Origin of the sequence: Labrenzia sp. VG12 (assembly GCF_002237595.1) — a bacterium.
Lineage (GTDB): Bacteria > Pseudomonadota > Alphaproteobacteria > Rhizobiales > Stappiaceae > Roseibium.
Genome location: NZ_CP022529.1, coordinates 3,642,501 through 3,700,171, shown reverse-complemented (window position 1 = coordinate 3,700,171; position 57,671 = coordinate 3,642,501). Strand labels below are relative to the sequence as shown.

49 protein-coding genes (2 of these 49 cut by a window edge) are annotated in these 57,671 nt (G+C 60.7%); 32 read left to right on the top strand and 17 right to left on the bottom strand.

Annotation, left to right across the window (positions count from 1 at the left end):
• Nucleotides 1-562, top strand: partial view of a GMC family oxidoreductase gene (locus CHH27_RS17075; RefSeq protein WP_094072653.1) — the 3' portion only. Its footprint begins 1,058 nt before the window's first position; only the last 562 of its 1,620 coding nucleotides appear in the window; its start codon lies beyond the left edge, outside the window; its stop codon occupies nt 560-562.
• A 198-nt stretch (nt 563-760) separates the two neighbouring features.
• On the opposite strand, the gene CHH27_RS17070 is transcribed toward CHH27_RS17075, so the two are convergent.
• The 7 genes from CHH27_RS17070 to CHH27_RS17040 all read right to left on the bottom strand — a co-directional run bounded on the left by CHH27_RS17070 (nt 761) and on the right by CHH27_RS17040 (nt 9,386).
• Complete coding sequence (locus CHH27_RS17070; protein WP_094072652.1) at nt 761-2,059, bottom strand: FAD-binding oxidoreductase; 1,299 nt, start codon at nt 2,057-2,059, stop codon at nt 761-763.
• Nucleotides 2,060-2,067: 8 nt separating this feature from the next.
• A complete protein-coding gene (locus CHH27_RS17065) occupies nt 2,068-3,690 on the bottom strand; it encodes a GMC family oxidoreductase (protein WP_094072651.1) in 1,623 nt (540 codons plus the stop codon).
• An 8-nt stretch (nt 3,691-3,698) separates the two neighbouring features.
• Nucleotides 3,699-4,559 (bottom strand): ABC transporter permease, encoded by an 861-nt coding sequence (locus CHH27_RS17060; protein WP_094072650.1) that lies wholly within the window; start codon nt 4,557-4,559, stop codon nt 3,699-3,701.
• An 11-nt stretch (nt 4,560-4,570) separates the two neighbouring features.
• Nucleotides 4,571-5,437 (bottom strand): ABC transporter permease, encoded by an 867-nt coding sequence (locus CHH27_RS17055; RefSeq protein WP_094072649.1) that lies wholly within the window; start codon nt 5,435-5,437, stop codon nt 4,571-4,573.
• Complete coding sequence (locus CHH27_RS17050) at nt 5,437-6,561, bottom strand: ABC transporter ATP-binding protein (protein ID WP_094072648.1); 1,125 nt, start codon at nt 6,559-6,561, stop codon at nt 5,437-5,439. Before CHH27_RS17050 ends, CHH27_RS17055 begins: the two co-directional genes overlap by 1 nt.
• A gap of 148 nt (nt 6,562-6,709) precedes the next feature.
• Entirely contained in the window at nt 6,710-7,786 is a 1,077-nt protein-coding gene (locus CHH27_RS17045; protein WP_094072647.1) for an extracellular solute-binding protein, read from the bottom strand.
• Between the two features lie 100 nt (nt 7,787-7,886).
• Entirely contained in the window at nt 7,887-9,386 is a 1,500-nt protein-coding gene (locus CHH27_RS17040; protein WP_094072646.1) for a PLP-dependent aminotransferase family protein, read from the bottom strand.
• Between the two features lie 303 nt (nt 9,387-9,689).
• Here CHH27_RS17040 and CHH27_RS17035 point away from each other — a divergent pair, with 303 nt between their 5' ends.
• Together CHH27_RS17035 and CHH27_RS17030 are read left to right on the top strand one after the other, a co-directional pair.
• On the top strand, nt 9,690-10,796 hold the full coding sequence (locus CHH27_RS17035; RefSeq protein WP_094072645.1) for a mandelate racemase/muconate lactonizing enzyme family protein: 1,107 nt from the start codon (nt 9,690-9,692) through the stop codon (nt 10,794-10,796).
• Nucleotides 10,797-10,798: 2 nt separating this feature from the next.
• Complete coding sequence (locus CHH27_RS17030) at nt 10,799-12,292, top strand: aldehyde dehydrogenase family protein (RefSeq protein WP_094072644.1); 1,494 nt, start codon at nt 10,799-10,801, stop codon at nt 12,290-12,292.
• Between the two features lie 115 nt (nt 12,293-12,407).
• Here the strand turns inward: CHH27_RS17030 and CHH27_RS17025 are convergent, their stop codons facing one another.
• A complete protein-coding gene (locus tag CHH27_RS17025; protein ID WP_094072643.1) occupies nt 12,408-13,004 on the bottom strand; it encodes a helix-turn-helix domain-containing protein in 597 nt (198 codons plus the stop codon).
• 281 nt (nt 13,005-13,285) lie between these two features.
• On the opposite strand from CHH27_RS17025, the gene CHH27_RS17020 reads away from it, so the two are divergent.
• From CHH27_RS17020 to CHH27_RS16985, 8 genes are all read left to right on the top strand, one after another.
• Complete coding sequence (locus CHH27_RS17020; protein WP_094074821.1) at nt 13,286-14,884, top strand: ABC transporter substrate-binding protein; 1,599 nt, start codon at nt 13,286-13,288, stop codon at nt 14,882-14,884.
• Between the two features lie 90 nt (nt 14,885-14,974).
• Nucleotides 14,975-15,916 carry an ABC transporter permease gene (locus CHH27_RS17015; protein ID WP_094072642.1) on the top strand — a complete coding sequence of 314 codons (942 nt, stop codon included), beginning with the start codon at nt 14,975-14,977 and terminating at the stop codon, nt 15,914-15,916.
• A gap of 56 nt (nt 15,917-15,972) precedes the next feature.
• Nucleotides 15,973-16,779 (top strand): ABC transporter permease, encoded by an 807-nt coding sequence (locus tag CHH27_RS17010; RefSeq protein ID WP_371681855.1) that lies wholly within the window; start codon nt 15,973-15,975, stop codon nt 16,777-16,779.
• On the top strand, nt 16,776-17,777 hold the full coding sequence (locus CHH27_RS17005) for an ABC transporter ATP-binding protein (RefSeq protein ID WP_094072640.1): 1,002 nt from the start codon (nt 16,776-16,778) through the stop codon (nt 17,775-17,777). Before CHH27_RS17010 ends, CHH27_RS17005 begins: the two co-directional genes overlap by 4 nt.
• A complete protein-coding gene (locus CHH27_RS17000; protein ID WP_094072639.1) occupies nt 17,774-18,760 on the top strand; it encodes an ABC transporter ATP-binding protein in 987 nt (328 codons plus the stop codon). Before CHH27_RS17005 ends, CHH27_RS17000 begins: the two co-directional genes overlap by 4 nt.
• Nucleotides 18,761-18,763: 3 nt before the next feature.
• Nucleotides 18,764-20,593 carry an aminopeptidase P family protein gene (locus tag CHH27_RS16995; protein WP_094072638.1) on the top strand — a complete coding sequence of 610 codons (1,830 nt, stop codon included), beginning with the start codon at nt 18,764-18,766 and terminating at the stop codon, nt 20,591-20,593.
• Between the two features lie 242 nt (nt 20,594-20,835).
• Nucleotides 20,836-22,320: a caspase family protein gene (locus CHH27_RS16990; RefSeq protein ID WP_198338240.1), complete on the top strand. Its 1,485-nt coding sequence runs from the start codon at nt 20,836-20,838 to the stop codon at nt 22,318-22,320.
• A gap of 424 nt (nt 22,321-22,744) precedes the next feature.
• On the top strand, nt 22,745-23,332 hold the full coding sequence (locus tag CHH27_RS16985) for a hypothetical protein (RefSeq protein ID WP_157738965.1): 588 nt from the start codon (nt 22,745-22,747) through the stop codon (nt 23,330-23,332).
• 68 nt (nt 23,333-23,400) lie between these two features.
• Here the strand turns inward: CHH27_RS16985 and CHH27_RS16980 are convergent, their stop codons facing one another.
• Together CHH27_RS16980 and CHH27_RS16975 are read right to left on the bottom strand one after the other, a co-directional pair.
• Complete coding sequence (locus CHH27_RS16980) at nt 23,401-25,776, bottom strand: YbcC family protein (protein WP_094072635.1); 2,376 nt, start codon at nt 25,774-25,776, stop codon at nt 23,401-23,403.
• 17 nt (nt 25,777-25,793) lie between these two features.
• Entirely contained in the window at nt 25,794-27,350 is a 1,557-nt protein-coding gene (locus CHH27_RS16975; RefSeq protein ID WP_247646121.1) for a proton-conducting transporter membrane subunit, read from the bottom strand.
• Nucleotides 27,351-27,454: 104 nt separating this feature from the next.
• On the opposite strand from CHH27_RS16975, the gene CHH27_RS16970 reads away from it, so the two are divergent.
• The 3 genes from CHH27_RS16970 to CHH27_RS16960 all read left to right on the top strand — a co-directional run bounded on the left by CHH27_RS16970 (nt 27,455) and on the right by CHH27_RS16960 (nt 30,832).
• Entirely contained in the window at nt 27,455-28,336 is an 882-nt protein-coding gene (locus CHH27_RS16970; protein ID WP_094072633.1) for a LysR family transcriptional regulator, read from the top strand.
• A gap of 425 nt (nt 28,337-28,761) precedes the next feature.
• Nucleotides 28,762-29,727, top strand: a complete 966-nt coding sequence (locus CHH27_RS16965) for a tripartite tricarboxylate transporter substrate binding protein (RefSeq protein WP_094072632.1) — start codon at nt 28,762-28,764, stop codon at nt 29,725-29,727.
• A gap of 100 nt (nt 29,728-29,827) precedes the next feature.
• Nucleotides 29,828-30,832: a tripartite tricarboxylate transporter substrate binding protein gene (locus CHH27_RS16960; protein WP_157738964.1), complete on the top strand. Its 1,005-nt coding sequence runs from the start codon at nt 29,828-29,830 to the stop codon at nt 30,830-30,832.
• Between the two features lie 27 nt (nt 30,833-30,859).
• Here the strand turns inward: CHH27_RS16960 and CHH27_RS16955 are convergent, their stop codons facing one another.
• From CHH27_RS16955 to CHH27_RS16945, 3 genes are all read right to left on the bottom strand, one after another.
• Nucleotides 30,860-31,987 (bottom strand): patatin-like phospholipase family protein, encoded by a 1,128-nt coding sequence (locus tag CHH27_RS16955; RefSeq protein WP_198338239.1) that lies wholly within the window; start codon nt 31,985-31,987, stop codon nt 30,860-30,862.
• A 169-nt stretch (nt 31,988-32,156) separates the two neighbouring features.
• Entirely contained in the window at nt 32,157-32,549 is a 393-nt protein-coding gene (locus CHH27_RS16950; protein WP_094072629.1) for a hypothetical protein, read from the bottom strand.
• Between the two features lie 25 nt (nt 32,550-32,574).
• The gene (locus tag CHH27_RS16945; protein ID WP_094072628.1) at nt 32,575-33,231 is read right to left on the bottom strand and encodes a GntR family transcriptional regulator; all 657 of its coding nucleotides are present in this window, start codon (nt 33,229-33,231) and stop codon (nt 32,575-32,577) included.
• A 262-nt stretch (nt 33,232-33,493) separates the two neighbouring features.
• On the opposite strand from CHH27_RS16945, the gene CHH27_RS16940 reads away from it, so the two are divergent.
• From CHH27_RS16940 to proC, 11 genes are all read left to right on the top strand, one after another.
• Nucleotides 33,494-34,294, top strand: coding sequence for a transporter substrate-binding domain-containing protein (locus CHH27_RS16940; protein ID WP_094072627.1), 801 nt, complete (start codon nt 33,494-33,496; stop codon nt 34,292-34,294).
• Nucleotides 34,295-34,566: 272 nt separating this feature from the next.
• Nucleotides 34,567-35,229 (top strand): amino acid ABC transporter permease, encoded by a 663-nt coding sequence (locus CHH27_RS16935; RefSeq protein ID WP_094072626.1) that lies wholly within the window; start codon nt 34,567-34,569, stop codon nt 35,227-35,229.
• A gap of 11 nt (nt 35,230-35,240) precedes the next feature.
• Complete coding sequence (locus CHH27_RS16930; protein ID WP_094072625.1) at nt 35,241-35,903, top strand: amino acid ABC transporter permease; 663 nt, start codon at nt 35,241-35,243, stop codon at nt 35,901-35,903.
• Nucleotides 35,900-36,622: an amino acid ABC transporter ATP-binding protein gene (locus tag CHH27_RS16925; protein WP_094072624.1), complete on the top strand. Its 723-nt coding sequence runs from the start codon at nt 35,900-35,902 to the stop codon at nt 36,620-36,622. Before CHH27_RS16930 ends, CHH27_RS16925 begins: the two co-directional genes overlap by 4 nt.
• A gap of 92 nt (nt 36,623-36,714) precedes the next feature.
• Complete coding sequence (locus tag CHH27_RS16920; protein ID WP_094072623.1) at nt 36,715-37,674, top strand: dihydrodipicolinate synthase family protein; 960 nt, start codon at nt 36,715-36,717, stop codon at nt 37,672-37,674.
• Complete coding sequence (locus CHH27_RS16915; protein ID WP_094072622.1) at nt 37,665-38,597, top strand: proline racemase family protein; 933 nt, start codon at nt 37,665-37,667, stop codon at nt 38,595-38,597. Before CHH27_RS16920 ends, CHH27_RS16915 begins: the two co-directional genes overlap by 10 nt.
• Nucleotides 38,598-38,612: 15 nt before the next feature.
• A complete protein-coding gene (locus CHH27_RS16910; RefSeq protein ID WP_094072621.1) occupies nt 38,613-40,043 on the top strand; it encodes an aldehyde dehydrogenase family protein in 1,431 nt (476 codons plus the stop codon).
• Between the two features lie 57 nt (nt 40,044-40,100).
• Nucleotides 40,101-41,351, top strand: coding sequence for an FAD-binding oxidoreductase (locus CHH27_RS16905; RefSeq protein WP_094072620.1), 1,251 nt, complete (start codon nt 40,101-40,103; stop codon nt 41,349-41,351).
• A 19-nt stretch (nt 41,352-41,370) separates the two neighbouring features.
• Entirely contained in the window at nt 41,371-42,474 is a 1,104-nt protein-coding gene (locus CHH27_RS16900; RefSeq protein ID WP_094072619.1) for a cis-3-hydroxy-L-proline dehydratase, read from the top strand.
• Between the two features lie 9 nt (nt 42,475-42,483).
• Nucleotides 42,484-43,527, top strand: a complete 1,044-nt coding sequence (locus CHH27_RS16895; protein WP_094072618.1) for a proline racemase family protein — start codon at nt 42,484-42,486, stop codon at nt 43,525-43,527.
• 230 nt (nt 43,528-43,757) lie between these two features.
• A complete protein-coding gene (gene proC / locus CHH27_RS16890) occupies nt 43,758-44,621 on the top strand; it encodes a pyrroline-5-carboxylate reductase (RefSeq protein WP_094072617.1) in 864 nt (287 codons plus the stop codon).
• Nucleotides 44,622-44,638: 17 nt separating this feature from the next.
• Here the strand turns inward: proC and CHH27_RS16885 are convergent, their stop codons facing one another.
• Genes CHH27_RS16885 through CHH27_RS16870 form a run of 4 tightly spaced genes read right to left on the bottom strand, consistent with a single transcriptional unit; the run spans nt 44,639 to nt 50,332 of the window.
• The gene (locus CHH27_RS16885) at nt 44,639-46,081 is read right to left on the bottom strand and encodes a mannitol dehydrogenase family protein (protein WP_094072616.1); all 1,443 of its coding nucleotides are present in this window, start codon (nt 46,079-46,081) and stop codon (nt 44,639-44,641) included.
• Nucleotides 46,081-48,474 carry a TIM-barrel domain-containing protein gene (locus CHH27_RS16880; protein WP_094072615.1) on the bottom strand — a complete coding sequence of 798 codons (2,394 nt, stop codon included), beginning with the start codon at nt 48,472-48,474 and terminating at the stop codon, nt 46,081-46,083. Before CHH27_RS16880 ends, CHH27_RS16885 begins: the two co-directional genes overlap by 1 nt.
• A 5-nt stretch (nt 48,475-48,479) precedes the next feature.
• Complete coding sequence (locus CHH27_RS16875) at nt 48,480-49,787, bottom strand: TRAP transporter large permease (protein ID WP_094072614.1); 1,308 nt, start codon at nt 49,785-49,787, stop codon at nt 48,480-48,482.
• 17 nt (nt 49,788-49,804) lie between these two features.
• A complete protein-coding gene (locus CHH27_RS16870) occupies nt 49,805-50,332 on the bottom strand; it encodes a TRAP transporter small permease (protein ID WP_094072613.1) in 528 nt (175 codons plus the stop codon).
• 244 nt (nt 50,333-50,576) lie between these two features.
• Here CHH27_RS16870 and CHH27_RS16865 point away from each other — a divergent pair, with 244 nt between their 5' ends.
• The 7 genes from CHH27_RS16865 to CHH27_RS16835 form a co-directional block, all read left to right on the top strand.
• On the top strand, nt 50,577-51,557 hold the full coding sequence (locus CHH27_RS16865; protein WP_094072612.1) for a TRAP transporter substrate-binding protein: 981 nt from the start codon (nt 50,577-50,579) through the stop codon (nt 51,555-51,557).
• A 45-nt stretch (nt 51,558-51,602) separates the two neighbouring features.
• A complete protein-coding gene (locus CHH27_RS16860) occupies nt 51,603-53,423 on the top strand; it encodes a glycoside hydrolase family 2 protein (RefSeq protein WP_094072611.1) in 1,821 nt (606 codons plus the stop codon).
• Complete coding sequence (locus CHH27_RS16855) at nt 53,420-54,160, top strand: FCD domain-containing protein (protein WP_094072610.1); 741 nt, start codon at nt 53,420-53,422, stop codon at nt 54,158-54,160. The genes CHH27_RS16860 and CHH27_RS16855 overlap by 4 nt, the downstream gene beginning before the upstream one ends.
• Nucleotides 54,161-54,215: 55 nt before the next feature.
• Nucleotides 54,216-55,391: a mannonate dehydratase gene (gene uxuA / locus CHH27_RS16850; protein ID WP_094072609.1), complete on the top strand. Its 1,176-nt coding sequence runs from the start codon at nt 54,216-54,218 to the stop codon at nt 55,389-55,391.
• Between the two features lie 95 nt (nt 55,392-55,486).
• A complete protein-coding gene (locus CHH27_RS16845; protein ID WP_094074820.1) occupies nt 55,487-55,906 on the top strand; it encodes a dihydroneopterin aldolase in 420 nt (139 codons plus the stop codon).
• A gap of 90 nt (nt 55,907-55,996) precedes the next feature.
• Nucleotides 55,997-56,881 (top strand): dihydropteroate synthase, encoded by an 885-nt coding sequence (locus CHH27_RS16840; RefSeq protein ID WP_094072608.1) that lies wholly within the window; start codon nt 55,997-55,999, stop codon nt 56,879-56,881.
• A 36-nt stretch (nt 56,882-56,917) separates the two neighbouring features.
• On the top strand, nt 56,918-57,671 hold the 5' portion of the coding sequence (locus CHH27_RS16835) for an SDR family oxidoreductase (protein ID WP_094074819.1). 2 nt of this gene lie beyond the right edge of the window; the window shows 754 of its 756 coding nt (coding positions 1-754); it begins with the start codon at nt 56,918-56,920; the stop codon is cut by the window's right edge — 1 of its three bases falls inside, at nt 57,671.

Below are 57,671 nucleotides of genomic sequence, written 5' to 3'. Positions count from 1 at the left end.
TGACCCGTCTCTGGAAACGCCGGACCTGGAATATCATGTTCAGCCGCTGTCAACCGACAAGCTTGGGGATCCGCTGCATCCGTTCCCGGCAATCACCATGTCGGTCTGCAATCTCAGGCCGGAAAGCGTTGGCTCCGTCCATGTCACCCAGGAGGGGAACCGGGCGCAGCCCGACATTCGCCTCAACTACCTGTCGTCTGAAAAGGACAAGGACATCGCGGTCAAGTCCGTCCGTCAGGCACGCAAGATCATGACCGCAAAGGCACTTTCGGCCTACCGACCGGAGGAGATCCTGCCCGGACCGAAGGTCGAGAGTGACGAAGAGCTTCTGACAAGGATCGGCGATATCGGCACCACCATCTTCCACCCCGTCGGCACCTGCCGCATGGGGGCGGATGAGGCGTCGGTGGTCGATCCCGAACTGCGGGTTCGCGGCCTGGAGGGCCTGCGTGTGATCGATGCTTCGATCATGCCGAAAATCGTCTCCGGCAACACGGCCTCTCCCGTCGTGATGATCGCCGAAAAGGCCGTGGACATGATGCGCGCGGGCGCGCGGGTTTAGGTCTTTTCCAGCCGACTCTCCCACATGCTCTGCTTCATCCTGAGGAGCGAGCTTGCGCGCGTCTCGAAGGATCGGCTGCTGTCTCCGAGACAAGGGGCCGATCCTTCGAGACGGGCTTTTCGGTCCTCCTCAGGATGAGGTCGCGTTTGCGGCGCGGTTGCCGGGTGTTGGGGGATGATGTGAGGGGGCTTTGACGTCTCAGATCCCGAACTTGTCCCGCATCCGGTAGACCAGAACCGAGGGGGCCAGGAACCAGGGCGTGCCGGTGTAGAACGGCCTGGTCGGGAAGGGGATGCGTTCGAAAGCCGAAGGGGCCTTCTCAAGGCCGGCCGCTTTCTGGCCGATGCGCATGCCAAGATAGCTCGCCATGCCGACGCCCGATCCGCAATAGCCGCCGGCAAAATAAAGCCCGTTGTCTTCGCCGGCATGCATTAGCGTGTCGAACGTGTAGCCGACAAACCCCATCCAGGCGTGGCTGATCCTTGTTGTTTCAAGTTCGGGAAAAAGAGCCGTCATGTCCCGGTGCAGCTTGAGGGCACTGTTGCGCGGATCGGTTTCGCTCAAAGAGACGCGGCCGCCGAAGAGAACGCGTTTCCGGTCTGGTGACAGGCGATAGTAATAGACGAGCTTCCGCGTATCGGAGAGCACTCTGTTTGTCGGGAACAGTCTGTCGACAAGGTCACTTGGCAGTTCTTCGGTGGCAATCACATAAGAACCGATGGGGATGAGGCGGCGCTGGTGCCAGGGCGAGAGGGCGCCGGAATAGCCGTTGGTGGCAAGGATCACCTTGCCGGCCCTGACCGCGCCTTCCGTTGTCAGGACGTTGAAGCCGCCGGAGCCGCGTTCGATCGACAGCACCCGGCAGGCGCCCTTGACCATTGCGCCCGTGCGAAGCGCCTTTTTCAGCAGCGAGGGGTGATAGGTGCCGACATCGATGCTGCAATGATGCGGAAAGACGATGCCGCCGTGATAGGCGTCGGTGCGGAGTTCGCTGGCCATCTCGGCCCGGGGCACCATGAAAGTGTCGGTGGTCCAGACCGGGTGTCCTGCAGCGCTGTCCTGTGCCAGCCTGTCATACAGATGCGGCTTGTGGGCGCCATGAAAGCGGCCTACCTCCTTGAGGCCCATGTCGATGCCGTCTTCGCTGGCCAGGGTGTGCATGTAGTCGAGCGACGCCTGGCCCTCGAGACAGAGCTGCGTGGCAAGCTCGATGCCGTATTTCCTGGTCAGGGCTGCAAAGGATGGCTTGAGGCTGGTGGAAAGCTGACCGCCATTGCGCAAACTGCAGCCCCAGCCGGGGTGTTCGGCATCCAGCACCAGCGTGCCGATGCCCACACCGGCGGTCTGAAGGGCGGCGTTCAGCCCGGTATAGCCGCCGCCGACGATCAGCACATCGATGTCCGACGGAAGAGCCGTGTCGGGCAGCGGGACAGATGGTGCCACGTCCTGCCAGTAGGGCGTCGTCTTGTATCCGTCTGCGAACAACGCCTGTGTCATCGGATCTCCTAAGCTGCCCGCGTGTCTTCCAGGATCAGATCGGCCCCCTTCTCGCCGACCATGATGGCCGGGGCATTGGTGTTGCCGGAGGTGACCGTCGGAAAGACCGAGGCGTCGACCACACGCAAGCCCTCGACACCATAGACCTTCAGCCGCGCGTCAACCACGTTCTCGCCGCTGTCCGGTCCCATGCGGCAGGTGCTGACCGGGTGGAACACGGTTGAGGCGCGGTTGCGCGCATCTTCCAGCATGTCTTCGTCCGACTGAACGGCGGGGCCGGGGGTGATCTCCGTGTCGATCACCGACTGCAGCGCCGGGCTCGCGGCGATCTTGCGCAGGAGTTTGCAGCCTTCGATCATCTCGTTGAGATCGTGGTTGGTGCTGAGGGAATTCGGGTGGATTTCCGGTGCGTCGAACGGGTTTGCCGAACGCAAGCCGATATGACCGCGGCTCGTCGGACGGGTGGGCTGCATGCCCAACAGGAAGCCGGGAAATGGGTCCGGGTTCATCAGCGGGCGTTTGCCCTTGGGCGCCTTGGTGTAGCTGACCGGTGAGAAATAGAGCTGCATGTTCGGCCGCTCGCAGTCCGGATTGCTCTTCACAAACCCGCCGGCCTGATTGACGCTGAGCGACAGCGGGCCGCTCCGTGTCAGGACATAGCGGATGCCCTGGGCAAGCTTGCCCCACCAGGGATAGAGCTGCTGATTCAGCGTCGGCACTTTCGAGCGGTAGAGATAGTCCAGGCCGAGATGGTCCTGCAGGTTCCGGCCGACAGCAGGAGCGTGGACCTTCGGGGCAATTCCTTTTGCCTTGAGAGTTTCACCGTCGCCGATGCCGGACAGCATCAGAATCTGTGGTGAGTTGACGGCGCCTGCGCTGAGGATCACCTCCCGCCGCGCCCGCACCGTTTTTTCTTCGCCGCCCTGGCTGTAGACGGCACCGGTGACCCGGCCATCCTCCAGAACAAGACGTGTGGTGTGCGCCCTGGTGAGGATGTCGACGGTCTTGCGTTTTTTCGCGCGCGAGAGATACGCCCTGGCGGTCGACATGCGAAAGCCGTTCCGGGCCGTGATCTGGTAAAGACCGACACCTTCCTGCGTGCTGCCGTTGAAATCCGGGTTGCGGCGAAACCCGGCGTCTTCGCTGGCGTCCAGAAAATGTGCGCAGAGCGGATGGACACTCTTTGTCATGCTGGACACGTGCAGCGGGCCGTCGCCGCCGCGAAAGTCGTCAGCGCCGTCTTCGTTGCATTCGGACCGCTTGAAATAGGGCAGGACATCGTCCCAGCCCCAGCCCGGATTGCCCATGGCTTTCCAGTCCTCGAAATCCGCGTGCTGACCGCGGATATAGACCATCGCGTTGATCGAACTGGAGCCGCCGAGCACCTTGCCGCGTGGCCAGTAGCCGGACCGGTTGTTGAGCCCCGGATCCGGCTCGGTGGAATACATCCAGTTGATGGATCTGTTGTAAAAGGCCTTGCCGTAGCCGATCGGCATCCAGATCCAAAGATTCAGATCCGACCCGCCGGCTTCCAGCACGCAGACAGTGTATTTGCCGTCTTCCGACAGGCGGTCTGCCAGGACGGCGCCCGCCGAGCCGGCGCCCACAATGACAAAGTCATACTCCGACATGTCCTTGCCTACCCCGCCGACTTGTCGCGCTGGACCAGAATGGAGAGCAGCGCCAGCAGACCGGAGCCGACCATCAACACGAAGGAGACCGCGTTGAGGACCGGTGTGGAACCGACCTTGGCCATGCGATCATACATGGTGATCGTGAGCGGCGCTTCGGAGCCGACGAGAAACAGTGTCGTGTTGAAGTTCTCGAAGGAGACCAGGAAGGCGACGATACCGGCGGCGATCATGGCTGGCCGCAGGAAGGGCAACGTAATTGTGCGCAGAACGCGCGCCCGGCTGGCGCCGAGATTGAAGGCGGCTTCTTCCATGGTGGCATCGAATTTCTTCAGCCGCGCCGTGATCACCAGCGAGGTGATCGTGGCGATGAAGGAGAACTGGCCGAGGACCACAAGCAGGATGCCGGGGCGCAGGAATTCCAGCTCCAGGTCGAAGCGGTTTTCGACGTAATTTGCCGTGTCGCTGGCCAGCACGAGGATCGAGATGCCGAGGATCACGCCCGGGATCACCAGCGGCACCACCATCAGGATGTAAAAGAAATTCTTGGCCGGAAACTCGCCACGTACGAACAGGAACGCGTTCGTGGTTCCGACAAAGACCGAAAGCGCGGCGACAAAGATGGCGATGACAAAGGAGTAGTACAGCCCCTGCAGCAGGCGCCGGTCATGGAACATGCCGAGCTTGGGCTCCGTGTCGGAAAAGAACCAGTCCAGCGTGAAGCCCTGCCACGGCAGGGCCGGGAACAGGCTGTCGTTGAAGGCAAAGGCGCCGGCCGAGATCAGGGGCGCCGCCAGGAAGATGAAGAAGGCGACGACGTAGAGCCGGTAGCCGAGCAGGAACGGGGAGGATTTCTTTTGCGCAAGCATTTCTGTCCTCCTCAGCTCTTGGCGACGGTGTTGGCGAGCGTCTGACCGGACAGCTTCAGGCCGAGCCAGATGACGAGCGATGTAAAGAGCAACAGCAGCATGCCGAAGGCCGCGCCGCCCTCCCAGTTAAACCGCGTGATGAACTGGTTGTAGATCTGTTCAGTGAACCAGGAGGAGTTCTTGCCGCCGAGCAGGATCGGGGTCAGGTAGGAGCCGGCCGTCAGCATGAAGGTGACGATGCAGCCGGCGACGATGCCCGGCATCGCATAAGGGATGATGATCCGGCGCAACACGGTAAAGCCGTTGCCGCCAAGATTGTAGCCCGCCTCGATCATCGAGTTGTCCATGCCGTCGAGCGTGGACACCAGCGGCACGATCATGAACAGGATGACGGTATAGACAAGGCCGACGATGACGGCGGCATCATTATAGAGGAACTCCACCGGCTGGCCGATCAGGCCGGTCCAGAGCAGGAAGTTGGAGATCACGCCGGTTTCGCGCAGCAGCAGGATCCAGCCGAAGGAGCGGATCAGGTCGGAGACCCAGAGCGGGATCAGGCACAGCAGAAAGAGGCCGCCGCGGGCGCGCGGGCCGGCGATCTTGGCGATGTAATAGGCGATCGGAAACCCGATCAGCAGCGCCAGGGCAGTTACCAGGAGCGACATGGATCCGGTGCGCAGAAGTGTGTTCCAGTAGATCGGCTCGTTGATGAATTCCAGATAGTTGGCAAAGCTGTATTCATAAACGCGCGGGGCGACCTTTTCCTTCAGCGACAGGATCACCATGCCGATATGCGGCAGGATGATCAGCAGCGCGATCCAGAGCGCAAAGGGCGCAAACAGCAGGATCAGCGTCAGACGTTTGATGTCCTTCTGCATCACGCGCCCTCCGGGCGGGTGAAACACATGGCCTGTTTCGACGACCAGACGAGGCGAACGTCCTCGCCGGGCTTGAGGTCATTGTCTCCGGTGAGCGTGACGTCGGATTCAATCAGTTCACCGCTGCCGGTGCGCACCAGCACACGGCTGTTGGCACCGTTGAAGAGCAGGCTGTCGATGGTGCCGTCCATCTGGTTGTCGCCCTCCTGGCCGGATGTGCCCATGTCGGACACGCGCACGGCGTGAATGAATTCGGGGCGGACAAAGATCTCGACCTTGCTGCCTTCAGAGATGCGCTGGCCGGCAGCCGCGGAGAAGCTCATCGGCAGGCCCTGGTCGGTCTCCACCTTGCCGCCGCTGCCGTCGCTGGCTTTCACGGTCCCGGACCAGCGGTTGCTGTCGCCGACAAACCCGGCCACGAAGGCGGTCTTCGGGTGGTGGTAAAGCTCCTGCGGCGTGCCGATCTGCTCGAACTCACCCTGGTTCATGATCGCGACATTGTCAGACATCACCAGCGCTTCCGACTGGTCATGGGTGATGTAGATGAAGGTGGTGTTGAACTGGTGCTGCAGCAGCTTCAGTTCGATCTTCATGGCCTCGCGCAGCTTCAGATCCAGCGCGCCAAGCGGTTCATCGAGCAACAGGACGTCCGGGTCGAGCACCATGCAGCGGGCGATCGCTATGCGCTGCTTCTGGCCGCCCGAGAGCTGGTGGATCTCGCGTTCGGCAACATCCGGCAGGGCGATGCGTTCCAGGACGTCATGCACCTTGCGCTTGATGTGATCCTTGCCGAAGCCGGCGCATCTGAGGCCATAGGCAATGTTCTCGTAGACATTCATCATCGGGAACAGGGCCAGGTGCTGGAACACCATCTTGACGTTGCGCCGGTTGGGCGGCATGCCGAGCACCGACTTGCCCTTGATCTTGATGTCGCCGCCGGAAGGATCCTCGAAACCCGCAATCATGCGCATCAAGGTGGTCTTGCCACAGCCGGACGGACCGAGAATGGAGAAGAAGGATCCGCTCGGAATGTCGAACGAGACGCCTTTCACGGCCTGGAAGGAGCCGAAATTCTTGGCGATGTCGACACATTCAAGGTCGTAGGTCGGGGTATCTTGTTTCATGAGCGCGGCCAGCTGGATAGGTCGTTAAGGTGGAGGTCGGGCAGCAGCTCGCGGCCAACCTCAAGTCGGTTTTTCAGGCTTATTTGAACATGAGGCTGTCAGAGCGGACAGCGTCTGACAGCCTCGTTGTCGTCATTCTGCGACGGGATCAGCCGCCGGTGGCTGCCTTGATCTTCTCAAGCGTCTTGCCTTCCATGTCTTCCACGCCCGGAGGAATGTTGGCAAAGAACTTCAGATTGTCGATGTCGGCATCGGTGAAGGCTGCGTTGACGGCCGCCTTCTTGTCTTCCGGCAAAAGGTCCTTGCCGCCCTTGACCGCCGCGATGGCGCCGGTGCTGGCAGACATCAGCGTGACGTTTTCCGGACGCAGCACGAAGTTGATCCACTTGTAGGCCGCATCATCCGCCTTGCCCTTGCGCGGCAGGGCGAAAGTGTCGATCCAGGCCAGAGCGCCTTCCTTCGGCGGCACGAAGACAATGTTCGGGTTTTGGTCGAACAATTTGTAAGCGGTGGAGTCCCAGGTCTCGGACGCAACGATTTCACCGGAAAGCATCATGGCGGAGAGATCGTCGCCGCCCTTCCAGTAGGCCTTGATGTTGCCTTTGCACTCGATCAGCTTCTCGGCGACCTTGTCCAGAATACCCTGGTATTTCTCAAGATCGGAATAGGCCGCGAACGGGTCCTCGCCCATGGAGAAGGCGGTGCCGAGCAGGATCGTGCGCTTCAGGCGCATCGAAGTCTTGCCCTTGTAGGCGGGGTCGCAGAGATCGGCCCAGCTCTTGAAGTCGGCGGCCTTGCTCTTGTCGGCCATCAGTCCGGATGTGCCCCACTGGTGCGGCACGGCATAGACGTCGCCTTCGATGGTGGTGTTGGCTTTCACGCCGTCGAGAAGCTTGGCTTCCATCACGCCGGTGTCGATCTTGGACAGATCCAGCGGCTTGTAGATGTCATATTCCAGCTGCGCGGCGTAGATGCGGTCATGGCTGGGCTGGGCCAGGTCGAACCCGGCACCGCCGGTCGCGCGCAGTTTGGCGATCATTTCCTCGTTGTTGGAGAAGGTGACTTCAACATCGATGTCCGGATATTCCGCTTCGAATTTCTGCACCAGTTCATCGGGCGCATAGGAGCCCCAGGTGAGCAGGCGCAGTGTCTCGGCCTGGGCCGATCCGGCGCCGGCGAGCATGGTCGCAGCCAGAAGGCCCGCGAGGGTCGATTTGATATGCATGACGTCCTCCCTGATTACACGCAACTAACCGGCGAGAAGCGTAGGTCTGAATTGGCCTGCCAAATATATCCATTGCAGATAATTTAGCAGTCCAATTATCTCAGGTGATCTCTTCGCTCTTGCAGCATGCGGGCAGGATCGACTTGAGGATCTGGACGCCTTTGCGGATCTCTTCCGGGGCGCAGCTGCCGAAACCGAGCACAATGCCGCGTTGCGAAATCTTGCCGGGGGTGTAGCGGGAAAGCGGGACCGTGGTGATGCCGTTTTCAGCTGCTCTGGCCACCAGCCTGGCCTCGTCCAGCCTGTCGGACAAGAGCCCGACGGCGTGAAATCCGCTGCTGGTCGGCTGCAGATCGATGTCACCGGCAAGGCTTTTGGCCTCTTCCATCAGCATATCGTGCCGGTACTTGTAGAGTTGCCGCATGGTGCGGATGTGGGTGGCAAACATGCCCTCATCCATGAACTCGGCCACGATCGCCTGGGTGACCGTCGGAACGCCGCTGAGCCAGGTCAGGCAGACCCTTTGGAAGCTTTCAACGAGCCCTTCCGGGACCAGTGCAAACCCCAGTCGCAAGGCAGGAAACAGCGACTTGGAGAAGGTGCCGACATAGATGACCCGGCCATGAGTGTCGATGCTTTTCAGGGTCGGTGGCGGCTGATCGCCATAATAGAATTCCCCGTCATAATCGTCCTCGACAATCATGGCGTCGGCTTCGTTCGCGGCCTTCAAGAGGGCGAGGCGGCGCGACAGGCTCATGATATGGCCAAGCGGCTGTTGATGCGACGGGGTGACGAAAGCCAGCCGGAAATGCGGCGCCTTGGCAAGACCGTCTTCGACGCTCAGGCCTTCCTCGTCGACGTCGACCGGTACCGGACTGGCGCCGATGGCGACAAAGGCATTGCGCGCACCGATGGCACCCGGGTTTTCGAACCAGATGGTTTCGCCCGGATTGACCAGCATGCCCCCGACCAGGGAGAAGGCGCGCTGGGCGCCGTTGGTGATGAAGATCTGCTCCGGGTCGCACTTGATCCCGCGCGAGGCATTCAGCTGGCGGGCAATGGCCCTGCGCAGTGGCATGTAGCCGAACGGCTCGCCATAACCCGTGATCAGGTCGCGGTCCTTGCGCCAGTGCCGCGCGGACAGCTTGGCCCATTGCGCCATCGGAAAGGCGTCAAGCGCGGGCAGGGCGGTGACAAAGGCCTGGGACTTGTGCGGCAGGCGGGAGCGCGGCGCGAAGTCGGTGATGGCGTGCCGGGTGGCGTGGGACAGGCGCGGCACCACCGAGGGCACATCGCTGACATCCTGCGAGGGTTTGGGCGCCGGGCGTTCGTTCAGCGCTTCGCTGACAAAGGTGCCCGCACCAACCCGGGCCTCCAATAGACCTTCTGAAATCAGCCGGTCGATCGCGTCGATCACCGTGGTTCTGGAGACGCCGATTTCCTGCGCAAGCGTTCGTGTGGCCGGCATACGGTCGCCTGGTGTCAGCGCGCCGGTCAGCAACAGGTCGCGCAAGGCCATGTAGAGCTGAATGGAGATTTTCTTGTCGGCGTTCTTGTCGATCTTGATCGATGACAGCACCGCACCGGCATGGCGTTTCATGTCGCGTAAGCCAACGTGGTCAGCGGACGCAAAGGCCAGGCCATTCGGGTGACGCAAAGCAGTCCATCGGCTGCGGTTTGCCGCCTGACCGATGTACCGCATCGCACGTCGCAACGCGCCGCGCCGCGTGAACTGCTTTTCGACATCAAGTGATCCCTGATTGAGGGGGCATGCTCAAGCTCTCTAAATTGGTATGAGACTTTGCGCAAAACGGACCTTAATTCAAGTCCAATTCCGAGTAGGGTCTGCGAAGAGCCAAGTCTGACCCTGCCGAAACGAGTCCGCAAAGGACCGGAGCAAGACATGAAAATCCAATCAATAGAAACATTTACCAATGAATTTGTCTGCTTTGTCCGGGTCACCTCGGACAGCGGTGCGACAGGTTGGGGGCAGGTGGCGCCCTATTATGCGGACATCACGGCCGAGGTGGTGCACCGGCAGGTTGCGCCCTACGCGCTTGGAGAAGATGCGTTCGACATTGAGCATCTGATGGACATCATTCCGGACCGCGAGCACAAGTTTCCCGGGTCCTATCTGCGCCGGGCAATGGGCGGCCTCGACACGGCGCTTTTTGATCTGCGCGGCAAACTGGAAGGCAAGCCGGTCTGCGAACTGCTCGGCGGCACACCCGGCAAGGTGCGCGCCTATGGATCCTCGATGAAGCGGGACATCACGCCGCAAGATGAGGCGGACCGGTTGAAACGGCAGCAGGACCAGTTCGGCTTCGATGCCTTCAAATTCCGGATCGGGGCTGAATGTGGCCGTGACCAGGACGAATGGCCCGGACGTACCGAAGAAATCGTGCCGACCATGCGCAAGGCTTTTAATGACAACACCGCGCTTTTGGTCGACGCCAATTCCTGCTACTCGCCGAAAAAGGCCATCGAGGTCGGCCGGTTTCTGCAGGACAACGGCATTTCGCATTATGAAGAGCCCTGCCCCTATTGGCATTACGACCAGACCCGTCAGGTGACCGAGGCGCTGGAGATCGACGTAACGGGTGGTGAGCAGGACTGTTCCCTGGTCGACTGGCAGCGCATGGTTGATGACCGCGTCGTCAACATCATCCAGCCGGATGTCTGTTATCTCGGCGGCATGGTGCGCACGATGAAAGTGGCGCAGGTGGCGCATGAGGCCGGTCTGCCCTGTACCCCGCACGCGGCGAACCTGTCTCTGGTGACGCTCTTCACCATGCATTTGCTTCGGGCGATCCCGAATGCGGGCAAGTACCTGGAATTCTCCATCGAGCAGGAGGACTACTATCCCTGGCAATACGACCTTTATGTCAAATCGCCCTATGACATCACCGATGGTCATGCCCTGGTGACCGATGCGCCCGGCTGGGGCGTTGAGATCAATCCGGACTGGCTGGCGAGGTCCACCTACAAGATCAGTACCTGGGAGCGCTGAGAATGCCGACCGCAAGCGACCTCATGCAGGAATACACCGAGACCGGTACGCTCACGGCGCTGCCGCTCGGACATTTCATCGATGGGATCTTCACCCAGCCCTCACACAACCGGTCAATGGAGAGCTTCGATCCTGGGCGCGGCGAGGCTTTTGCCAGGTTCACGGCCGGAACGGCGGAAGATGTCGATCAGGCGGTTCGCTCGGCCCGGCAGGCCTTCGAGACGGTCTGGCGCGATATGGCACCGGTCGAGCGGGCGCGGATCCTGCAGAAAACATCCGAGCTGATCCTGGAGAATCTCGACCTGCTGGCCGTCACCGAAAGCCTCGACAGCGGCAAGCCCTTGCAGGAGGCGATGGGCGATGTGCGCGGGGCGGCGCGGACGTTTGAATATTACGCGGGGGCCTGCGACAAGCTGCAGGGCGACAGCTTTCCGCTCGGTCCGAACTATATCGGCTATGCCATTCATGAGCCGGTCGGTGTGACGGCGCATATCATTCCGTGGAACTTTCCGATTTCGACCGCGGCCCGCGGTTTTGCCCCGGCCCTTGCCGCCGGCTGCACGGTTGTTGCCAAGCCGGCCGAACAGACACCGTTCACCGCATTGCTCCTGGCGAAAATCCTTTTTGATGCCGGTCTGCCGGCAGGTGTGTGCAATGTGGTAACGGGCACCGGCCCGGAAACCGGCGCGCCGCTGACCAGTCATCCGCTTGTCGACCACATCACCTTCACCGGATCCGTTCAGACGGGCAGGGCGGTGATGAAGGCTGCGGCCGACGACATCACGCGCGTTGTTCTTGAGCTGGGCGGCAAGTCGCCGGTGGTGGTGCTTGCCGATTGCGACCGGGCCCAGGCCATTGATGGCGTGCTTGGTGCGATCTACGAAAATGCCGGTCAGATCTGTTCAGCCGGATCGCGGCTCGTGATCGAAAAGAGCATTCACGAGGAATTCGTCGCGGAGCTGGTGTCCCGAGTTGAGGCCTTGCGCCTCGGCCATGGGCTCGGCGAGCCGGATGTCGGGCCGGTCAATTCCGCCGAACATCTTGCCAAGATCGCCGGGTTTGTCGATCGCGCCAAGGCGCGTGGGGCGACGATTGCCGTCGGCGGGTCCATCACGCAGGACCCGGCAACCGGCAAGGGCTGGTTCTTCGAGCCGACCATTGTCGATGCGGTTTCCGCCGATGACGAGCTGGCGCAGGAAGAGATTTTTGGTCCGGTGCTGACGGTTCAGGTGGCAGAAGACGCTGACCATGCGCTGGAGCTGGCGAATGATTGCCAGTATGGCCTGGTGGCCGGCATCTACACATCTGACTTTGCCAAGGCGCATCAGTTGGCACGCAAGATCGACGCCGGCCAGATCTATATCAACGAGTATTTTGCCGGTGGTATCGAAGTGCCGTTCGGCGGCAACAAGAAATCCGGCTTTGGCCGGGAAAAGGGCCTGGAAGGGCTGAAGAGCTACTGCAAGACCAAGAGCATTGCAGCCCGCATTGCCTGATCGGGCATCTGTGTTACCTCCCTAAGGCCGGTTCGCTTCGTCGAACCGGCTTCTTTTTTGGAAGATCTTGCGGGCGTCTCAAAGTGCTGGCGCCTATCAGATACAATCCTGCGCTTCAGCTTTTCGGGTCGCCGATGGGTGTTGAACTGACCCAGAGCTCCACGGTTTCGGCCTCACCAAGCACCTTGGAATAATGCGGTTTGGACGTGTCGTGGTGAATGCTGTCGCCGGGGGTCATGATGAAGACCTTGTCGCCCAGGTGATATTCCAGGCTGCCCGACAGGAGGTAACAGAAGACTTCGCCCTCGTGTTCCATGTGCTCCGAGATATGTCCGGGCGGGCGGTGGATGATCGTTGGGTAAAACAATGCGCCGGGAAAGCCGGGGCCAAGCTTCTCGTAGAGCCGTTTCGACTTACCGAGCACATAGGTTTGCCGGTCGTCCTTGGAGACGAATTCCGAATAGGGTTCGGGAACCTTGATCAACTGCTCCAGGCTGGTCTGAAGCGCACCGGCAATGCGCTGGAATGACGACAGGGACGGGGAGCTGATGCCGCGCTCGACCTGAGACAGGAATCCGATCGTCAGTTTGGTCGCCTTGGCCACGTCCTCAAGGGTCATGCCGAGGGCCTTGCGCCGTTGCCGTATCACCGGACCGTAATTCGGCGTGTCAGCTTCGGGTTCCCGGGTGTCAGTCGGCCCATCTATGGTCATGAAGTCCTCCGTTCCGGCAAGTCTTATAGCCTCCGCTGCCGAAGAATGCCAGCCTCCGACACTTGCTAAAATTTATCAATACTAAAATTTCTTTTAGTGAATGGTTTGGTGGCAACTGATTTAGAAAACACAGTTAAAACATGGGTTTATGAACATCAATGTTTTTTAGCTGTGTTAAAAATTTAAGCCAATTTCTAAGTTTTACTAAAAAATGGCTTGCGGAGCAATCGCTTTCGACTAAGCTCCGGGGCCTCATGACACGTGCACTGGGAGGACACACCATGAAAGCTGCAGCGCTTGCCGTCGGGCTGGCTATGAGCACGGCTTTGACCGCTTTCACCTATCAAACAGCCGACGCCCTCGAGCGTGGCGGTACCCTGAATTTCGCGCGCTATGACGGTTCGAAACTGGTCGATCCGATCTATGCGGACCGCAATCCGGATATCTGGATGGTCGGCAGCCTGTTTTCGACCCTTCTGGAAACCGATCCGGACAGCGGCGAGCTGGTCGGATCCCTGGCCGAACGCTACGAAGTGGCCGCCGACGGCAAGACCATCACGCTGACCCTGCGCGACGGTCTGAAATTTTCCGATGGCAGCGCCCTGACGGGTGAAGATGTCATCTTCTCGCTGGACCGGGCACGCAATCCGGATCTCGGTCCGTGGTCCGGACTTCTTTCCGCGATTTCCAACGTGAGTGCTGACGGCAACACGGTGACCATCACCCTGGAAAATCCGGATCCGGCGCTTCTGTCGATGCTGGCGACCTTCAACACGGCGATCGTCTCGAAAAAGGCATTTGAGGCAGCGCCGGGCGAAACGGACCAGGACAAGTCCGCCGCCATCTTTGCGGCTGGTGGTCCCGGTGTCGGGTCGGGTCCGTTCTTCCTGAGCGGCTTTGAACAGGGCGCCTCGATGTCCTTCAGCGCCAATCCGCATTACTGGAAACTGGGCGAAGACGGCAAGCCGCTGCCTTATGTCGACGGTGTCGAATTCCAGGTTATTCCGGATGACGCAACACGTGTCCTCAAGCTGACCGCCGGTGAGGTCGATATTGCCGAGTTCATCCCGTTCTCGCGGGTATCCGAGCTCGATGCGGATCCGGCGATCAACATGTACCTGTTCCCGTCGACGCGGATCATCTATTCGCCGATCAACACGCGGGAAACCCGTGCGGACGGTTCTCCGAACCCGCTGGCCGACAAGCGCGTCCGTCAGGCTCTGAACTATGCGACCCACAAGGATGCGTTGATCCAGCTGATCCTGCAGGGCGCGGGCAAGCCGATGTCTTCTCCGGTCATGTCCTCCGCGACGCGGCTCGCCGTCGACATGAGCCCGCTTTACGGCTTTGATCTGGAAAAGGCCAAGGCCCTGATCGAAGAGGCCGGACTGGAGCCGGGTACGGAAATCACGCTGACCACGCTGGCCGGCTCGGCGGACGATGCCACCATCTTCGCAGCACTTCAGCAGATGTGGCAGCCGCTTGGCATCACTCTGGTCGCCGAGCAGGTCGACGGTGCGACCCGTGGCGCAAAGAACCGCTCCGGCGAGTTCGACATCCACACCTATGGCTGGGTTGACGACGTCAACGACCCGAGCCAGGTCACCGGCTGGCTGGGCTACTATCCGACCCGCAAGGCCGTCGGTACGGGCTGGAACAATGCCGAGTTCAACGGGCTTTACGAAGCTTCATCCACGGAGATGGATCCGGAAAAGCGCGCCGATCAATACCGGCAGATGCAGGAGATCTACGCGGAAGCAGCCCCGCTCCTGTTCATGTACGAGACCCCCTTCGCGGTGGCGGTGTCGGGCAAGGTGGATGGCTACATCCAGACGCCGCTCGGCAACAACATCTTTGAAAACGTCTCGCTGGAACGCTGATCCGCGTTCCTCCCACGAGCGGGAGGTTCAGGCACCCAGCCCACTGGGTGCCTGACCTCCCGGTCGGTCTTTCAAGGCACGGCGATTGAAATGGCTGGTGTGCAATACACGTTGAACCGACTGGTTCTGATGATACCGACCTTTTTTCTGGTCATGATCATCATCTTTCTTCTTGTTCGGCTTTTGCCGGGCGATCCGGCAATTGCAATTGCGGGTGACAAGGCCTCTGACGCCGACATTGCCGCCATTCGCGACAAGCTCGGTCTGAACGCACCGCTCTGGACCCAGTTCTGGCTGTTTGTCACCAACACGCTGCAGGGGGATCTTGGCCGATCCATCCTGATGCGGGCGCCAGTCCTCGATGTTGTTCTGGCACGTCTGCCGACCACCCTCTTCCTGACCATCTACGCTGTTACCTTGTCGATGCTGATCGCGGGGCCATTGGCCTTTCTGGCTGCGGTCAATCGGGGCAAGTGGCAGGACAATCTTATCAGGGCCGTTTTCCAGGTCGGGCTATCCATGCCTGTCTTCTATATCGGTCTGCTGCTGCTGACCTTCCTGGCGGCCCATCTCGGGCTTTTCCCGGTCGGCGGTTATGGCGACACGTTTTTGGACCGGATGTATCACCTGTTCCTGCCGGCCGTGACGGTCGCGCTCTACACTTCCGCGATTTTGATGCGGAACCTCCGGTCAGCGATCATAGAGGTGCTGGATGCCGAATATGTTCAGTTCGCGCGCGCCAAGGGCCTGCCGAACCGGTTGATCCTGGGCCGCCACGTTCTGAAAAATGCACTGATTTCCACCGTGACCCTTTTGGGCCTGTCCATTGGTCAGCTGATGAGCGGTACGCTCGTCACCGAAACGGTGTTTGCGGTTCCAGGCGTCGGCCGGTCGATGCTGGAGGCGATCTTTGCCCGGGACTATCCCCTTATCCAGGGCCTGACCCTGACCTTTGCCGTACTGGTATCGGCGGTCTTTCTCATGACGGACCTGTTCCAGAGCTGGCTTGATCCGAGGATGCGCCTGAAATGAGTGACGCGACTGTTTCCGCGGCAAACAGGGCCGCAAAGAAGCCGGGCCGCCTGCAAATGGCGCTGGCCAAGCCGGGTTTCATGGCCGGTGTTGTCATCATCGGTGCGTCCCTGATCCTGGCACTGTTTCCATCCGTCTTTGCGCCCTATGACCCGAATTTCATCAACTACACGGCTGTGCGCCAGCCCCCCAGCTGGCTGCATCCCTTCGGCACGGACCTGCTCGGTCGCGACACCTTTTCCCGGGTGATCTGGGCCTATTCCGTCAACATGCAGATGGCGTTTCTGGCAACGGTCTTCGCCCTTCTGATCGGTGTCGTCGTCGGAGCGCTGGTCGGCTATTACCGTGGTATCGCCGACATGATTTTCGGTCGCGTGGTCGATGCGATCATCACGTTTCCGTTCCTGGTTCTGGTCATTGCCGTGGTAGCGGTGCTCGGGCCGGGGCTGATCAACATGTATATCGCGATCACCCTGGTCGGCTGGGTCTATTACGCGCGCCTGATGCGCGCCGAAGTGATCTCGCAATTGGCCAATGACTATGCTTCCGCCGGGGTGGTGATGGGCTATTCCGACCGGCGCATCATCTTCCGGCATCTCCTGCCCAATGCGATCACCCCGATCATCGTCTACTGGATGACCGACATGGCGCTGGCCATCCTGCTCGGATCCTCGCTCGGTTATCTTGGCCTCGGCGCACAACCGCCCCAGGCCGAGTGGGGCGTGCTGATCGCCGAAGGGCGCAATTTCATCACCACCGCCTGGTGGCTCAGCCTGATGCCGGGCATTGCCATCGTCCTTACCGGGCTCGGCTTTTCGCTGATCGGCGATGGTCTGGCAGATCTGTTGAGGCCCCGCGGATGACCTTGAAAAGCGTTCAAACCCCCGTGCTGCAGGTCAGTAAACTCTGCACCACTTTCACCGCAGGCGGGGCCTCCATTCCGGCCGTCCGTGATGTCGACTTTACCCTCAACAAGGGCGAGGTGCTTGGCCTTGTCGGTGAGAGCGGCTCGGGCAAAAGCGTGACCTTGCGATCGATCCTGGGCCTGTCGAGGCGCTATGGCACCACGACCGGCGATGTGCTCTGGCGCGGCGACAATCTTGTGAGTGCACCGGAAAGCCGCTTGCGCACCATTCGCGGTGGCGAGATCGCCATGATCTTCCAGGAACCGATGACCTCGCTCAATCCGCTTCTGACGGTCGGGTTGCAGATTGACGAGACCCTCAAGGCGCATACCGAGATGTCGGCGGCGGAGCGGAAAAAACGTGCGGTGGAGATGCTCGACCTGGTCGGCATTCCGGCGGCAAGTTCCCGGCTCGCGGAATACCCGCACCAGTTTTCCGGCGGAATGCGTCAGCGGGTGATGATCGCGATTGCGCTGGCGGCGCGGCCAAAGCTGCTTCTGGCGGACGAGCCGACCACCGCGCTTGACGTCACCATCCAGGCGCAGATCCTCGATCTGATCCTGTCGCTTGCCAAGGATTTCGACATGGGCGTGATCCTGGTGACCCATGATCTTGGTGTGGTTGCGCAGACCTGTGACCAGGTGGCGGTGATGTATGCCGGCCGGATTGTGGAAGAAGGCGCTGTCCGCAATGTGCTGAAAGCGCCTCAGCACCCCTATACGGTCGGGCTGATGCGCTCCGTGCCTCAGAACGTGCCGCCGAGAACGCCTCTTTATTCCATTCCCGGAACACCGCCGAGCCTGCTCAACTTGCCGAAAGGCTGCGCATTTGCCCCACGCTGCGCCAACAAGACTAGTGCGTGTGAGGATGGCCGGCCGGAGCTTCAGGAAAGCGGCACCGGCCGGGCATTGGCCTGTTTCAACAAGGTGCAAGCCAGGGATGGAGCTGCGGCATGAACGAAACAGTGTTGGAAATCCGCGACGTCAGCCTGATGTTCAAGGGCAAGCGCGGTGTGCTTGACGTGGTGAGCGGCCGGCCGCCGCGCAATGTCAATGCGCTGAACGGGGTGTCGCTTGATCTGAAGCGCGGGGAAACGCTCGGCGTGGTCGGGGAATCAGGCTGCGGCAAGTCGACCCTGGCACGCTGCATCGTGCGGCTGCACGAGCCGGGTGGCGGTGAAATCCTGTTTCACGGCTCGGATGTGTTTGCGGCGGAAGAACGGCGGGACCGCAGTTACAACCGCCGGGTCCAGATGATGTTCCAGGACCCTTATTCCTCCCTCAATCCACGCATGACCACCGGGCAGATCCTGAAAGAGGCGCTGCTGGTGCACCAGATGTGCGGGGAGAGTGAGGTCCCTGAACGCCTGGCCAGGCTGATGGATCTGGTCCAGCTGCCCCAGGACGCCCTTGAGAAATACCCGCATGAATTTTCCGGTGGTCAGCGCCAGCGCATCGCGATTGCCCGGGCTCTGGCCGTCGAGCCGGAAGTCCTGATCGCGGACGAGCTGGTGTCCGCGCTGGACGTCTCGGTGCAGGCGCAGATCGTCAATCTGCTATTGGAACTGCAGGAGCGGCTGGGTCTGACGATCCTGTTTGTCGCCCATGACTTGCGTCTGGTGCGGCATGTGTCCAACCGGGTGGCGGTGATTTATCTCGGCCGGATCGTCGAGATCGGCGACAGCGAGACGCTGTTTGCCAATCCCTCGCACCCCTATTCCCAGGCGCTGTTGAGCGCCGCGCCGTCGCTTGATCCGGACGACAAGGGCACCAAGATCCACTTGGAAGGTGAATTGCCGTCTCCAATGGACATTCCTCCCGGCTGCCCGTTCCATGTGCGCTGCCGCCACAAATCCCCGAAATGCACTGCCGAGCTGCCCGTGTTGCGCGCCCTTGAGGGACGTGGCGCGGTCGCCTGCCACCACGCTGAAGAGATCTGATCAATGACTGACATGCGCGCCGTCCTGGCCGACCGGCTGGCCTCCCTACGTTCGGAGATGATTATTCGCGGGCTGACAGCCCTGATCGTGCCGCGATTTGATGCCCATCAGGGTGAATATGTGGCCCCGCATGACGAACGCCTGGGGTTTGTCACCGGCTTTACCGGCTCTGCCGGTGCCGCCATTGTCACGGCTGATCGTGTTCGCCTCTTTGTCGATGGCCGTTATACCGTTCAGGCCCAGAACCAGTGTCCGGCGGATCTGATTGAGCGGGACCATCTTTTGGAGCACCCACCGGAAAACTGGCTGGCGGAAGAGGCAGGCCCGGACTGGGTGATCGGCTATGACGCCATGTTGCTGCCGCCACGCTGGGTCGAACGATTTGAAACGGCGCTGAAGCGCACCGGCGCGCAGCTGACACCGGTCACCGGCAATCCGGTCGATGCAGTCTGGAGCGACCAGCCGGTCGAACCCTTTGGACTGATCACCGCGTTTCCGCTGCAGTTCGCCGGTGCTTCGGCTGACGACAAGCGCCAGGACATGCTGCAGACGATGGCGGACAAAGACTGCCGCTTCATGGTCGAGACCCAGCCCGACAACATCGCCTGGCTCTTGAATGTGCGCGGCGACGACGTTGCCTATAACCCGATGCCGCAATCGTTTCTGGTGCTGGAGCAAAATGGAACAGCGCACTGGTTTGTCGACGCCCGCAAGTTCGAGGATGGGCTGGCGGACAGTCTGCCCGCCTGGTTGAGTGTTCATCCGAAAGTGGCTTTCCTTGGCGTGCTGGCCGACCTTCTGGACGAAGGCGACCGCGTGTTGCTCGATCCCGACTTCTCTCCGGCTGCCGTGGCGCGTCTGGCAACTGCCAAACAGGCAGAGCCAGTTCTGGAGCGAAGCCCGGCGACACTCGCCAAGACGCGCAAGAACCGCACCGAGTTGGAAGGGATCCGTGCGTGTCATCTGGATGATGCCGTTGCCTGGGCCGATTTCGGAGCCTGGCTGACCCGGGAAGTGCCTGTGCGGGCCGCGGCCGGTGAACCCGTTTCGGAATATGAGGCGGAGGAACGCATCCTGGGCTGCAGGAGCGCACGGCCGACGTTCTTGTCGGAGAGCTTCCGAACGATTTCCTGTGCCGGCGGCAATGCGGCCATGTGTCATTACGCGGCGGACCCGCGTGCCTCTGCCCCGGTCCTGCCGTCAGGCTGTTACCTGATGGACAGCGGTGGTCAATACGAGACCGGCACCACGGATGCGACACGGTCCTACACGTTCGGGACCTTGCCGGACGGGTATGCGCGCGCATTCACTGCAGTGTTCAAGGCTCTGGTGGCGCTGGCAACACTGCGCTTTCCCAAAGGGACGCAAGGCCATCACATCGATGCCATCTGCCGTCGTCCGCTCTGGGATCTGGGGCTTGATTACGATCACGGGACCGGTCACGGCATCGGGCATCGCCTGTCGGTCCACGAACAACCGCAACGGATCGGAAAACCCTACAGTCCGGTCGACCTTGCCTCCGGCATGGTGATGTCCATAGAGCCAGGGCACTATCTGGCGGGGCGCTACGGCATTCGCCTTGAAAACCTTTACGAAGTCGTCGAGCTGGAAGACGGTTTTCTCGGCTTCGACACTCTGACCTGGATTCCCATCCAGACCGACGCCCTGTTGGTCGAGCACCTTACAGAGACCGAGCTGCACTGGTTGAATGCCTATCATGCCAGGGTCGAAGAGCTGATTGCCGATCGCTGCTCGGCAGAGACTAGGGTCTGGCTCTCAAAGGCCTGTGCCCCGATCGGTTCCGGTGAGGGCAGCCTGCGTGCTGTCGGTTGAGCCTTGCTCTTACCGAAAACCGTGCCCTTGACCACTGCTGCGCAAAGACACGCGAGTGTGTCGCCGTCGCCGGCACATCAGTAGGTGACGTTACGAAAAGTAACTTGTCTTGAACCTGCTTTGCCTCAATGATGAAACTCGTGTTTGCGATGAGGTCAACAGCAGGTCGGGTTTTCATGCGCTTTTGTCTAGCCGCGGGTCTCATGAATTGGGCGGGGCAGTTCAGGGCGCGCTGCCTTGTCATGCCCGGTCTCGGAATGATGCTGTTCCTGGCGTCCGCAGCAGTGGCTCAGGCGTCAACCGACCCGTTCGCAGAACGCCGGATGGCGTTGATTGTCGGCATATCCGATTATGCCAATGCACCGGACCTGGACAATACCAACCGGGATGGCCGGCTGATCTCCGACACGCTTTACGCCCTCAATTTCGAGGTTTCCGAACATTTCGACATTGGCCTCGATGAGTTTCGCGCCCTGCTGGAGCGGTTTGCCTTCGAGGCGGAAACTGCCGATGTCGCCCTGGTCTATTTCGCCGGTCACGGCATCGAGGTTGGCGGCCGGAATTTCCTGGTGCCGGCGGACGCAGATGCCGGCAGCCGGCAGCGCGTCGCCGATACCTCCGTTTCGCTGGACGATATTCTCCAGGCCGTCGACAAGGCCCGTCAGCTGCGGATCGTGATCCTGGATTCCTGCCGCAACGACCCTTTTGCCGATGGTGGTCTGAAAGAGACGCTGACTGTTGCTTCCGCGGCAGCAAGGAGCAGTCTTGCACCGCCGTCACCCGACCGCGGCACGCTGGTCGCCTATGCTGCGGAAGCCGGCAAGGTTGCGCTGGACGGTGCGGGCGACAACAGTCCCTTCGCCCTCGCGCTCGCCGAGACGCTGAGGATGCAGGATCTCGAGATCGGCCTGGCCTTTCGGCAGGTGCGTGATTCCGTCCTGAAGGCAACGAGCAACGCGCAGGAGCCGCATACTTACGGTTCGCTCTCCGGCAAGCCTTACTTCCTCGCCGGCAAAAGCCAGGAAGTGAACGGGCTGGAGGCAAATGAGCGCCGAAATGCCTGGGGACGTCTTGAGGTCGACCAGGAAGAGCAGCTGCAGGTGGCTGCCCGTGATGGGGACAGCCGGGCGCTGAAAGGCCTCGCCTACATGCGTCTCAATCCGAACGAGAAACGCTACGACCCTGCCCGCGCCGCAGCCTTTCTGGAAAAGGCCGTGGAGGCTGGGGATCCCGAAGCCATGTTCGAGTTGGCTCGCATGTATGAGCGCGGTATCGGTGTCGAGCAGGATGTCGAAAAAGCGTTGGACCTGTTTCGAAAATCGGCTGCCGATGGCTTTGCGGATGCCATCAACGATCTCGGTTTCCTGCATTACCAGGGCGGTTTGGGCATCATACGTGATCCCAAAAAGGCCATCGAGCTCTTTGGCGAGGCGGCCGATCAGCGCCACCCGGAGGCCATGTTCAATTACGCTGCCCTCATTGACGACGGGGTCGTTGCGGACAAGACAGCCGATGACGCCGCCGAATATCTTTATCGCGCTCTCAGGTCCGGCAATGAAGAGGTTCTGGGGCAGCTCTCGGACAATCCGAACATGTTCAAGGCGGCGACACGCCGATCCCTGCAACGCAAACTGTCTGAACGGGCCTTCTATAGCGGCAGCATTGACGGGCAATTCGGACCTCAGACCCAACGCGGCCTGCGCAGGGCCTACGGCCTGAGCGAGTAGACGGTGGCGGCAGGGTGCGTGAGGCCACTTCAATTGCCAAAGTCAGAATTTCTTACGTAAAGTCACATAGGTGGTTTGTCTTTATCTGGTTCGTCCTGAACTGTAATATTTGTTGTCTCTTAGTGGAGTTTGGCAATTTTTGTCGGCTTCCGACCTGAGGTGAGTTTCAAAAACACAAGAAGGTGTAGTTCAGTTCGGAATCCGCATTGATTTGACCTTGAGGAGGGTGCGAGTTGCTGTCGATTTTCAGGAGGTCGCATCACGTCTGGCAATCTACGTTCAGTTGAGACGCTGATCGGGCGTCGACAATGTGATTGGGGGAATCATGACTTTTCGATCAAGTATCGCCTGCAGCCTTGCCCTTGCGTTGGCGGGAAATGCAGTTGCCGCGGTCCTGTCACCGGACAAAGCTGACGCTCTGCCTGTGGCACCCAGCCTGACGCTTCCGGACACCTACGATCCGCTGGCAGGGCTTTTCCATCTTCAGCAATACAATGACAGCAGTACGGAGAGCACCCCCTCCGAGCCCAGCTATGACCCTGATCGCAGTGAGCGAGATCCGCGGCTGAGCAATAACCCGGGCCTGAATGATGGCATTGCTCGCGGGGTTGCCTCATTGATCACCCGTGGCAGCAATGAATGTCAGAGCGGGATACGGCCTGAATACCGCTTTGACTGCTTGAAAAACGTGCTGGCGCGCGCGGCGTCTACCATCGACAACCGGCCAGGGTACCGCGAAGCGGCTCGCGAACTCAGGAGCCTGTCCCGCAAACTGGACGGTATTGTTTCAAAATATCAGGACACGGGCGCACCACGTGCGAAGAAAGGGCGCCGCAGCTACCGCGCGGTGGCGCAGGAAAGTTTGGCGCGGGCGAACCGGGAAGCAGCCGCGGCAATTGACGAGACGGTGACAAAGCTGCTGCGTTCGGCGGGGAACTCCGAAAAACGCAAGGCGCACTATTCCCAGATCGCCACTGCAGTTGGCTCGACCAAGCGCCTGTTGCGGTCGTAGTCCGAGGCTGCCGGACTTTCCGGCGGCGCGCAGGTCTTTTTAGCGGCATTGCCTGACCTTTTTAAAGGTCAGGCTGCACGTTCTGTGGCCATGTCAGGGCACCAGCTGCCACCAGCAAGATAACGTGCCGAGACGCAACCCTCCTTCAGGGCAAACAGGTGCAGCCAGCCATGGTCGAATAGGGCCCGCACTTCCGGGTGTCTGGTCAAAACGGACTGAATTGCTTCAGTGGGCGCTTCGATCAGAACCGTGAGCCGCAGCGGTGTATGGGCCAGATGTTCGCCGTCATGAACCGCTTGCCAGGGCAGGCCCGGCCGGAGTCGGCCGCCATTGCCTTCCACGACGCCAATGCCGCCAACGACATTGTGGATGAGCTTGTTGCCGCCGCCGAAAATGTCCGGAGCCACCGAAGATCCGTAATACTGAAGACTGATCCAGCTTGCGACAACCACCGGGGCCGTCAGGATCAGTTCCAGCGTCTTGAAGCCTTCGTCGTTCTGCCAGTCGTAACTGTGCAGGAAGGCGCGGCCCTCAAGATCGGCTGCGGAAGTGACCTGCCTCGGGGCCGCAACAAAAGCGGCACAGTCGGCCAGTCCCCATTCCGGGCGGATCTCTGCCCAGTTGAGGGCACGCGCCGGTATCGTCCGGGCACTCGCGTTTGGCAGTTTCAGGGCACGCTCCGCGCGCACGTCTGCGCCGGCGTGCTCCAGCCAGACCCGAAGCTGAGCAAGGTCTTCCTTGCCGACGGCACTTTTCTGTTCGAACAGCGTCAGCTCATCCGTTGTGGTGTTATGGAGGCCGGCCAGGAAGACCGTATCGGCGGGAACCTCGATGTCGTGCTCGGCAAGCCCTGCACGGGTCTCCGGATCGTTCAGCAAGTCTGCCAGCAAACGTGCAGACACTTCGCCGGAGTAGCCGCCGCAGGCGCCGCAATGATAGGCGCTGTCATGCGGATTGTTGCAGGTCTGGGCCGTATGGCCCACCAGAAGCACCAGCGGCGCAAGGTCTTTTGTCAGGCCCATGGCGCGCAAGACGGCTGCGGCCGTCTCCACCTTGACAGTTGCGTCGAGACCGGGGGCGAGCCTGGGTGCTGTCTGATCCTGTTTTGAGCTATCGCCAAGCCCCATCGCGTCACGCATGAGCTTCCAGCCGTAAAGCGGACCGGCCGCTTCAACAAAGGCAAAGGACGATACGGCCGCCTGCCGGAAACGCCCCAGAGCCCGCACGGCCCGGGCGCCGATACGGGTCTTGTCTTCCGCGTCCTTCGAACCGTGGCTGGTTGAGGTCAGGGCAGGTTTCAGGAGAACCGGTAGGTGATTTTCGATCACGTCCGACCCACGGCCCTGATGTGCCACGGGCAGGCCGAAGAACCCGGCAAAGCCGAGTGTCTCGATGGTGGGTGACTGGTTTTCCAGCGCCCGCCGATAGATCTCCGACCTGACGTCGATGCAGAAGGCAGCCTGGATTGCGGCCCGTTGCTGCCGTTCTTTGCCTGGCTTCAGTTTTTGGACGAGGCTCCGCTGAAAGGCCCGTTCGGATGCCTCCTGCAAGATCGCATTGACGATCTGGTCGGGTGTCGCTGCAATTTGCTGCTCATGCCGGGTGACAATGGCCTGCCAGCGCTTTTGAACCTCGGGAAAGCGTGTCAGCAACGCCTCTTCCCAGATCAGCCTGATGGCCAGCAGATCGGCCAGGGTTCCGTCCGTACCGCCTTCCAGCTCGGCCTGCCAAAGCAGCCAGCGTCCATGCTGGGCCCAGCCGCCGAGGTCCATCAGCAACCGGTGAAACACCGTTTCGGCAGCCTTGTCGCTGATGCCGAGATTGTCCGCGGCCTGCAGGATCGTGCGTTCCGTTGTGTCGGGGGACGTGGATACGTGTTCGCAAAAGCCTTTCAAACCAGCGATTTCAGGTGTGAGGTCTCGTGATGCCCAGGACCGCCAGGCGGAAAAGGCCCGCGCTCCTGGCTCAGGCGACCAGAGTGCCTGGCCCTGGTCGAAAAATCCGGACGCCCAAAGTCCGACAGACTTTTCAATGACTGCCGGCCAGTCGATGCCGGTTGCCTCGGCGGCCAGCTCTGCCAGGGTGGGCAGCGCTACAGGCTGTTCACACTCTGCCTGAGCCAATTTTTTCAATGCGGCAACGCTCGCGGGTTTTGCCAGGGCGGGACTGGCAGCCAGAGCCCCGGCCAGATCCTCATCGGTGATACAGCCCGATTCGATGGCGGCAGCGAGTGTCTGGCGATCCTGCGTGAGCGGGGTGCCAGCTACCCGGGCGAGACGCGCAGAGGCGGTGGCAAGGTCTTCGCCCGTCTGGCCGAGAAACGGATTGACGGCGACGGTTGCCTCCAGTGGGAATGCAGGTGGAATGGCGCGGATTGCAGCCTCTCCGGCCTTCAGGATTTGAGCGATCCGGGTCGAGGTGAATTGGGTGTGTCTGACAAACATCGATTGATCCTCGTTCTCTATTTTGCGATCCGGTAGCCGCCGGTCAGGCGGTCGAGAAGCGCATTGAGGTAAAAGCCGTTGGCAACATGGACCCTCAATCCGGCCGAGGCCGGGTGATGCGCCCAGAGCGGGAAGAGTGTCTGGGCCAGCGCAACCAGACCAAAACTGGCAACCGCGAGCACAAGCAGGGCCCATTCGAGCGGGCCGACCTCGGGCGTGGCCGGCAGGGCGGTAACCCAAAGCGTGTTGGCAACCTGCTGAAAGGCGAAATAGGCCAGGGCGACACCTGTGGCTGCGAGGCCGGTACGCCTTGTCAGCGCAGCGGGGGCTGCATCGGCGAGACCCTGGGCAACGAGATAGGCAACGCCGAAAATCAGGATGGCCCCCAGGGCCAGCGCCTGCGCCGACTTGGGGCCTGCCAGCCAGACAAAGGCCGTGGATACGATGCCGTACAGCACCAGGGAAAGGGCGAAGGATTTCGCGACCGCTGCCAGGTTCGGGACGGCAATTTCTCCGGGTCTGCGCTGTTTTGCAACGGTGCCGACTGCGCCCGTCGAGCTCAGGAAGGCGTGAGCCTTGTAGAGCGAGTGGGCAACAATGTGCAGCAGGGCAAGTGGCCAGAGACCGAGGCCGCATTGCAGCAGCATGAAACCCATCTGTGAAACGGTCGACCAGGCCAGTGCGGTCTTGACCGCGCTTTGGGTCAGCATGACCACAGCGCCGAAAAGGGCCGTGAAACCGCCGATCATCACCAGGAACGCCATAGCGCCCGGGCTGGCCTGAACAAGATCGGCCAGACGGATCAGCAAGAGGCCGCCGGCGTTGATGATACCGGCATGCAGCAGCGCGGATACCGGCGTTGGTGCTTCCATCACCTCCGTGAGCCATCCATGGAGCGGAAAGCTCGCCGTCTTGAGAACCGCAGCAAGGACGACCAGAGCCACGGCTCCATGCGGCAAGGCTTCCAGATGTGATCCGGTAGATCCGGAAAGCTGGCTGAACACGCCGGTGCCCGTTGCAAGCGCAAACAGCAGCGCAGCCAGAAGAAGGGCAATGTCACCGGCATGCCAGACCAGAGAAAACTTGGCGGCGGCCCTGCGCGCTTGTGGCCGGTCCGGATAGAAAAGCAGCAGCTTGCGCAAGGTGATGCCCACGGCGATGAAAGCCGGAAGCAGAACGACGAAGCTGCCCGACAGGACCAGAAGCTGCACCGCGGCAAGCGTCACCAGCATCTGGGCGTGAAACGCTCCTTCTTTCCGGTCGCGCGCCAGGTAGGTTCTGGAAAACCGCATGACGATCCAGCCAACAAAGGCAACGAGGAGAGACATGGTTGCGCTGACCGCATCCAGTCTCAAGGCGAGTGCAAGCGGGCCTTCAAACCAGATCACCTGAATTGGGCCGACTTGTATCAGCTGGCCCACCCCGAGGGCTGCGAGACCCAGTGCGGCCAGCGCTGCGCCCTCGGACAGCCAGGGCAGGATCGTGAAACGTCGGAGGTTCAGACCACCCAAAAGACCAGCTGCGATCACCAGAAGAACTGGCGCGAACAAGGGGAGGGGGATGGTCGAGAACACGATATTGCTCCTGGCTGCTACGGATGCCGCCGGTATAGCGCCTCGCATTCTTTCAAAAAATTATATATTATCTCATAAATCGTTCGATAAATTAGAAGAGTTACGTGATCAATCTCCATCATCTCCGGTTGTTCCGAGCGGTCGCGCGGGACGGCACACTCACCGGTGCGGCGCGGAGCCTGAACCTGTCACAATCAGCCCTGTCGGCGCAGATCAAGACGCTGGAAGCATCGCTCGGCAACGACCTGTTCGAGCGGCGGGGGCGGGGCCTGGTCCTGACGGAAGCCGGTCGCATCGCCCTGGATCATGCCGAAGCGATCTTCCGGACGGCGGACGATCTGACGGCTACGCTGAAACACACGGGGGCTGCCCGTCGGGCATTGCGGGTCGGGTCCCTGGCGACCCTGTCGCGGAATTTCCAGATCGGTTTCCTGGAGCCCCTGATCGGACGGCCGGATGTCGAAGTTGTGCTGCGGTCGGGGTCTCAGGGCGAATTGCTGCGGGCGCTGGAAGCCTTGTCGCTGGATATTGTTCTGACCAACCTGGTGCCGGCCAGGGATGCGTCGAGCCGATACCTCATTCACAATCTCTCGGAGCAGCCGGTGAGCCTGGTGGGGCTGCCAAATCCGGATTTGCAGGCGAAGGGCGTGGCGGATCTGCTCGCTGACGAGCCGCTGATCCTGCCGACCCCGGAAACCGCACTCAGGGCTTCCTTCGATGGTCTTGTGGAGAGCCTTGGTCTCGTTCTCAAAATCGCGGCGGAAGCGGATGACATGGCAATGCTGCGTCTTCTGGCACGGACGGGCGCTGGCCTGGCCGTGATTCCGCCGATTGTGGTTCGAGACGAGCTCGCCAGCGGCATGCTGGTGGAATATGCCCGGCTGGACCGGATCAGTGAGGGGTTCTTCGCCGTGACCCTGCAACGGCGGTTCCCGAACCCGCTGGTGGCCGAACTGCTGTCGGCATTCTCTGGTGCGCAGAAATAGCCGATTTCAAAGAGTTGTTGTGTTTGTCTGGATTTTATTAATCGTAAACAAATAGTTTAAAGTGGAAATTTGAAGATAGTGTTGGCAAAAAATGGTGAGTTTATTTTCGATTATTATTTTTTTGATGCTGAAATATATGGCCTGACAGGTTGATGACAGTTTCGTAATCTAGATTTCTTCTTGTCAGAATGTAGTGGCGAAGCCTGCTTACTGTACGGTTCCGGACTTCCGGGCCAGTGACACCGTGCGCGCGCCTTCAAGACTTCGACAGTCTTGAGGGGGGCGCCGGGCAGAAGCGGTCTGCCCAGAGCATTTTCAGGGTGCCGAACGTGGATTTGCCGGGACACGCCTTTCATTAGCGCGGCCCCGGACGGGCTGGCATTGCCTCAAGTCCAGGTTGTCACCGCAACGGAGGAGAATTCGAGATGCGTGGAAACTATCTGAAAACAATCAAGGTCGCGGCGGTGTCGGCGGCACTGGCACTTACCATGGGCGGAGCGGCACTGGCCAACGGAGAGGTCAAATTCCTGATCCCGGGCGGCGAAGGCGGCGGCTGGGATACCACGGCGCGTGCTGTCGGTTCTGCTCTGGAGGAGGCCGGCCTGGCCAAGGTGAACGGTTATGAAAACCTGTCGGGGGCCGGCGGGGGGCGAGCCCTGCTGAGCCTCATCTCGGATGGTGAAAAGCGCGAGGGCACCTTGATGGTCCAGTCCACGCCGCTTGTCATTCGCGCCCTGACCGGCGTCTACAAGAACAACTGGCAGGACATCACGCCTGTTGCCACGATGATTTCGGCCTATCAGGCGGTCGCGGTTGCAGCGGACAGCCCCTATCAGGATATCAATCAGCTGGTTGCCGACCTGAAGGCAAAGCCGGATGCGGTCGTGGTTGCCGGCGGTTCAGGGCGGCTGTCGCTCGATCATCTGACCCTTGGCCTGATCGCGCAGGCCTCCGGTATCGAGCTCGACAAATTGCGTTATTCGGCGGCCGATGGCGGCAAGGAAGCCCTGGACCGCTTGCTGTCCGGCAAGGTGAAGGCTGTCGTCAGCGGTGTCGGTGAACTGCTGCCGGCCGCAGCTGACGGGCAGATCCGCATTCTTGGTGTCACTTCCGCCGAACCGATCCCGGGCCTGGAGGCGCCGACGCTTGCAAGCCAGGGACTGGATGTCGTGTTCGCGAACTGGCGTGGTTTCTTTGCAGCGCCGGGTGCCAGCGACGACGAGGTGGCCCAATACCGGGACATGCTGACGACCCTGACGGAGACGGATGCCTGGACGGCGACAAGAGCCACCTACAAGTGGGAGCCTCTCCTGCTGGTGGGCGCCGACCTGGATGCCTTCCTGGCAAAACAGGAACAGGACCTCGGTCAGATCCTGAAGGAACTCCAATAACCCCAGTCCACGCGGGGCCGGCCGGAAAGGCTTTTCCGGTCGGTCAACGTAGACCCGGAGCTTTGAAGGGAGCGAAGCGATGGTTGGTTTGCGTCAGAAAATGTTTCGGACTGCAGTTGCGGCGGTCGCCCTGATCCTGGGGTCCATGCCGGTGCGTGCTGCAGACATGCCCGAGATACGGTTTCTTATTCCCGGTGGCAAAGGCGGCGGATGGGACACGACGGCCCATGCGGTCGGAGAGGTTCTGACGGCAACAGGTCTTGCCAATGTGGTTGCCTATGAAAACCTGGTGGGTGGCGGCGGCGAGCGCGCCTTGCTTGACCTGATCCATCATCCGCAGCGCCACCAGAACACCTTGATGGTGCAATCGACGCCGATCATCGTCCGGTCCTTTCGCGGTGATTATCGCAACAGCTGGCGCGATACGCGGCCGGTAGCGATCCTGATCTCGGCCTACCAGGCCATTGCCGTTCCAGCGGACAGCCCCTATCGCGATATCAATGAACTCATGCAGGCGATCAGTCTGTCTCCCGGAGACATACCGGTGACCGGTGGCTCCACCTATCTGTCACTTGATCACCTGACCCTCGGTCTGGTGGCCCAGGCCTCCGGAATTCATCTGAATGCGCTGCGATATTCACCCGCCGATGGTGGCAAGGCCGCGCTCGACCGCCTGCTGTCGGGCAAGGTCAAGGCCGTGGTTTCCGGCGTCGGCGAACTGCTTCCAGCCGCCCGGTCGGGCAAGATCAGGATCCTCGGAGTGACGTCCGCCGACCCGTTGCCGGGTCTGGATGTCCCGACCTTCCGAAGCCAGGGGCTGGACGTGGTGTTTTCCAACTGGCGGGGGTTCTTCGCCGCCAGTGCGACGGACGAGGCTGACATCGAGGCCTACAGGGACATGTTTAGCGCCCTGGCCGGGACAGAAGCCTGGGCAAAACAGCGCTCCCATTACAGGTGGGAGCCGATGTTCCTGGTCGGTGAGCCGTTGAAGAGGTTTCTCATTGAACAGGAACGAAGCCTTTTCAGGATCATGACCATGCTGCAAAGCTCACCGGAACGGTTCGGCCGCATGGCGTCCCACTCTAGCGCGCGCAACTGGCGCTGAAAGCAGGCTGGCATGCGCCGAGGCAGGTCAGGATGCCTTTGCCAGCCCTCTCGCAGGTGTGGATGCTCCGTGAAGCCAGCGGGAAAGATCCAGCGTCGAGCGCCTGCCGAGATCCCTGCCATGGTTTTTCAGGAACATCTCCGCAGCATCTCTGCCTTCGTCACGCAGCTGCGTGAGAAAGAGCCAGGCGGAATCCAGTTTTGTCTGACTGTCGCGCACATTCATTGCGGCACTGGTAATCCGATGGCACCTCAGAGCCGAGATGGAGCGGGCATGATGCGGTTTCTGCCGCGTGAGCCTGCCGACCAGGCCTTCCAGAAAACCAGGCGGACCTGAGCCCGGCAGCAGACGCGCCTGGTATTGCAACTCGGCCAGGAGGCGCAATTCCTTGATGAGCGGAGCGTTGAACGAGATTTCCTTTTCCCGGGCCGCGATCTGCTGCGCCTTTTGCGGCAGATCAGGACGTCGCGTCGGGCTGGTCTGCACCAGCAACAGATCGCTCGCATCTGTTTCGCCAACGAGCGGCATCAGGCTGGGGTTACCGGAATAACCACCGTCCCAATAATGCTCGCCATCAATCTCGATGGCGTGGAACAGGGCGGGCAGGCAGGCGGAGGCCAGCAGAACCTCTTCCGTGACGGCGTCTTGAGAAAAGACCCTGGCCTCCCCGGTGCCGACATGCGTGGCCGTGACATGGAGAGCAACGGAAGACCGTGAGAGCGCGGTGATATCAATGGTGTCGCGGATGATTTCCTGCAGTGGATTGAAGCCGGCCGGGTTGAGATCGTAGGGCGAGAAGACCTGTGACCCCGAGCCGAAGAAAAACGGGAGCGCGTTGACATCAAGTCCCAATCCTCCGAGCACGGCCTGAACTGTCGACCGGTTGAACGGGATGAGTCGACTTCGACTGGAAACGCTGCGCCAGAAGGATCTGAGCGATTGTCGCGCCGCTTCCGGACCGCCATTTTCAAGTCCCGAGATCAGGGCTGCAGCGTTCATGGCGCCGGCAGATGTGCCGGAAACAGCGTTGAAACGGAGCGTTTCTTCTTCCAGTAGCCGATCCAGAACCCCCCAGGTGAAGGCGCCATGCGCACCACCGCCTTGCAGCGCCACGTTGAGGCGTGTCGGGGAGGAGAAAAACCGTTTTTGTTTCAAGCAAATGCACCTTCATGTCCAGGAGCCACGACCACGCAGTCCGGCTGCGGGGTCGCCTTGAAACGTTTCTTCCAGACATCGTTGAAGGTCTTGATTGGTGAGAATGGTGCGCCGCAACATCGGTGATGGCTACTCACAAAACCGTGAGGCCAGGCTGGTGCAGCTCGGGTTACTGCCAGTTGTCAAAGGGTTTCAGCTTCTGTTGAAGGCGGCTGTGGTCTTCCTGTGACAAGACCTTTTGGCCTTGCTGATCGGGCTCAAAACAGTTGAGATCGTAGAGGATTTCACGGGCGCTGTTTTTGCCGACCCGGTTTGCCGCCTGCCTCTCTATTTCGATGATGAAATCAATGGCGACGGCAAGAACAGGGTAATAGGTGCCCCGATGGTTATTACCGACAGCAAAAAGTACCATTGATTGAATCCGGTCGGCCTGGTCTTCGTGTTGCAAATGCAAGAGATTCAGCAGTGCAGGAGCAACCTCATCGGGATTGTACTCCTCCGGGCCGTCGAAACGGGACCAGTCCGTTTCCAGGATGGATTTCTCCAGCGGGCTCTTGTCCATGCCGTTTGCAAAACTCTTGTCGGTGTCAGGTGGAAAGATGTTTCAGCAGCGAGGCCTTGGCGCCTTGGATATGTTCTTTCGTCAGCCTTGAGGCCAGGTCCGCATCGCCTTTCTCGCAGGCCACCAGAATGCCGAAATGCTCGCGTCCGGCGCGGTCCATACCGTCGGACAGAACCAGCTGGGCGCGGATCTGCCGTTCGACCCGGTCGATGGCGTTGTCGGCAATCTCCTGGAAGAATTTCAGATCGCTGGCGCTGTAGAGTGTCTCGTGAAAATCCCGGTTGAGATCGCCATAGGTGAGCGGGTCTGTGGCGGACGAAAAGGCGGAGCATTTCGCGCGGGCGTCGGCCAGTAGGTCCTTCGACATGCGCGGCACCGCATCCCGGATGATCTCCGGTTCGATCAAGGCGCGCAGGTCAAAGATCTCAGCCGTTTCCTTCGGTGACAGGCCGGCAACGACGGCGCCCTTGTAGCGCTGGGTCTTGACCAGTCCCTGTTCTTCCAGGCGGGAAATCGCCTCGCGCACCGGGATGCGGCTGGTGTTGAAAAGCCGGGCAATCTCGTCCTGCCGCAGCGGTTCGCCTTCTTCGAGCTGGCCCTCGATAATGGCTTTCCGCAATGCGTCGAAGACGATCGACGAGGCCGATGCGGTCGCGGAAATATCCATCGATTTCAGTTTCATAGGGCGTCTCTCCTTAAGCCCATCTTTTACGGGAAGGGTGTCCCGCTTTGAAGTGGAAAATCATTTTGAATATTTTATATTGAATATTGGATCCAATTTGGTTTATCAATCTTGCGCCGGGTCAAAAACACGGGGTGGAAGACGCTCTGAACCGGAATTGCCATTGCGTGACGGCGAAACTGCCGAGGGTGAAGGCACAAGACAGGGGCATGGGCACGGGAAGCCCAGGGCCTGAAAATCTTCGAAAGGAAGAGGGGAAAACATGTTCAAGAAAATTCTGACGGCTGCCGCCTTGTCCGTCACGGTCGCATTGCCGGCGCAGGCCGACACGCTGGACGACGTTGTTGATCGCGGCCAGTTGCGCTGCGGTGTCGTGCTCGACTTCCCGCCGATCGGCTACCGGGACGAGAACAATGAGCCGGCCGGTTTCGATGTTGAATACTGCAACGATCTGGCCGCTGCACTCGAGGTCGAGCCGATCATCTATCCGGTGACCTGGGCGGAGCGCCTGCCGGTGATCGTGACCGGCCGGGCCGATGTCGTCTTCGGGGCGACCTCCGACAGCCTGGCGCGTGCCCGCACCGTCGGTTTCACCATTCCCTACGCGATCTACTACGCCCAGGGTGTCGTCAACGCCGAAAGCGGCATCAAGTCCTTCGAGGACATCCGCGGCAAGCGCGTCGCTGGTGCCATTGGCACCGTGCCGGAGCAGGAGTGGCTGAAGATTGCCGCTGAATGGGGTGAAGAGCATCTCTACCAGGGCTACCAGTCCGAGAACGAGGTCTTCCTCGCCGTGGCCCAGGGCAAGGCCGATATCGGCATCACGACAAACACGGCGGTCAAGCCGATCACCGAACAGTATGAAACCGTCGAGCCGGGCCCGCGCATGCCCTGGACGACCGACTACACCTCGGTTGTCGGCAAACGGGAAGACGTCACCTGGCTGAACTTCCTCAACCTGTTCGTCACCCACCAGGTGCGTTCCGGCCGCTATGAAGAGCTGTGGGGCAAATATGTCGGCGGCGACGCTCCGGAACTGCGTATCCCGGGCGTGATGTACTGAGGCATGTGACGCCGGAAATCTCGTTGGGCTGATTTCCGGCAGCTTACCGCAAACACTTGTGTCACCCCGGGCGACCAAAGGGAGACCCGGGGCCCACTCACTACCAGAGCGGTTGAGTGGCGTCCGGATGTTCCCGGGACCCGTTTCCCGCTTTCGAAAGTTGCACTGCGAGTAGGCCCCGGATCGGCGCTGCGCTTGTCCGGGGTGACACCCAGTTTTCCTCTCCACACCTTGCCTTGGTTGGCAGGGTCGCCGGAACGAAAAGCTAAAAAATGTTCGACTACAATTTCCATTGGCGACCGGTGATGAAAAGCCTGCCGGACCTTCTGGAAGCAGGGCTCCTGACGCTTCAGGTCGCCTCGCTTGCCATGGTCCTCGGCATTGTCATCGGGCTGGGGCTGGCGCTGATCCGGCTGAAGCTGAAAGGGCCGCTTTACTGGCTGGCGACCAGCTGGGTGGAGCTGGCGCGAAACACGCCGGCCCTGTTCCAGCTGTTCTTCTTCGGCTTCGGCCTGGGCGCATTCGGCCTGCATCTGTCACCCTTTGCCATTGTGTTGGCCGGTCTCAGCTTCAACTGTGCCGGTTACCTGGCGGAGAACTTTCGGGGGGGCTTCCAGGCCGTGCCCGATACGCAGCTACGCGCGGCGCGCTCGCTCGGCATGACGGCCTGGCAGGCCTATACGCGCATTGTCATCCCGCAGGTGTTCAAGATCGTCTATCACCCGATCACCAACCAGATGGTCTGGGCGGTCCTGATGTCCTCACTCGGCATGCTGGTCGGCTTCCGGGAACTGTCCGGTGAGACGCAGTTCTTTGCCAGTCGCACCTTCCGGATCTTCGAGTACTTCGCAGTAACGGCCATCATCTACTACGTGATCGTCAAGATCATTCTCGGCGCCTCCCGGCTGCTTGCCATGCGCCTGTTCCGGTATTGAGGGAGGCCGACATGAACCAATCCATCAGTTTCTTTTCCGGCTTCAACCTCAACGACCTCTGGTTCCTGGGCGAAGCCGCGCTGCGCACGCTCTGGATCTCTGTCCTTTCGATTGCGATCGGCACTCTGCTCGGCGGGCTCTTCGGCTGGATGCTTTACGAGGGCCGGCTCTGGGCGGCGCTGACGCTGGCGCCGGTGCTGGATATCTTCCGCTCCGTTCCGCTGATCATCCAGCTGGTGCTGTTCTATAATTTCGCGCCGATTGTCGGGCTCAATCTGGACCCGTTCGGCTCCGGCACAGTGATCCTGACGATCTACACCGCCGCGCTTGTGGCCAATGTCGCCCGCGGCGGTATCGAGGCGGTCGGACGGCCGATGCGCCGGGCCGCGCGCTCGCTGGGCCTAAGCTACTGGCAGGACATGCGCTACGTGGTACTGCCCATCGGTAGCCGGGCGGTGTTTCCGGCCTGGGTCGGCGTCGCCCTCGGCGTGATGAAGGATTCCGCACTCGTCTCCGTGCTCGGATACGTGGAACTTCTCAAGGCCAGCCAGATCCTGATCACCAGGACGCAGGAACCGTTCCTGATCCTGACAATCGCCGGCGCGTTCTATTTCGCGCTGTCCTTCCCGATCTCGCGCTATGCCGCAAAACTGGAAAAAAGGTGGGCCCAATGATCGAGATTCGCGGTCTTGAAAAGTATTTCGGTGTCTTGCAGGTGCTCAAGGGCATCGACCTGGATGTCGAAAAGGGCGAGGTGCTCTCCGTGATCGGGGCGTCAGGGTCCGGCAAGTCGACGCTGCTTTATTGCATCAACGGCCTGGAGCCGATCCAGAAAGGGTCCGTTGTCGTGGACGGCACAGACGTGCACGGCAAGGCGACCGACATCAACAAGCTGCGCCAGAAGCTCGGCATGGTGTTCCAGCAATGGAACAGCTTTCCGCATCTGACGGCGCTGGAAAATGTTGCGCTGGCGCCACGTATCGTCAAAGGCAAGTCAAAGGCCGAAGCGAAGGAAATTGCCGAAAAGCAGCTGAAACATGTCGGCCTGGAAGACAAGCTGAATGTCTTTCCGAATGCCCTGTCCGGTGGTCAGCAGCAGCGTCTGGCGATTGCCCGAGCGCTGGCCATGGAACCGGCCTACATGCTGTTCGACGAGGCGACTTCGGCTCTCGATCCGGAACTGGTCGGTGAGGTGCTCGACACGATGCGGCTCCTGGCCGAAGAAGGCATGACCATGATCTGCGTCACGCACGAGATGGGCTTTGCCCGGGACGTGTCGGACCGGGTGGCCTTCTTCCACAAGGGCGTGATGGAGGAGATCGGCCCGCCGGACCAGATTTTCGGCCAGGCGGAATCCGAGAACACCCGAAAATTTCTTGCTAACGTGCGCTGACCCGGCGCCAATATCAGTTGTCAGGCCTTTACGGGCCCGTGCCAGGTGCGTGGGAACCACTTGCGGCAGGTCTGACTTTCAAGGAGTGAACTATGACGTCCAATATCTTTTCCGGCACGATGCCGGCCCTGATGACCCCCTGCAAGGCCGACCGCACCCCGGATTACGATGCGCTGGTGAAGAAGGGCAAGGAGCTGATCGAGGCCGGCATGTCTGCCGTCGTCTATTGCGGTTCCATGGGCGACTGGCCGCTTCTGACAGATGCGGAACGCATGGAAGGCGTCGAGCGCCTGGTGAAAGCCGGCGTGCCTGTCGTGGTCGGTACCGGCGCGGTCAACACCAAGTCCGCTGTCGCACATGCCGCCCATGCGGAAAAGGTCGGTGCCCATGGCCTGATGGTGATCCCGCGAGTTCTGTCGCGCGGCAGTTCGGTTGGCGCGCAGCGTCACCATTTCAGCGCGATCCTGAAGGCGGCACCGAGCCTGCCTGCCGTGATCTACAACAGCCCCTATTACGGCTTTGCCACGCGCGCCGATCTTTTCTTCGACCTGCGCGCAGAGTTCCCGAACCTGATCGGCTTCAAGGAATTCGGCGGCTTCGACGACCTGCGCTATGCGGCCGAAAACATCACCTCCCAGGACGACCAGGTGACGCTGATGGTCGGCGTCGACACGGCCGTCTATCACGGCTTTCTCAATTGTGGTGCCACCGGCGCGATCACGGGCATCGGCAACGCGATCCCGAAGGAAGTCCTGCATCTGGTCAACCTGTGCAAGAAGGCTGCCGAAGGTCATGCGGAAGCCCGTCTGCGGGCCAAGGAACTGGAAGAGGCGCTCGGGGTCCTGTCCAGCTTCGATGAAGGCTCGGACCTGGTGCTTTATTACAAGCACCTCATGGTGCTGAACGGTGAGGATGAGTACCGGCTGCATTTCAACGAGACCGATGCACTCACCGATGCGCAGCGCAATTATGTCGAGGCGCAATATGCGCTGTTCAAGACCTGGTATGCCGACTGGTGCAAGCAGGGAGGCGTGATCGCCGAATGCGCGTAATCGACAGCCATACGGCGGGTGAACCGACCCGCGTCGTGCTGGAGGGCGGCCCGGATCTCGGAGCCGGGACTCTCGCCGAACGCGCGGCGCGGCTGGAGGCGGAGCATCTCGATTTCTGCGCCTCCGTGGTGCTGGAGCCGCGCGGGCATGATGCGATCATCGGCGCGCTGCTGGTGCCGCCGGATGACCCGGAGTGTGCGGCCGGGGTGATCTATTTCAACAACCTGCAGAATCTCGGCATGTGCGGCCACGCCACCATCGGACTTGGCGTCACGCTCGCCCATCTTGGCCGGATCCAGCCGGGAAGACACCGGCTCGACACGCCGGTGGGGGAGGTTGGCATCGATCTTCTCGACGCCAACACGGTCTCCGTCGTCAATGTCGAAAGCTACCGGCTGGCAAAGGACGTTGCGGTCCAGGTCGATGGAGTTGGCCAGGTGACAGGCGATGTCGCCTGGGGCGGGAACTGGTTTTTCCTCGTCAAGGACAGTCCGATTGCCCTGACCGGAGCCAATATCCGGCCGCTCACCGATCTGACGCTGAAGATCCGGAACGCGCTGGATGAGGCCGGTGTCACCGGCAAGGATGGCGCCTGGATCGACCATATCGAGTTGTTCGGACCGCCCGCCACGGCTGGCGCCGACAGCCGCAACTTCGTGCTCTGTCCGGGTGGGGCCTATGACCGCTCGCCCTGCGGCACCGGCTGTTCGGCGAAACTGGCCTGTCTGGCGGCTGATGGCCTGCTCGCACCGGGTGCTGACTATATTCAGGAAAGTGTTATAGGTAGTATCTATAAGCTAAGCTATCAGCCTGGGCGAAACGGCGGTGTCATTCCGACCATCACCGGAGACGCCTATGTCACTTCCGATGCCACTCTGATTTTCAATCCCACGGATCCCTACCGTTCGGGGATCCGTCTTTAAGACTGGACCAGACACATGGATTACAAGAATTTTGTCGGCGGCCAATGGGTCGAGACCACCGATAGTGTTGCCAATATCAACCCGTCCGACATCAGCGACATCGTCGGTCACGGCGCCAGGGGCAATGCGGACCAGATGAATCAGGCCATCGACGCTGCGCATCAGGCTGCCGCAGGCTGGGCAGCCTCGACGCCGCAGCAGCGCTTCGATGTTCTGGATTTTGTTGGCACCGAGATCCTGGCCCGCAAGGAAGAGCTCGGCCACCTGCTGTCGCGCGAAGAGGGCAAGACCCTGATTGAAGGTGTCGGTGAAGCCGCACGGGCTGGCCAGATCTTCAAGTTCTTTGCCGGCGAAGCGCTTCGCCAGACCGGCGACAGACTGGCTTCGGTGCGTCCCGGCGTCGAGGTCGATGTGACCCGTTCACCCGTAGGTGTCATCGGCATGATCACGCCGTGGAACTTTCCGATTGCCATTCCGGCCTGGAAGGTCGCGCCTGCACTTTGTTACGGCAACGCCGTTGTGCTGAAACCGGCCGAACTGGTGCCGGGCTGCGCGCATGCGCTGGTGGAGATCCTGTCGCGTTCCGGCCTGCCTGAGGGCGTCGTCAACCTGGTCATGGGCAGGGGCTCGGAAATCGGGCCGCTTCTTGTTGAAAGCGCCAAGGTGAATGCGATTTCCTTCACCGGGTCTGTGCCGACCGGACGGGGTATCGCGGCCGCCTGCGGTCAGCACCTGAAAAAGGTCCAGCTGGAAATGGGCGGCAAGAACCCGATGGTGGTTCTGGACGATGCCGATCTGGATCTGGCCGTTGCCGCCTGCCTCAACGGGGCGTTCTTCTCCACCGGCCAGCGCTGCACGGCGAGCTCGCGCCTCGTGGTCACCGAAGGCATTCACGACCGCTTCGTGGCCGCTCTTTCGGACGCCATGAAGGCCATGAAAGTCGGCAATGCGCTGGAAGCCGGCATCCAGATGGGCCCGGTGGTTGACGACCGTCAGCTGCAGCAGAACCTGTCCTATGTCGATATTGCAGCCAAGGAAGGCGGCAACGTCCAGGGAGGGGAGCGGCTTAACCGGGAAACGGAAGGTTTCTACATGGCGCCGGCGCTGGTGACAGAGACCGACAATGCCATGCGCATCAACAAGGAAGAGGTGTTCGGACCGGTCGCGTCCGTGATCCGGGTGAAGGATTACGACGAAGCCCTGAGCGTTGCCAATGATACCGAGTTCGGTCTCAGCGCAGGCATCTGCACGACCAGCCTGAAACATGCCAGCCACTTCAAGGCCAACGCCCAGGCCGGCATGGTGATGGTCAACCTGCCAACGGCCGGGGTCGATTACCACGTGCCGTTCGGGGGCACCAAGGGCTCCAGTTTCGGTTCGCGCGAGCAGGGCCGCTATGCGGCCGAGTTCTACACCATCGTCAAGACTGCCTATACCCTCCCATAGAGCAGCAACTGGCCTGCGGAGCGCGCCGCTCCGCAGGTCTTTTTCAAGGATTTCTTCATGACGGACGCAGAGGTCCATGACGTCCTCGTGATCGGGGCCGGGATCATCGGGATCAGCAGCGCCCTTGCGCTTCAAAAGGCAGGCCGGAAAATCCTCGTCCTGGACCGGCCGAGCGAGACTCGCCGTGCCTCGGACATGAATGCCGGGGCCTTCGCCTTTACCGACATCGTTCCATTGGCGACCCCCGGCATCATGCGCAAGGCGCCCAAATGGTTGCTCGATCCGCTGGGGCCGCTTTCCGTGCCTCCGGCCTACGCCTTGCAGATCGCGCCCTGGATGCTGCGGTTCTGGCGGGCGAGCTGGCCGGACCGCTACCAGGCGTCTCTGTCGGCACAGGCGTACCTGATGCAAGTCTCGCAGGCCGCGCTGGACCGGCAGACCGGGGATGTTGGCGGCGCGGACCTGTTCCAGCGGGACGGGCAGATGCAGCTCTATGAGGGGGATCGAGAGTTCCGGGCCAGCCTGCCGGGATGGGATCTGCGAAAACAGCACGGCATCCGGTTTGAGTTCCTGGAGAGCCCGGACGCGATTGCTGCCGTTCAGCCCGGCCTTGACCGGCGATTTACCCATGCCGCCTATACGCCGGACTGGATCAACACATGTGATCCGGCCCGGTGGCTTGCGCACCTGACTTCCACGTTCACTGCCCGAAACGGACGGATCGGTGAGGCGGATGTGGTGGCCTTGCGACCCGGGGAAAACACCGTCTGTGTTGAAACGCGCTCTGGTTCCTACAAGGCCAAACAGGTGGTGGTCGCCGCCGGTGCGTGGTCACACAACCTGGCACATGATCTGGGAGACCGCATTCCGCTGGAGACCGAGCGTGGTTACAACACGACCTTGCCGGCCGGGGCCTTCGAGTTAAAAACCCATCTGACCTTCTCCGGGCATGGCTTTGTGGTTACCAGGATCAATGGTGGTGTCCGTGTTGGCGGTGCCGTGGAATTGGGCGGCCTCAACCTGAAGCCCAATTACAAGCGCGCCGACATTCTGCTGAACAAGGCCAAACGCTTTCTTCCGGGGCTAAAGAGTGATGGCGGGAGCCAATGGATGGGGTTCCGGCCGTCTCTGCCCGACAGCCTGCCGGTGATCGACCGGTCACCAAAAGACAGACGGATCATCTACGCCTTCGGCCATGGCCATCTTGGTCTGACCCAGTCTGCGGGAACCGCTGAACTGGTTGCGCATCTTGCCGGTGAAACACCGGCCCCCATCGACATGTCCGCCTTTTCCGCGCGGCGATTCTAACGACTTTCTGGAGGACTTCATGAAAATCTCGGCCATCAATGTCTATCAGGTCGACCTTCCGCTGAAAGAAGGCCGTTACAGCTGGTCAAACGGCAACTTCATCGAGGTGTTCGACAGCACGGTGGTCGAGGTCGAAACGGATGAGGGCCTGAAAGGCTATGCGGAGTGCTGCCCGCTGGGGTCGGCCTATCTGCCCAGTTTTGCGCTTGGCGTTCGCGCCGGCCTTCAGGAGCTGGCACCGCAGCTGATCGGTCAGGATCCACTGAATATCGGTGAGATCAACCGGGTGATGGATGCTGCGCTCAAAGGGCATCCCTATGCCAAGGCGCCGATCGACATCGCCTGCTGGGATCTGCTCGGCAAGGCCACGCTGCAGCCGGTCTATACGCTGCTCGGTGGAGCGGCCCAGGACGATGTCGTTCTCTACCGGGCGATCAGCCAGGAAGACCCGGAGGTTATGGCGAAGAAGATCGAGGGCTATGCAGCGGAGGGCTACACCAAGTTCCAGCTCAAGGTGGGCGGTGATGCCAATGACGACATCGACCGGATCCATGCCACGCGCGCTGTGCTGAAGCCGTCGGATCTTCTGGTGGCCGACGCCAATACGGGCTGGACCCGGCACGAGGCGGCCCGGGTTGTCGGCGCTGTGTCGTCGCTCGATGTCTATATCGAACAGCCTTGTCTCACCTACGAGGAGAGCGTCTCGATCCGCCGGCGCACAGGCCTGCCTTTCATTCTGGACGAAGTGATCGATGGCCCGAACATGCTGGTGCGGGGAATTGCCGAAGACGCGATGGACTGCATCAACCTGAAGATCTCCAAGGTCGGCGGGCTCACCAAGGCCAAGCTGATGCGCGATCTTTGTGTGGCCCATGGCATTCCGATGACCATCGAGGACACCTGGGGTGGGGACATCACGACGGCCGCGATTGCCCATCTGGCGCGATCCACGCCGGCGGAGTTCACGTTCTCCGCGACAGATTTCAACAGCTACGGCACGGTCGATATTGCAGAGGGCGCCCCCAAACGGGTCAACGGCCGGATGACTGCCTCGGGGCGGCCAGGTCTTGGCATCACCCCGATCTTTGACGCCCTCGGCGAACCCGTTGCCCGCTACTCCTGAGGTGATGCCATGCGCAGCAGCAAAACCATTCACGTGATCTCCTGCCACGCGGAAGGCGAGGTCGGCGATGTGATTGTCGGCGGCGTCGCACCGCCACCCGGCGAGACCGTCTGGGAACAGCGCAGCTTCATTGCCAAGGATCAGACCTTGCGCAATTTCGTGCTCAACGAGCCGCGCGGCGGCGTGTTTCGCCATGTGAACCTGCTGGTGCCGCCAAAACACCCGGAAGCGGATGCTGCCTTCATCATCATGGAGCCCGAAGATACACCGCCCATGTCCGGATCGAACTCGATCTGCGTCTCAACTGTCCTGCTTGATGGCGGCATCATTCCGATGGTCGAGCCGGTCACGGAGATGGTGCTGGAAGCGCCGGGCGGACTGGTGCGTGTCCGGGCCGAATGCCGAAACGGCAAGGCAGAACGCATTTTCGTGCAGAATGTGCCAAGCTTTGCCGGCAAGCTATCTGTGCCATTGGAAGTAGAAGGGCTCGGCACCCTGACCGTCGACACGGCCTATGGCGGCGACAGTTTTGTGGTGGTCGATGCCGCCGCGCTCGGGTTTGCCATTGCCGAGGACGAAGCCAAGGACATTGCCCGGCTTGGGGTGAAGATCACCAACGCGGCCAACGCGCAGCTCGGCTTTTCGCACCCGGACAACCCGGACTGGGATCACATTTCCTTCTGCGCTTTTTGCGGTCCCTTGTCGAAAACGGAGACAGGTTTGTCCGGAAGGTCAGCCGTCGCCATCCAACCCGGCAAGGTCGACCGGTCCCCGACAGGAACGGCCGTTTCCGCCCGGATGGCCTTGATGGCGGCAAAGGGCGAGATGAAAGTTGGCGATACGTTCGAAGCCGTATCGATCATTGGCTCCACCTTTACCGGCCGCATCGTTGCCGAGCAGCCGGTGGGTGGACGTCCGGGCATCATTCCGGAGATCTCCGGCCGGGGCTGGGTAACAGGCATTCATCAGCACATGCTCGATCCCAGCGATCCATGGCCGGACGGGTATCGGCTGAGCGACACCTGGGGGGCTTCAGAAAGTCGCCGGAAATGACTGGAAAACGAATATTTATGCCAGTCACTCGAAACTGGTCGCCAGTTGAAAGGAAAAATTAGATAGTTCTGAAAGTTCCGTATTGTCGCGGCGATGAAAAGTCAGTCTATTAATCTCTATAGTGGCAGCTTGATGCTGTGATCCATTTGAAACTTGCTTGGCAGATTCTGGTAGACGGCAAGTGCCGCCTGCGCAAATTGACGGGCGAAGCAGATAATAGATTTTGAGCGATGGCACGTGTGAGCGAACTTCTGGACCGGGGCATCGGCCTCATCGGTTGCGGTTTCATGGGGCAGGCCCTGTTGACGGCCTGGTTGGCGGATGGCCTGCCGGCAGAGTGTTTTCATGTTCGCGACCCGCGTCCGTCGAAGTGGCTGACCCGGCTAAAAGGGGTTCACGTAAATACCACTTTTCCGGAGAGACCGGCCGCGATCGTGATTGCCACCCGGGCGGCAGATGTCGACGATGTTCTGTCGGACCTGCAGAGCTTCGGCGGTGGCGACACGCTGATCCTGTCCATCGCGGCGAGCAAACCGGTCTCGTTGTTTGAAGAGAAGTTTGCCGAGGGAACGCCGGTGATCCGGGCGATGCCCAACCTGCCGGCGACGGTCGGAGCGGCGGTGACGGCATATGTCGCCAATGCGCATCTGCGCGAGGATCAAAAGGCCCTGTTTGAAAAACTGATGTCGGCGGTTGGATCGCTGGTGGAACTGCCGGCGGAGGATTTGCTTCCGATCGTAACGGCACTTTCCGGATCAGGTCCTGCTTATGTGTTCGCGATGGCGGAAGCTTTTGCTGCCGCTGGACTTGAACTCGGTCTTCCTGAAGACCTGGCCCACGAGCTGGCGATAAAAATGGTTGCCGGTGCCGGGCGCATGCTCGCCCAGCCGGATGCCGATGCCACCGGGTTCCGGGTTGCCGTAACTTCGAAGGGCGGCACGACGGAAGCGGGCATGCTGGAATTCATGGCCGACGACACAGGCATTCACGAGCTGGTCAAGCGGACCATCGAGGCGGCCGCCATCCGCTGCGGCGAACTGTCAGGCCAGCATCAGGCTCCTGTGACCCCACGTTTGCGTGTGGTGCGCGACTGAACTGCCGAGCCTTCCCGTCAGTTGATCTCAGACAGGCTGGCCAAAACGCCGTGTGCTTGCAGCAGCTCGTAGGCGGAGTGAATCGTTTCGGCAAATCCGGGCGTTTCCGGAAGATCCGCGTCGAAGACCTCGTGAAGCGACAATATTCCGTCAACGAAATCCCGTCCTTCGGATCGTGCGGCAAGCGCTGCAATCTGGTCTGCTAGCGGATCATTGAGTGGCAACGCCGTGCCGTCTTCCGTGTGGCCACGGCAATAATGCATCCAGCCGGCAATTGCGAGCGCCGTCAAAGGCCAGGACCGCCCTGCCTGAAGATGATTGCACACGGACGCCAGCAGTCTTTGCGGCAGTTTCTGGCTGCCGTCGGAGGCGATCTGGGTCGTCTTGTGGTGAAGTGCCGTGTTGGCGTAGCGCGCGATCAGCGCGTCGGCATACCGGTTGACATCGACACCAGCCGGCACCTTCAGCGTCGGGGCCTGCTCGTCCAGCATGAGCCGTCTGGCGGAGGCCTTCAGGACCGGCGAATTCATGCACTCGGCAATGGTGTCGAAACCGGCAAGGGCGCCCAGATAGGCCAGGAAGGAGTGGCTGCCATTCAGCAGCCGTAGCTTCAGCTCTTCATAAGGTGCGACATCCTCGACGAACTCTGCCCCGGCGAGATCCCAGGCCGGTTTGTCGCCCGCAAAAGCATCTTCAACGACCCATTGCCGGAAAGGTTCGCAAAGGATGCCATTGGGATCGGGATGACCGAGAGCCTCGGACAACTGGTGATGGGAGGCTTCGGTCATGGCCGGAGTGATCCGGTCGACCATGGAAGAGGGAAAGCGACAGGTTTCCGCGATCCATTTGGCAAGTACCGGATCCAGCTGCGCGGCATAGCTGGAAACGGCCTTTTGGCACAGGTGACCGTTTGACGGGAGATTGTCGCAGGAGAGGATCGTCAGGCCCGGCAATCCAGCCGCCTGGCGCAAGCGCAAGCCCTGTGCAATCAGGCCGATGGCGGTTGTCGGCGTGTCCGGCGAGCTCAGATCCTGCCGGATGCCGTCGTGATCCAGATCCAGGTCTCCGTTCTTCAGGCAGTACCCCTTTTCCGTGATCGTCAGCGTGATCACGGCAAGTTCCGGATCGGCGATCTGCGCAAGCAGCGTCGCCATGCCGTCGCGCTGTGGATGGAGCGTCTTGAGAATTGCTCCGACCTGTCGCAGGGCAAGGTCCTCGCCCGACATTTCTCCGACCGCAAAAAGCCCGGAGGCTTCGTCAAGCAAGGTCAAGTCTTTTGCTCCGGAATGAAGACGCGCTGCCACCACGCCCCAATCGGATCCCGTTTGCCTAAGCATCTCGTCGTGAAACACCAGGACATGAGCCTTGGCAAAGGCTCCAAGGCCGAGATGAAACAGGCGAGGTCTCAGCCGTGTGCGGTCATAGTCCGGTTTGGACAGGTCGGAGGCGGGTTGGTTCATCAGCTTGTTTCAGGCTTCGGGAATGGGATCTGGGTGCCGGACACATGGGCGGTGTCATTGATCTTCAGTGGGGCCGATCCTGCCTGCCAGAGCAAGATGCTGTCAAAGGCCGGTTGCCAGTTTCCGCTGCGCTGCCAATGCAGGCTGAGGCCATCGCCCTCGTTTGACAGGGTGAAGCGGGTCAGGCAATGGGCTCCACTGAGGGCATCGACCGTTTCGCCGTCGTCGTCATAACCAATGGAGGACCGGACCGGGGTTCCGGTCGGTTGCGGATAGATCCGCCAGGTTCGTTTCCGGTCAAGATTTGGTGCCGCGCGCAGATTTGGCGCTGCCATTGGCAGGACGGTGCCACCGCGCACAAACAGCGGGATCGTTTCCAGTGTAACCGGAACTTCGATCACCTGGCCACCGGCAAACCACTGACTGCCGTCGAAGGCCCACCAACCCTCGGGATTGGCGGGCAGGCAGACGCGCCTGCCCCTTGCTCCTTCTTCGACAACCGTCGCGACAAGGAGGTTCTTGCCCAGCAGGAAATCGAATTCGGCTTCGCGACAGGCCGGGTCGTCAGGATGGTCGAGAAACAACGGCCGCAGCATCGGTTCGCCTTTGGTCACGGCTTCGAACAGCAGACTGTAGAGATAGGGTATCAGCTGCGCGCGCAGTTTGAGCGCGTCGCGGACCAGCGGCGTGATCTCCGGATACATCCAGGCTTCATTCGCCGTGCCGTCATCGTTCCAGGAGTGGATGGTGAAACGCGGATGGAAAATGCCGTTCTGGACCCAGCGCAGGAACAGTTCCGGATCGGGCCGAGGACCTGCAAAACCGCCGACATCGTGGCCGATATTGTAGAACCCGGACAGGCTGAGGCCGAGACCCATCGGGATGTTCCAGCGGAGCGTCTCCCAGCTGGTGTAGTTGTCGCCGGTCCAGGTCTGTGCGTAGCGCTGGGTGCCCGGCGACGCACACCGGGAAATCAGGTAGGGGCGCTTGTGAGGTTGGTTGTCCCACTGGGCATCATAGGACGCCCGCGTCATCAGCTGGCTATGCAGCGGGCGGATCAGGTTAACCGGGACCGGATCGCCGAAGCCGGCGCAGACTGCTTCGTCATCCCAGACTTCATATTCATTGTTGTCGTTCCAGGTGCTCGCAATGCCCTTGGCAAAAAGCTGGTCCTTGAGGTTCCTCTGCCACCAGGCGACCGTGTCGGGATTGGTGAAATCGAGATGTGATCCGTAGCCGTCCCAGAACGGCGATTTTTCCGGTGCGCCTGTTTCGCTGTCGCGAATGAAAAGGCCTTTTGCTTCGGCTTCATCGCGCAGGGGATGGTCGTCAAGAAGAACAGGTTTGATATTCGCGATCAGGTGAATGCAGGCTTGCTGGTAGGCCTCGCTCATCGCTTCAACATCCGGGAACCGGTCGGTGTTCCAGTGAAACACGTAGCGTTTGCCCTTGATGGCCGTGTAGCCGGACGACATCTGAAAACTGTCGCAAGGCATGTCTTCATCAGACAGCTTGCTGATGAATTCCATCAGCCGCTCCTGGGCGTTTTCCGAATCCGTATAGGCCATCGTCGAGCCGGAATAGCCGAAACCCCAGCGGGGCATGAAGGCTGTACCGCCGGTGAGCCAGTGCTGGCGCCTGGTGATGTCCAGGATGGTCGGCGCCCAGCTGAAATAATAGTCGAGATCCCCGTCATCGGCCCGAAAGGCGCGGAAGGGTGGATGGTAATTGTCCTTTTCGTTGTCGAGATCGAACCAGCAAGGCGCCATCGTGTCATAGTAGATCCCGAAGGCGCCGAGGTCGCCGCGATCTGTGATCGTGAAGGGGACATGCTTGTAGAGCGGGTCGGTCGTTCGGGCGTCGTAACCCATGGCGTCGAGATTGCGCATTTCGTACCGGCGGCCGGATCGCTCCAGCCGGCCGGTTTTTTCACCAAGACCATAGAACCGCTCGTCCGGATGCCGGCGCATGAAATGATGCTTGCGGTGGTCCCGCCGACCGATCATGTAGGCATCTTGCGGACGGTCCCTGGCGACCTCGCGGAACGGGGCGTCAGCATTCGACCGTGCTTCCCAGACAAGCGCCAGCGGCGTTTCCACCGTCAGGCGCAGCGTCTCGGTTTCCAGAACGATCTGCCTTTCGGCCTCGTTGAGGCGAAAGTCCGGGCAGGTGAAGCCGCTGACATCGTCCCGTGGACGCCCCTCCCAGGGCACGTCACCGGCCGGTGCGATTGCCCAGGTCCGGTTCAGCCGATAATCGCCGTTCTTCAATAGGCAGACCCGGATCAGGTCATGCTCCAGAACCTTGACCACCAGCCGGTGCCGGCCTTCGACTTCAAGCGCAAAACCGCTGCCGGAGCGGCTTGCGAAACGCCAGCTGCGCAGAGCCTTCATCTGGATCAGCCCCCATAGCCGAGCAGCAGGCGCGGCAGGAACAGGCTGAGTTCTGGGATGAAGGTCACCACCATCAGCAGGGCGACCAGCACACCGTAGAAGCCGAACATCGGCCGCAACACTTCACCGATTTTCACCCCGCCGACCGAACAGCCGACAAAGAGGGCCGACCCGACGGGCGGCGTGCAGATGCCGATGCACAGATTGAAGGTCATGACGACGCCAAAGTGGACGGGGTCCATGCCGAGATCTTCAACGACAGGCAGAAAGATCGGGGTGAAGATCAAGAGGGCAGGTGTCATGTCCATGAAGGTGCCGACAACCAGCAGGGCCAGGTTGATGATCAGCAGCAACACGATCGGGTTTTCAGACAGACCCAGCAGGATATCGGAAATGGAATAGGGGATGTCGGCAAAGGCCATCGCTTTCGACATGGCAATCGAACAGCCGATCATCAGCAACACGATCGAGGTGGTGACGGCGCTTTCCAGGATGATGCCGGGCAGATCCCGGATGGTGACTTCGCGGTAGACGACCAGTGCCAGGAACAGCGTGTAGAGGACAGCAACGGCCGAGGCCTCGGTCGCGGTGAAGACGCCGAAGATGATGCCGCCCATGACGATAACGATGAGGCCGAGCGGCAGCATCGCTGCCAGGGTCTTGTCGACGACTTCCCTTGTTGTTGCCCGGTCGGCGACCGGATAGCCGCGGCGCTTGGCAATGATCCCGGCGACGACCATCAGGCTCAGCCCCATCAGGATGCCGGGAATGTATCCGGCGACAAAGAGGGCCGCGACCGAGGTGCCGTTGGTGATCAGCGAATAGACGATGAATGTGGCGCTGGGCGGGATCAGCAATCCGGTCGGACAGGAGGCAATGTTGACCGCGGCGCTGAAGGCCGGGCTATAGCCTTCCTTTTTCTGCAAGGGGGCCATCACCCCGCCAACGGCGGCTGCCGAGGCGACGGCGGAGCCGGAAATCGAGCCGAACATCATGTTGGCCAGCACGTTGCAGTGGGCGAGTGCACCGGGCAAGCGTCCGCCCAGTACCTTGGCAAACTCGATCAGGCGCATGGCGATGCCGCCCCGGTTCATGATGTTGCCGGCCAGGATGAAAAACGGAATGGCCAGCAGCGTGAAGCTGTCGAGACCGGAAGCCACCTGCTGGGCGACGATATAGACCGACTGGTCGAAAGACATGAACAGAAGGAAGGTGGCAAAGGCTGCCAGGCCGATGGCATAGGCAATCGGCACACCGAGGATCATGAGCAACGCGAAGGTCCCGAACAGGACCGCAACAGATTGAATATCCATGAAAGGTCTTGTCCTTGTCAGTCCAGCGGGCCGCCGGCCTTGGGAGCCGCCGTCTGTTGTTCATTGGGGCCGCGGCCTTCGCGCAGCAGGTCGATCAGGAAGGTCAGGCAGTAATAGAGCATGCAGGTGCCGGAAAACGGGATGGCGATGTAGATCAGTCCCATGGGCAGGCGCAGGGCCGGTGAGACCTGACCCGTCTCGAGCGTGCGGCCGACAAGGTCGATGCCGCCATAGATCAGCACCACGCCGGCGAAAAAGGCGATAGCACCGATGATGGCCACGTTGACCAGCAGACGGGTGGTGCCTGTCGTAATCACGGGAAGAAGATCGATTGCCAGGTGGCGGCGCTGGCCAAGTGTGTAGGCTCCTCCCAGGAGCGCCACCCAGATGAACAGGAAACGCGCCATCTCGTCGGTGACGGTGCTGGGGCTTTGCAGCACGTAGCGCGAAAACACCTGCCAGACGACACAGGCGACCAGAACCGAAAAGGCGATGGTGATGACGAAGCGCAGGATCAGATCCACGCTCCTGGTGATAAGTGTCACGATATACCTCCCGCGCCGGCGGATGTGCCCTGCATGGAAGGGCGGTGAGTCAGGATCCGGCAGGGTTAGACATGCGTCAGGAATGAAAATTGGTCAACCAATTTTGTAAAAAAGGTTGACTGATTTTGAAAATTGGACGAACAATTCGCCATCCGCAGCGGAGACCAGCTGCGCGTGACGCGTTCGACCGGTGGTTCGGGAGGGGCGCAAATCCTGCGGCCAAGGCCGCGATTGGGAGGAAATCATGTCTAATTTCGTGAAGCTCGCAGCCGTGTTGGCTGCAGGCGTGGTGGCGCTGGGCTCTGCTGCCAATGCCAAGACCCTGCGTCTCAATCACAACAACCCGGAAGACCATCCGCTGCACAAGTCCATGGAATTCATGGCGGACCGCGTGGAAGAACTGACCAACGGCGATCTGAAGATCCGGATCTATGCGAATGCCCAGCTCGGCACCCAGCGCGAGTCCATGGAGCTGATGCAGAACGGTGCCCTCGACATGGCCCGCTCCAACGCTTCGGAGCTGGAGGCTTTTGAAGAGTCCTACGGTGCCCTGAACCTGCCTTACATCTTTGTCAGCGCTGACCACTATTACGATGTTCTCAGCGGTGACATCGGTGCCGACATCCTCGCAGCTTCCGAAGACAAGGGTTTCATCGGTGTTGCCTATTACATTGAGGGCGCGCGCTCCTTCTACGCCAACAAGCCGATCCATTCGCCGGCGGATCTCAAAGGCATGAAGATCCGTGTGCAGCCGAGCCCGTCGGCCATCCGCATGGTCGAACTGCTCGGTGCCAACCCGACCCCGATCGCCTGGGGTGAACTCTACAGTGCTTTGCAGCAAGGCGTGGTCGACGGTGCGGAAAACAACCCGATGGCCCTGACCTCCGCCCGTCATGGTGAAGTTTCCAAGTTCTATTCCGATGACGGCCACACCATGATCCCGTCTGTCGTGATGATCTCCACCAAGACCTGGGGCGAGCTGTCCGACGCCGAGAAGGAAGCCATCCGGACCGCCGCAAGCGAATCCATGGATTTCCACCGCGAGCAGTGGGACGCCATGAGTGCGGCCGCCGTCGAGACCGCAAAGTCCGAACTCGGCGTGGAATTCATCGACGTGGAAAAAGGCCCGTTCATCGAGGCCGTGCTGCCGATGCATGAAGAAGCTGCACAGAAGTCACCGGTTGTCGCCGACCTGATCAAGCGTATCAAGGCGGCTGCCGAATAAGCGGCTTTCAAACAGCAGTCAGTCCGATCCGGAGACCTTCATAAGATGCTCGAACGTTCCCATCTCGCCGACAACGCCCTGCAGGCGCTGCATGACGAGGACTATGACGTGCCTTTCAACACGCAGTCCCTCAATCATGACGGTCTTGTCTTCATGGGCGGGCGCAGCGTGACGGGCCTGGACGGCGACTGGACTTTCTGCGTTGACCTTCTCGACACCGGCCTCCGGCAGAAATGGTTCGCCATGCTGCCGGAGGCTCCGGAAGACCGGGCGGAGCCCTGGGATTACGACCCCTATATGGGTGAAACCGTGCCGGTTCCGTCCAACTGGGCGATGCTGAAGGAGAAATGGTATTTCTTCGAAGGCAGCGCCTGGTACACGCGGCCGCTGGACCTTGACGATGTCGACGAGACGAAGCGCCAGTTCCTGCGTTTCGGGGCCGCTGCCTATGACTGCAAGATCTTTCTGAATGGCGAATTCATCGGCAACCACTACGGGGCTTCGACCCCTTTCTGTGTCGAGCTGACCGGCAAGCTGAAAAATGGCCGGAACTGGATCATGGCCTGTGTCAACAACACACGGACCCGCGACCGGGTGCCGATGCGTAATACGGACTGGTTCAACTATGGTGGGCTTTATCGGGAGGCTTCCTACTTCGAAACGCCGAAGAGCCTGATCAGGGATTTCTTCTTGTATCTCGTGCCGGACGGAACCTATTCGTCTTTGCGGGCCGAGGTAACGGTTGACGGCGCGAGATCAGGTTCCGCCATCGTGTCGATCCCTGAACTTGGTGTGGACGCCGAGATTGTCCTGGATACAGAAGGTCGCGGAACGGCTGATATCAGCGCCCGCCCGGACCTCTGGAGCCCGGAGACGCCGGTGCTTTATGATGTTTCTGTTTCCTGCGGTGAGGACGGGATCACCGACCGGGTCGGTTTCCGGCAGATTGAACGGCGCGGCACGGAGATCCTGTTGAACGGGGTGCCGCTGTTCCTGCGTGGCATTTCCGTTCACGAGGATGACGCAGTCCTTGGCAAGGTGACGAGTGAAGCGGATCTGCGCCGGCGGTTTGAACATGCAAGCGAGCTCGGCTGCAACTACCTGCGTCTTGCCCATTATCCGCACCATGAACGCGCGGCCGAAATCGCCGATGAGCTCGGTTTCCTGCTCTGGGAGGAAATCCCGGTCTATTGGGCAATCGATTTTGAAAATCCAGCGACCTATCGCGATGCTGACAATCAGCTGAAGGAGCTGATCAAGCGGGACCGGAACAGGGCAAGCGTGATCATCTGGTCTGTCGGCAATGAAAATCCGGATACGGATGCACGGCTCACATTCATGAAAGGTCTTGCCGAGACCTGCAAGGCGCTCGATCCGAGCCGGCTGACGTCGGCGGCCTGCCTTGTCAATCACGCGCAGAACCGGATCGAGGACCGGCTGGCTGCCCATATCGATATCATCGGCCTCAATGAATATTTCGGCTGGTACGAAGAAAATTTCGAGGACCTGGCGGCCATCGGCGAAAACTCCAACCCTGACCGTCCGGTGGTGATTTCGGAGACGGGAGCCGATGGGGTGATCGGGGAGAAAGGCCCTGAGCGGGGGCTTTTCAGCGAGGCCTACATGGCTGAGGTCTATGTCAGACAGATCGCGACCCTGCGCGCGCTCGGTTACATCAAGGGCATGTCGCCGTGGATACTTTATGATTTCCGTGTTGAGAGGCGCCAAAACATCTTTCAGAACGGCTACAATCACAAGGGGCTGATTGCGGCCGACAAGAAAACCAAGAAAAAGGCATTCCACATTCTGGCTGATTATTATCGGGAGATCGCAGCCAGGGATGTGGAGGCAAGGAAGGCTTCATGACGAATGACGCCCAAAAACGCCGCTACCAGGAAATCGCCGAGCTGCTGGCCCGGCGCATTGCGGATGAAGGCTACAAACCCGGAGACAAGTTTCCGACGGAGCGGCAGATTTCGCTCGAACTCGGCATCAGCCGCTCGCTCGTGCGCGAAGCCTTTATCATGCTGGAGATCGAAGGCTATCTCGACGTGCGCAAGGGGTCCGGCAGTTATGTCGCCTCAGGCGAGAAGATTTCACTGAATGTGCAAAAAGGCGACTTCGGTCCCTTCGAGCTGCTGCAGGCGCGCCAGCTCCTGGAAAGCAGCATTGCCGGTTTTGCCGCCACAACCATCACCAAGAATGACATCGTCCAGTTGCGCGAGACCCTGGAACTGGAACGCAAGGCCATCGAGAAGGGCGAAGAGGACTATGCCGCCGACCGGCAGTTTCATCTTCTGATCGCCGAAGCCACCCAGAACAGCGTGCTGGTCGCCCAGGTGGAGGATCTCTGGTCGAAGCGGGAAAACAGCTCCATGTGGGCCCGTCTGCATGACCGAATCTTCGATCTCAGCTACCGGGCGAAATGGCTTGATGACCACGCCGAGATCCTGGAGGCCTTGCGGCATCGCAATTCCGAGAAGGCCCGGCTGGCCATGTGGCAGCACCTTGAAAATGTCCGCCTGACGCTGCTGGAACTTTCGGATGTTGGCGACCCCGACTTCGACGGATATCTCTACACCCCTGCCAGGGCAGCGCCCTGAACTCTTGCCCCATCGACCTAAACCACTCGCGCGATAACAAGAAAGACCGGATGCGATGATTGAAAGCTGGCGCTGGTTCGGACCTCAGGACCCCATTTCCCTGAAAGACATCCGCCAGACAGGCGCCCGCGGGATCGTAACCGCGTTGCACGAGATTCCGAACGGCACCTTCTGGCCGGAAGAAGAGATCGCGGCACGGCGCCAGTTGATAGAAGACGCGGGTTTGCAATGGCTGGTCACCGAAAGCATTCCCGTGCACGAGGACATCAAGACCGGCGCACCGGGCTGGGAGCAGTGGGCGCGGAACTGGGCGGAAACGGCGAAGGCACTGGCACGGCAGGGCATCACCACGATCTGCTACAATTTCATGCCGGTTCTCGACTGGACCCGCACGGATCTTGATTATGAACTTGCTGACGGGGCAACTGCGCTCCGGTTCGAGTTCACGGCCTATGCGGCCTTCGACCTGTTCATCCTGCAGCGCGAGGGCGCCGAGGCCGACTATTCGGCTGAGGATATTGCGGCGGCCGAAGCCCGGTTCGCCGGGATGTCCGAAGAGGCGCACGACCGATTGACGGCAAACATCATTGCAGGTCTGCCGGGCTCGGAAGAAAGCTACAGTCTGGACGGCTTCCGCGAGCGTCTTGCCGCCTACAGGGACATTGGCCGGGAGGAACTGTTCCAGAACCTTCAGAATTTTCTTCAGGTTGTGGTGCCGGAGATCGAGGCGGCAGGCGCAAGGCTGGCCTTGCACCCGGATGATCCGCCGCGATCCCTTTTCGGTCTGCCGCGGATTGCCGGGACGCAGGCCGACCTGGAACGTATCGCGGGCTTGTCTTCTTCGAACGCGCATGGCTTCACGCTCTGCGCGGGTTCTCTTGGGGTGCATGCGGAAAACGATCTGCCGGCGATTGTCGAAGCGCTTGGCGAGCGCCTTCACTTCGTGCACCTGCGCGCCACCAGGCGCGAGGCCGATCCGCGGAGTTTCCATGAAGATGCCCATCTGGAGGGCGATATCGACATGGTCGCCATTATCCGGGCCTTGCGGCGCCTGGAACGCGGCAATGGCAACCATCTGCCGATGCGTCCGGATCACGGTCACCGCATTTTGAACGATCTGACGGGAACCTCCACGCCGGGCTATCCTGCCATTGGACGGTTGCGCGGGCTCGCGGAACTGCGCGGTGTGACCCGCGCGGTTGATGCTTTCGAGGGTAGGACTGCAGGCTAGGTTGCTGGTGCCGCTGGGGGGCGTCTTGCTTGACGGCACCGCCGTTGAAGTTACATGACTGCGGGCACACGTTGTTCCAGCCTGCCGGATCCCGCATGACTTCATCTTCGCTGACCGAACGCCCCGACACGACAGGGGGCACCCTATTGGAGAAGGGGCGGGACACGATCCTGATCGAAGGACTGCTGCTACCGACGGAAATCGGTGTACTCGATAGCGAAAAGGGGCGCCGTCAGGCGGTGCGCTTCGATGTCGAGATCGTCACGGTGCCGGACTACCGCAGGATCGTCCGTGAGACCGGGCAGTATGTGTCCTATGCGGATACGGTCGCGTTCATTCAGGGTAAGGCGGCGACCGGCGGCCATGTCGAGCTGGTGGAAGAATGGGCCGAAGCCGTGGCTGAGTTTGCACTCGGCAATCCGCTCGCCGACGAGGTGTCGGTTAAGGTGACAAAGCCGGACATCTTTGAAGATGCCAGCGGAGTTGGCATCCGTATCACCCGAAGGCGCGGTTGATCGCCGGCTTGCCGGGGTGTCCGTGCCGCCTATTTCACTGCTGACGTCTTCCTCAATTGTTCCCCTTCCTTTTTCCGGAGCCTTTTCAAGATGATTTCCGCCGACCGCCTTTTGCCCTTGTGGCTCAAGTACCGCGATGCGCTCGAAAGCCCGATCCGCACTTTCTCCTTCGAAAAATTCAACAAGACCTTCGAGGATAAAACCTACCAGATGGGGGTTCTGAACCTCTCTCCGGACAGCACCTATCGCGAAACGGTCTGCCACACATTCGAGGCCGCGCTTTATCGCGGGCGGCGCATGACCCTGGAAGGGGCGGCAATGGTCGATATCGGGGCCGAGTCGACCGGAGAGACGGCGGATCTTGTTGCAGCCGAACGGCAGATTGACCGTATGCGGCCTGTGGTGAAGGCGCTGGCAGAGGAAAACATCCTTTGCTCGGTGGAAACCTATCATCCGGAAGTGGGTGTTGCTCTGCTTGAGGCCGGCGCCGGTGTTGTCAATCTGACCGGCCGTGTCGATGACACGGCTTTCTATGAAGCGATTGCCGCGCACAAGGCCGGCATCGTCCTGTGTTACACGCCCGGTGAAAATGCCCGGTCCGCCGATTACCTGCCACCGGCGGAAGATATCTTCGATCACCAGCTGACCTTCTTCAAGGAGCGTATCCGAATGGCGACGGAGGCAGGTATCGAACGGCTCTGGGTCGATCCGGGGTTCGGGTTTGCCCTGCATTTGCCGGATGGGCCGGACCGGATCCGCTATCAGACCGACAGCATCCTGCAGTCCTTCCGCCTGCGGGAGCTGGGCTGGCCCGTTACCGTGCAGCTGACCGGTGCAGTCTATCTTTTCCGGGACGAGGTTCGGGTCGCCCAGACCAGTGCAGCCACCATCGCGGTCATGTCCAAAGCCAACCTGGTGCGCAGTCATGAAGTGCCGCGGGTGCAGCCGGTCTTGAACCTGCAGGAATTTGCCTGAAGACTGTCAGCAGCCGGACTTGTGGGAGGAAAAAAGATGGCGGAGCAAAAGATTGCGCTGGTGACAGGGGCGGGGAAGCGGCTCGGAAAAGCCATCGCCAAAGGTCTGGCGGACAAGGGCTATGCCATGGGGCTGCACTTCAATTCATCTGTGGGGGGCGCACAGGACCTTCACGATGAAATCGTGGCAGCCGGAGGCAAGGCGAAGCTCCTGCAGAAGGACTTGAGCAAACCGGAAACCGCGGGTGAGCTGATTGAGGAGACCGCGACAGCTCTCGGCGGGCCGGTTTCTGTCCTGGTGAATTCAGCCTCGGCGTTCAACACAGACAGTCTGGGCGATCTGACCCTCGAGACCTGGCAGTTCCTGATGAATGTGAACGCAGCTGCGCCTGTCTTCCTGATGCAGGCCTTTGCCAGGCAGGACCCGATGCCGGAGGGCGGCGCCATCATCAACATGCTCGACACGCAGATGCTCTCGGCCGCGCCGGAACGGTTCAGCTATTTTTGCGGCAAGTTTGCCCTGGACGGGGCGACGCGTCTGGCGGCCTACGATCTTGGCAAGGCGGGGGTCCGGGTCAACGCGATTGCGCCGGGCCTGATCCTGCCGAGCGACCAGACCCAGGAAAATTTCGACAGTCGTCAGAAGCTGACGCCGCTTGGGCCGGGGCTCGGCCCGCAGGATGTTGTCGATACGGTGATTTACCTTGTCGAGGCGAAACAGGTTACGGGCCACACGGTCGTGGTGGATGCCGGTCAGAGGCTCATGGGCTTCGGAAACGCGCCGATCGGCT

What these genes read in the sequence shown, in the direction of transcription:
- CHH27_RS17070 (WP_094072652.1), bottom strand. Translation starts at nt 2,059, where the DNA reads ATGACACAGGCGTTGTTCGCAGACGGATACAAGACGACGCCCTACTGG.
- CHH27_RS17065 (WP_094072651.1), bottom strand. Translation starts at nt 3,690, where the DNA reads ATGTCGGAGTATGACTTTGTCATTGTGGGCGCCGGCTCGGCGGGCGCC.
- CHH27_RS17060 (WP_094072650.1), bottom strand. Translation starts at nt 4,559, where the DNA reads ATGCTTGCGCAAAAGAAATCCTCCCCGTTCCTGCTCGGCTACCGGCTC.
- CHH27_RS17055 (WP_094072649.1), bottom strand. Translation starts at nt 5,437, where the DNA reads ATGCAGAAGGACATCAAACGTCTGACGCTGATCCTGCTGTTTGCGCCC.
- CHH27_RS17050 (WP_094072648.1), bottom strand. Translation starts at nt 6,561, where the DNA reads ATGAAACAAGATACCCCGACCTACGACCTTGAATGTGTCGACATCGCC.
- CHH27_RS17045 (WP_094072647.1), bottom strand. Translation starts at nt 7,786, where the DNA reads ATGCATATCAAATCGACCCTCGCGGGCCTTCTGGCTGCGACCATGCTC.
- CHH27_RS17040 (WP_094072646.1), bottom strand. Translation starts at nt 9,386, where the DNA reads ATGAAACGCCATGCCGGTGCGGTGCTGTCATCGATCAAGATCGACAAG.
- CHH27_RS17035 (WP_094072645.1), top strand. Translation starts at nt 9,690, where the DNA reads ATGAAAATCCAATCAATAGAAACATTTACCAATGAATTTGTCTGCTTT.
- CHH27_RS17030 (WP_094072644.1), top strand. Translation starts at nt 10,799, where the DNA reads ATGCCGACCGCAAGCGACCTCATGCAGGAATACACCGAGACCGGTACG.
- CHH27_RS17025 (WP_094072643.1), bottom strand. Translation starts at nt 13,004, where the DNA reads ATGACCATAGATGGGCCGACTGACACCCGGGAACCCGAAGCTGACACG.
- CHH27_RS17020 (WP_094074821.1), top strand. Translation starts at nt 13,286, where the DNA reads ATGAAAGCTGCAGCGCTTGCCGTCGGGCTGGCTATGAGCACGGCTTTG.
- CHH27_RS17015 (WP_094072642.1), top strand. Translation starts at nt 14,975, where the DNA reads ATGGCTGGTGTGCAATACACGTTGAACCGACTGGTTCTGATGATACCG.
- CHH27_RS17010 (WP_371681855.1), top strand. Translation starts at nt 15,973, where the DNA reads ATGGCGCTGGCCAAGCCGGGTTTCATGGCCGGTGTTGTCATCATCGGT.
- CHH27_RS17005 (WP_094072640.1), top strand. Translation starts at nt 16,776, where the DNA reads ATGACCTTGAAAAGCGTTCAAACCCCCGTGCTGCAGGTCAGTAAACTC.
- CHH27_RS17000 (WP_094072639.1), top strand. Translation starts at nt 17,774, where the DNA reads ATGAACGAAACAGTGTTGGAAATCCGCGACGTCAGCCTGATGTTCAAG.
- CHH27_RS16995 (WP_094072638.1), top strand. Translation starts at nt 18,764, where the DNA reads ATGACTGACATGCGCGCCGTCCTGGCCGACCGGCTGGCCTCCCTACGT.
- CHH27_RS16990 (WP_198338240.1), top strand. Translation starts at nt 20,836, where the DNA reads ATGCCCGGTCTCGGAATGATGCTGTTCCTGGCGTCCGCAGCAGTGGCT.
- CHH27_RS16980 (WP_094072635.1), bottom strand. Translation starts at nt 25,776, where the DNA reads ATGTTTGTCAGACACACCCAATTCACCTCGACCCGGATCGCTCAAATC.
- CHH27_RS16965 (WP_094072632.1), top strand. Translation starts at nt 28,762, where the DNA reads ATGCGTGGAAACTATCTGAAAACAATCAAGGTCGCGGCGGTGTCGGCG.
- CHH27_RS16960 (WP_157738964.1), top strand. Translation starts at nt 29,828, where the DNA reads ATGTTTCGGACTGCAGTTGCGGCGGTCGCCCTGATCCTGGGGTCCATG.
- CHH27_RS16950 (WP_094072629.1), bottom strand. Translation starts at nt 32,549, where the DNA reads ATGGACAAGAGCCCGCTGGAGAAATCCATCCTGGAAACGGACTGGTCC.
- CHH27_RS16945 (WP_094072628.1), bottom strand. Translation starts at nt 33,231, where the DNA reads ATGAAACTGAAATCGATGGATATTTCCGCGACCGCATCGGCCTCGTCG.
- CHH27_RS16940 (WP_094072627.1), top strand. Translation starts at nt 33,494, where the DNA reads ATGTTCAAGAAAATTCTGACGGCTGCCGCCTTGTCCGTCACGGTCGCA.
- CHH27_RS16935 (WP_094072626.1), top strand. Translation starts at nt 34,567, where the DNA reads ATGTTCGACTACAATTTCCATTGGCGACCGGTGATGAAAAGCCTGCCG.
- CHH27_RS16930 (WP_094072625.1), top strand. Translation starts at nt 35,241, where the DNA reads ATGAACCAATCCATCAGTTTCTTTTCCGGCTTCAACCTCAACGACCTC.
- CHH27_RS16925 (WP_094072624.1), top strand. Translation starts at nt 35,900, where the DNA reads ATGATCGAGATTCGCGGTCTTGAAAAGTATTTCGGTGTCTTGCAGGTG.
- CHH27_RS16920 (WP_094072623.1), top strand. Translation starts at nt 36,715, where the DNA reads ATGACGTCCAATATCTTTTCCGGCACGATGCCGGCCCTGATGACCCCC.
- CHH27_RS16915 (WP_094072622.1), top strand. Translation starts at nt 37,665, where the DNA reads ATGCGCGTAATCGACAGCCATACGGCGGGTGAACCGACCCGCGTCGTG.
- CHH27_RS16910 (WP_094072621.1), top strand. Translation starts at nt 38,613, where the DNA reads ATGGATTACAAGAATTTTGTCGGCGGCCAATGGGTCGAGACCACCGAT.
- CHH27_RS16905 (WP_094072620.1), top strand. Translation starts at nt 40,101, where the DNA reads ATGACGGACGCAGAGGTCCATGACGTCCTCGTGATCGGGGCCGGGATC.
- CHH27_RS16900 (WP_094072619.1), top strand. Translation starts at nt 41,371, where the DNA reads ATGAAAATCTCGGCCATCAATGTCTATCAGGTCGACCTTCCGCTGAAA.
- CHH27_RS16895 (WP_094072618.1), top strand. Translation starts at nt 42,484, where the DNA reads ATGCGCAGCAGCAAAACCATTCACGTGATCTCCTGCCACGCGGAAGGC.
- proC (WP_094072617.1), top strand. Translation starts at nt 43,758, where the DNA reads ATGGCACGTGTGAGCGAACTTCTGGACCGGGGCATCGGCCTCATCGGT.
- CHH27_RS16885 (WP_094072616.1), bottom strand. Translation starts at nt 46,081, where the DNA reads ATGAACCAACCCGCCTCCGACCTGTCCAAACCGGACTATGACCGCACA.
- CHH27_RS16880 (WP_094072615.1), bottom strand. Translation starts at nt 48,474, where the DNA reads ATGAAGGCTCTGCGCAGCTGGCGTTTCGCAAGCCGCTCCGGCAGCGGT.
- CHH27_RS16875 (WP_094072614.1), bottom strand. Translation starts at nt 49,787, where the DNA reads ATGGATATTCAATCTGTTGCGGTCCTGTTCGGGACCTTCGCGTTGCTC.
- CHH27_RS16865 (WP_094072612.1), top strand. Translation starts at nt 50,577, where the DNA reads ATGTCTAATTTCGTGAAGCTCGCAGCCGTGTTGGCTGCAGGCGTGGTG.
- CHH27_RS16860 (WP_094072611.1), top strand. Translation starts at nt 51,603, where the DNA reads ATGCTCGAACGTTCCCATCTCGCCGACAACGCCCTGCAGGCGCTGCAT.
- CHH27_RS16855 (WP_094072610.1), top strand. Translation starts at nt 53,420, where the DNA reads ATGACGAATGACGCCCAAAAACGCCGCTACCAGGAAATCGCCGAGCTG.
- uxuA (WP_094072609.1), top strand. Translation starts at nt 54,216, where the DNA reads ATGATTGAAAGCTGGCGCTGGTTCGGACCTCAGGACCCCATTTCCCTG.
- CHH27_RS16845 (WP_094074820.1), top strand. Translation starts at nt 55,487, where the DNA reads ATGACTTCATCTTCGCTGACCGAACGCCCCGACACGACAGGGGGCACC.
- CHH27_RS16840 (WP_094072608.1), top strand. Translation starts at nt 55,997, where the DNA reads ATGATTTCCGCCGACCGCCTTTTGCCCTTGTGGCTCAAGTACCGCGAT.